Genomic DNA, 55,504 nt, shown 5'->3' with positions numbered 1-55,504 from the left:
CTCGAAGAAGCCGGACCAGCCGAGGCTGGCTGCTTCTGCGGCGCGGAGGGCGTGGGGATCATCGGTCACGGCTTCAGCCCATGACACGGCGCCGGCCGGCTGACCAGTGAGCCGCGCGCGTGCGGAAGCGCCGCGGGATGCCGAAGGCGCAGGATCTGAATTCAATATTCTGCGCGTGGAAGAACGAGTTAATTTCAACGTCGCGACAAATAATGTTCGTTTGCAGGGCAGCCTTGGCTTGCCCTAACCTCCCCCCGAGCGGTCCCGTGCAGCCGAGCCGTCGCGGTCCGTCAAGAATAGAGCCTGAGCCAACAGGTGCCGCAAGGCAGTGGCCGCAAGACCGGAACGGTCGTCGGCAGGGAGAGTCGCGTGAAGAAGAACAAGATCGTCAGCGCCGACGAGGCGATCGCCCTCATCCGCACCGACGACGTCGTCACGACGACGGGCTTCGTGCAGAGCTGCATCCCCGAGGCGCTGCACGCGGCCCTGGAGAAGCGCTTCGTCGAGACCGGCGCGCCCGGCAACCTCACCCTGATCATGACCGCCGGCGCCGGCGACAGCAAAGGCCTCGGCACCGGGCGCCTCCACCACGAGGGCCTGCTCGGGCGGGTGATCGCGGCGAACTTCGGGCGGATGCCCAAGGTGGCGCAGGCCGCGCAGGACAACCGCATCCGCGGCTACAACCTGCCGCAAGGGGTGATCTCGCAGCTCTACCGGGCCTGCGCCGCCGGCCAGCCCGGCCTGTTCTCGAAGGTCGGCCTCCACACCTACGTCGACCCGCGCCACGGCGGCGGCCGCGTGAACACCCTGACGACCGACGAGATCGTCAAGGTCGTGGAGGTCGAGGGCGAGGAGTGGCTGTTCTACCGGGCCACCAAGATCGACGTCGCCTTCATCCGCGCCACCAGCGCCGACCCGTCGGGTAACCTCTGCGTCTCCAAGGAGGCGCTGACGCTGGACAACCTCGCCCAGGCGATGGCCGCCCGCAACAACGGCGGCATCGTCATCGCGCAGGTCGAGCGCATCGTCGAGCAGGGCTCGATCAAGCCCAAGGACGTGCGCGTGCCGGGCATCCTGGTCGATTGCGTCGTGGTGGCGCCGCCCGAGCAGCACCGCATGAACTACGGCGTGCAGCACGACGCGGCGCTCGCCGGCGAGATCCGCGTGCCGGTCACCGGCCTCAAGCGGATGACGCTCGACGCGCGCAAGATCATCGCCCGCCGCGCCGCGTTCGAGCTGCCGCCGAACGGCGTGGTCAACCTCGGCGTCGGCGCGCCCGAAGGCATCTCCTCGATCGCCAACGAGGAGAAGGTCACCCCCTACATCACCCTGACGACGGAAGCCGGCGCCGTGGGCGGCGTGCTCGCCTCGGGCTCGAGCTTCGGCGCGGCCACCAACGCCGACTCGATCATCGACCAGAACCAGATGTTCGACTTCTACGACGGCGGCGGCCTCGACATGACCTGCCTCGGCATGGCCGAGTGCGACGGCGCCGGCAACGTCAACACCAGCCGCTTCGGCGGGCGGCTCAACGGCTGCGGCGGCTTCATCAACATCTCGCAGAATGCGCGCAAGGTGGTGTTCGCCGGCACCTTCACCTCCGGCGGCCTCGTCACCGAGATCGACGAGGGCCGCCTGCGGATCGTGCAGGAGGGCCGCTCGCGCAAGTTCGTCGGATCCGTCGAGCAGAACACCTTCAGCGGGCCGTTCGCGCAGGAGCGGCGGCAGCCGGTGCTCTACGTGACGGAACGCTGCGTCTTCAACCTGACCCAGGCCGGGCTGGAGCTGATCGAGGTGGCGCCGGGCATCGACATCGGCCGCGACATCCTCGCCCACATGGACTTCACGCCGGTGATCGAGAACCCGATCCCGATGGACCCGCGCATCTTCCGCGACGAGCCGATGGAGTTGCTCGCCGACCTCCTGAACCTCAACCTACCCGACCGGGTGAGCTACGACCCGGCGCGCAACCTGCTGTTCGTCAACCTCGAAGGCTGGCAGGTCCGCTCGAAGGGCGACATCGACGCGCTGCGTCAGGTGCTCGAGACCGCCTGCCTGAAGGCCGGGCAGCGGGTGAACTCGGTGGTCAACCACGACGGGTTCCGCATCGGCGAGAACCTCTACGACGACTACGCCGAGATGATCGAGTACCTGTCGAAGTACCACTACCTCACGACGACGCGCTACGCGACGAGCGCCTTCCTGCGCCTGAAGATGCAGGAGGCCCTGAGCCGCCGCGGCCTCGCCCCGCACGTCTTCGAGCGCCGCTCGGAGGCGCACGCCTTCCTCGAAGCCGCCGAGCGCGAGGCCGCGCAGGCCGATGTCGGCGAGCGCCCGCTCCGCGCGGCCGAGTGATCGGAGGTCCGGCCGGACGCCGGGACGCGAGCGTCGGCGCCCGGATCCTGCGCGTCTCGGCCAAGTCGGGTCGAGCCTGAAGGCTCGGCTCATCAAGATGGCGCAAGCATCGATCGGACGCATGCCTGTCATCGAACCCGTGACGGGAACTCCGGGCGACGAGCACGCTTGGCTAAGTCTGATGTCGGGGGCTGCCGCGACGCCGGATCGAATCCGTCGATCGGGCAGGGTCGCCGGGACGCAGCCCTGCCCGACGCCGAAAGCGAGACGACCGTGCCCTTCTTCGAGAGTCGTTGGCTCTACGCCTCGCCCGTGAACGCGACCGAGCGGCATCTCGGCCGCACGTTGCGCGCGATGTACGAGGCCTTGCCGACGCCGCCGCCCTCCGAGCAGCTCTGCACGCTGTTGCGGAAGCTCGACGACGCCGTCGCGGCGGCCGATCCGACGCCTTGACGGGTCGGAGGCCGCCCTCGACCGGCGGGCCGCGCAGCGCGCCGTCGGTCTCCGCTTCGTCCGAGGCGTCACCGGGTTCCACGGGCAAGCCGCCGTCCGCCCGGACGCTGGCGCCCGACCATGAGAGCCGTCTCCTCCACGCCGGCCGGACGTCGTCGCCGACGCGATTTCTCCGGCTCTGCCAAGCGCTTGGCCAAGAGCTTGGCCAAGAGCTTGGCCAAGCTCTTCAAAGTCACGCAGCACCTCAAATCCAGGCGGCGCCTCGCCGCATCCGTCTCGCGGCGCGCGAGGACGGTCCGGGCCGATGATGGTTCCGGGCGTGGGAAATCTTTCTTTTCACTGATCCGAATGCAAGCATTGCCCCGAGAGAGACCGGACTTGGCGGCGATGCAGCCTATCGAAACGGTCACGACCCAGGTAGATGCTGGATCACGACAGGGGGAAGACATGACGCGTATCGATGGCGCCGAGGTCCTGAAGCGGACGCTCGCGGACGACGAGGCCGCCATCCTCGATGCCTGGACCGTGTCCCTTCGGGAGGGGACATCCCTTCAGAGCGGCCGCATCCGCGAGGCCGAGCTCCAGACCCAGGCCAGGGCGGTCTATCGCCAGCTTCGGGACGCTTTCGCCGCGGGCGGGCTCGACGCCGACGCGGAGGGCTTCGCCCAGCTCCGCGACACCCTCGCCGACATCTCGCGCTCGCGGGCGATCCAGGGCTTCACGCCGACCGACACGGCCAACTTCGTGTATTCTCTCAAGCCGCCGGTCTTCGAGGCCCTCGAGAAGGCCCACGCGACGGACGCGGCGACGCTGGCGGCGGGGACCCGGGCCGCGAGCAGGGTGCTCGATCGGCTCGGCCTGCACACCATGGAGGTGTTCCTGGCCAGCCGCGAGGAGGTGATCGGGCGCCAGGGCCAGGAGATCGCCGAGCTCTCGACCCCGGTGGTCCGGCTCTGGGACGGCATCCTCGCGCTGCCGCTCATCGGCACCCTCGACAGCGCCCGGACCGGCGTCGTGATGGAGAACCTGCTCCAGGCGATCGTCGACGAGGAGGCCGAGATCGCCATCATCGACATCACCGGCGTGCCGACCGTCGACACCCTGGTGGCGCAGCACCTGCTGAAGACCGTCGCGGCGGCGCGGCTGATGGGCGCCGACTGCATCGTCTCCGGCATCCGGCCCCAGATCGCCCAGACCATGGTCCATCTCGGCGTCGAGCTGAACGTCGTCTCGAAGGCGACCCTGGCCGACGCCTTCGCCGTCGCCCTGAGGCGGACCGGCCGCAAGGTGGTGCGCCAGCAGGCCTCCATCGAGGGACGCGGCTGACGCCATGGACCGCATCCCGATCCTCAAGCTGGGTGGCGCCCTCATCGTCACCATCCAGGTCGACATGCACGACCGCCTCGCCCTCGCGCTGGAGGAGGACCTCACCGCGATGATCGCGCGCACCGGCGCACGCGGCGTCCTGCTCGAGATCTCGGCGCTGGAGATCGTCGATTCCTTCATCGGGCGCATGCTGGTGAGCATCGCCGCCGTCTCGCGCGTCCTCGACGCGGAGACGGTCGTGGCCGGCATGCGGCCGGCGGTCGCCATCACCCTGGTCGAGCTCGGCCTGGAGCTGACCGGCATCAAGACCGCCCTCAACGTCGAGCGCGGCATGGCGCTGATCCAGGCGCGGCTCGCCGAGGAGGAGGACGGCTGCGGGGGCGACCGTGAAGGCCACGAAGGCTGAGCCCCCCAAGGCCGAGACCCTCGCGATCCGCTCGGGCGACGACGTCGTGCGGGTGCGCCAGCGGGTCCGCGCGCTCGCCATCGAGATCGGCCTCGGGCTCGTCGACCAGACCAAGATCGTCACCGCCGCGAGCGAGCTCGCGCGCAACACCCTCGACTACGGCGGGGGCGGCCACGTCCACGCGGAGATCGTCCAGGCCGGGACGCGCAGGGGCCTGCGCCTGACCTTCGAGGATCAGGGCCCCGGCATCGCCGACATCGATCAGGCGATGACCGACCACTACACTTCCGGCGGCGGGCTCGGCCTCGGTCTGGGCGGCGCCAAGCGGCTCTCGAACGAGTTCCACATCGCGTCGACCCCAGGAGCCGGCACCCGCGTGACGATCGCGCGGTGGAAGTGAGCATGCACCGGATCACCGTGACGGAAGCGAGCCAGGTGGCCGAGGCGCGGCGGCGCGCCGTCGCCGTGGCGCAGGGCATCGGCTTCGACGAGACCGCGGCCGGACGCGTGGCCCTGGTCGTCACCGAGCTCGCCACCAACGTCGTCAAGTACGGCGTGCCGGGCGAGGTCCTGGTGGGCACCTACGAGGACGGGACCGGCTCGGGGGTCGAGATCCTCGCCCTCGACAAGGGCAACGGTTGCCAGGATCTCGGCCTCGCCCTGCGCGACGGCCATTCCACCGGCGGCAGCGCCGGCGAAGGGCTCGGCGCGGTGCGTCGCCTTTCCGACGCCTTCGACATCGTCTCCCGGCCCGGCCTCGGCACCGCGGTGCTGGCGCGCCTGTCGATCGACAGGACGCGCACCCCGGACGGCGTGCCCGGCTTCGGCGCGGTGACGGTGCCGCTGAAGGGCGAGACCGCCAACGGCGACGCCTACGCCGTGCGCGAGCGCGACGACGGCTGGACCGCCATCGTGTCGGACGGCCTCGGCCACGGGCCGGAGGCCGCCAAGGCGTCCGAGGAGGCACTCAAGCTGTTCCGGCGCCATCGCGACGAGCCGCCCGCCGCGATCCTCGCCGCCATCCACGCGGGCCTCTCCCACACCCGGGGCGGCGCGATCTCCGTCGCGCGCTACGCCCGGGATCGTGCCACCCTCGCGCTGGCCGGCATCGGCAACGTCGCCGGGGCGGTGGTCTCCGGCGCGGCGATGAAGCGGACGGTCAGCCTGGCCGGGACGGCCGGCCACGCGGCCCGGCGGATCCAGGAGTTCGAGTACCCGATGCAGGCGCGGGACGTGTTCGTGCTCTGCTCCGACGGCATCGCGACGGGCTGGTCCCTCGACGCCCATCCGGGCCTCGCCGGCGCCCACCCGACCCTCGTGGCCGGGGTCATCCTGCGCGACTTCGCCCGCGCCCGCGACGACGCCACCGTGCTCGTCGTGCGGGGGGACCCGGCATGAGGTGGCCGCTGCTCTCGAGCCTGGTCGAGCACGAGGACGACATCATCGCGGTGCGCCAGCGGGTGCGCGGGCTGGCCGAGCGCCTCGGCTTCGGCGTCCAGGACCAGACCCGGATCGCCACGGCCCTGTCCGAGATCGCGCGCAACGCCTACGGCTACGCCGGCGGCGGGCGGGTCGAGTACGGCCTCGACGCGGTGGAGGGCGGCCAGATCCTGCTGATCCGCGTCCGCGACGCGGGGCCCGGCATCCCGCATCTCGATGCCATCCTGGAGGGGCGCTACCGCTCGACCACCGGGCTCGGCATCGGCATCACCGGGTCGCGCCGGCTGATGAACCGCTTCGAGATCGAATCCGTCGTCGACCACGGCACGATGGTGACGTTCGGGATGCGGCTGCCGTTCGGCTCCGAGACCTTCACGGGGCGCCGGCTGACCACCCTGGCCGACGACGTTGCCCGGGCCCGGACGGACGAGCCGGCGACCGCCATGCGCGAGCAGAACCGCGAGCTCCTGCGCAGCCTCGCCGAACTCGCCGAACGCGAGGAGGAAGCCCAGCGCCTGAACCGGGAGCTGTCCGACACCAACCGGGGCGTGGTGGCGCTCCACGCGGAGCTGGAGGCGCAGGCCGCCCTCCTCCGCGAGGCGGGGGCCCTCCTCGAGAGCCAGGTGGCGGCCCGCACCGCCGAGCTCGCCGCGGCGAACGCCCGGCTCCTCGCCGAGGCGGCCGAGCGCGAGCGGATGGAGCAGGACCTCCGGCAATCGCAGAAGCTCGAGGCGGTCGGCCAGCTGACCGGCGGCGTGGCGCACGACTTCAACAACCTGCTGACCATCATCCGCTCGTCCGTCGACTTCCTGCGCCGGCCGGACCTGCCGGAGGACCGGCGCAAGCGCTACATGGACGCCGTCTCCGACACGGTCGACCGCGCCGCCAAGCTCACCGGGCAGCTCCTGGCCTTCGCGCGCCGGCAATCCCTCAAGCCGGAGGTGTTCGAGGTTGGGGCGTGCCTGAACGGCGTGGCCGAGATGCTCGACACCATCACCGGCGCGCGCATCCGCGTCCGGGTCGAGGCGTCGGACAGGCCGGCCCTGGTGCGCGCCGACCTCAACCAGTTCGAGACGGCCCTGGTGAACATCGCCGTCAACGCCCGCGACGCGATGGACGGCAGCGGGACGCTGACGATGCGGGTGGCGGCCGGGCAGGCCATGCCGACGATCCGGGGCCATGCCGGCTCGCGCGGGCCGTTCGCCGCGGTCTCGCTCGCCGACACCGGCTCGGGCATTCCCCTCGACGTGCTCGGGCGCATCTTCGAGCCGTTCTTCACCACCAAGGACATCGGGCGCGGCACGGGGCTCGGGCTCTCCCAGGTGTTCGGCTTCGCCAAGCAGTCCGGCGGCGACGTCGACGTGACGAGCGAGATCGGCCGGGGCACGACCTTCACCCTCTACCTGCCCGAGGTCTCGTCGGAGGCGGTCGAGGCCGCCGTCGCCGACCCCGACGCCGCCCTGTCGCCGGCGGGGCTGGGCCAGCGCATCCTGCTCGTGGAGGACAACCTCGAGGTCGGCGCCTTCTGCTCGCAGATCCTCGAGGACCTCGGTTACGCGCCCGAATGGGTGGTCAACGCGGAGGAGGCGCTCGCGCGCCTCGGGACGGACGGGGCCGGCTTCCGGGCCGTCTTCTCCGACGTCGTCATGCCCGGCATGGGCGGCATCGAGCTCGCCAAGGCGTTGCGCCTCCGCATCCCGGCCCTGCCGGTGGTGCTGGCCTCGGGCTACAGCCACGTGCTCGCCCGCGAGGACAGCCACGGCTTCGAGCTGCTGCACAAGCCCTACTCGGCCGCGCAGGTCGGCCGGGTCCTGCGCCGGATCATCGGCACCGCATCCCCGGCCCCCGACCCCCCGGAGCACGGCCGATGACGCAGGATCAGACGGCGCTCGCCGCGCTGTCCGAGCGCGACCGCTCGCCGCCCTCGCGGAGTACGGGATCCGCGACAAGCTCGACATGCGCCGGGCTCTCGGCGCGAACGGGCTGTCCTGACATCCGATACGGCGGACACCGAGGTCCGTGGGAGCGTCGTCCGGCCGTCGGCCGGACGCGTCTCGCACCGACGGATCACACGTCGAGGTTGGCCACGCTGAGCGCGTTCTCCTGGATGAACTCGCGCCGGGGCTCGACCACGTCGCCCATCAGCTTGACGAACAGGTCGTCGGCGTCGGTGGTGTCCTTGACCTTGACCTGGAGCAGCGAGCGGATGTCGCGGTCGAGCGTCGTCTCCCACAGCTGCTGCGCGGTCATCTCGCCCAGGCCCTTGTAGCGCTGGAGCTGGAGCCCCTTCCGGCCGAACGCCATCACCGCCTCGAACAGCGCGACCGGCCCGTGCAGGACCGTCGATTCGCCCTTGCGCGAGAAGGTGACCGGCTCGCCGTAGATCTCGCGGAGCGCATCGGCGCGGTCGGCGAGGCGGCGCGCCTCCTGCGAGGCGATGAGGCCGGCATCGAGCGTCGCGACCTGGCGCACGCCGCGCAGCGTGCGCCCGAAGACGTAGCCGCCCTCCGACGCCTCGCCCTGCCAGCCCTGCTCGATGTCGTCGGCGATGGCGTCGAGGCGCCTGGCCGTGACGTCGGCCAGGACCTCGGCCTCGCCCGCGTGCTCGGCCGCCTCCGGCCGGAAGGCGCCGGCCAGCACCGCCTGCTCGACTACCGAGCGGTCGTAGCGGGTGTGCAGGCCGAGCAGGATGCCGCGGAAGGTGCGGGCCTCCTCGACCAGCGTCTTGAGCTGCGGGCCGCCGAAGGCCGCGCCCGAGGCCAACGTCAGGGTCGCGCCCTCGACGCCCTGGTCGATCAGGTAGTCCTCGAGGGCGCGCTCGTCCTTGAGGTAGAGCGCCTTGCGCCCGCGCTCGGCTTTGTAAAGCGGCGGCTGGGCGATGTAGAGGTGGCCGCGCTCGATCAGCTCCGGCATCTGCCGGAAGAAGAAGGTCAGGAGCAGGGTGCGGATGTGCGAGCCGTCCACGTCCGCGTCGGTCATGATGATGATGCGGTGGTAGCGCAGCTTGTCCGGGTTGAAGCCCTCGCGGTCGGTCGAGGACCGTCCGATCCCGGCCCCGAGCGCGGTGATCAGCGTGCCGATCTCGGCCGAGCCGAGCATCCGGTCGGCGCGCACGCGCTCGACGTTGAGGATCTTGCCCCGCAGCGGCAGCACCGCCTGGAAGGTGCGGTCGCGGCCCTGCTTGGCCGAGCCGCCGGCCGAGTCGCCCTCGACCAGCAGGATCTCGCACTTGCTCGGGTCGCGCTCCTGGCAGTCGGCGAGCTTGCCCGGCAGCGAGGCGATGTCGAGCGCGCCCTTGCGGGTCACGGTCTCGCGCGCCTTGCGCGCGGCCTCGCGGGCCGAGGCCGCCAGGATCACCTTGCCCATCACCGACCGGGCCTGGGACGGGTTCTCCTCCAGCCAGTTCGACAGGCCCTCGTTCAGCACGTTCTCCACCGCCGGGCGCACCTCGGAGGAGACGAGCTTGTCCTTGGTCTGCGACGAGAACTTCGGGTCCGGCACCTGCACCGAGATCACCGCGGTCAGGCCCTCGCGGCAATCCTCGCCGGTGAGGGTGATCTTCTCGCGCTTGGCGATGCCCGACGATTCCGCGTAGCCGGTGATCTGGCGGGTCAGCGCGGCGCGGAACCCCGCCATGTGGGTGCCGCCGTCGCGCTGCGGGATGTTGTTGGTGAAGGGCAGCACCGTCTCGTTGAACGAGTCGTTCCACCAGAACGCCACCTCGACGCGGATGCCGTCGCGCTCCGAGCGCACCATGACGGGCTTGGACACGCCCTCGATCGGCTTGCGCGAGCGGTCGAGGTAGCGCACGAACGCCTCGATCCCGCCCTCGTAGTACAGCTCTTCGCGCCGGTGCTCGGGGTGGCGCGCGTCGGTCAGCACGATCCGGACGCCGGAATTGAGGAAGGCGAGCTCGCGCAGGCGCTTCTCCAGCGTCGCGAAGTCGAACTCGATCATCGTGAAGGTGTCGGTGGAGGGCAGGAAGCTGACCTCCGTCCCCTTCCGCCCGTTGCCGGGGCCGAGGACCTTGAGCGGGGCCACGGCGTCGCCGTGGCGGAACTCCATCGTGTGCTCCTTGTCGTTGCGCCAGATGCGCAGGCGCAGCCACTGCGACAGGGCGTTGACGACCGAGACGCCGACGCCGTGCAGGCCGCCCGAGACCTTGTAGGAATTCTGGTCGAACTTCCCGCCGGCGTGGAGCTGGGTCATGATGACCTCGGCCGCCGAGACGCCCTCCTCCTTGTGGATGTCCACCGGGATGCCGCGGCCGTTGTCCGAGACCGTGCAGGAGCCGTCGGCGTTCAGCGTCACGGTCACGAGGTCGGCATGGCCCCCCAGGGCCTCGTCGATGGCGTTGTCCACCACCTCGTAGACCATGTGGTGCAGGCCCGAGCCGTCGTCGGTGTCGCCGATATACATGCCGGGGCGCTTGCGCACGGCATCCAGGCCCTTGAGCACGCGGATCGACTCCGCGCCGTAGGCGTCGACGAATTCGGCGGGGGGCACGGCGCCCTGGGACAGGTCGTTCGGGTTCTGGTCAGACATCAAGGTCCTCGGGCAGGCGGGTCCGAGCGCGAGGGTCCGGCGCCCGCTTGGGAGCAGCCCCGCCTGCGATTCGATCAGTCCGCCTCATATAGGCGTTCCGCCTTGAAATTGCATCGTTTCCAGGCTTGCACGGCCTGGCTCGGTCCCGTGTTCTGACGCGGCCGCCTTAACGTCGGGTTAGGCCTGAATCCCGCCGGCCGTCGCCGCGTCGAGGCGTGCGATCGCATCGGGCGGGAGGCGCAGCGTGGCGGCCCCGATCAGCTCGTCGAGCTGCGCCACCGAGGTCGCGCTGGCGATCGGCGCGGTGATGCCGGGGCGCGCCATGATCCAGGCGAGCGCCACCTGCGCCGGGCTGGCGCCGTGCTCGGCGGCGACCGCATCGAGCACGGCGAGCAGCGCGAAGCCCTTCGGCGTCAGGTACTTCGACACCCGGTTCTCGCGGGCGCGGCCGGCGGCGGACTCCGCCGAGCGGTACTTGCCGGTGAGGAAGCCGGCCGCGAGCGAGAAGTAGCCGATCACGCCGAGCCCGGCCTCGCGGCAGACCGGCTCGAGCTCGGCCTCGTAGCCGCGCTCGGCCAGGCTGTAGTCGGGCTGCAGGCATTCGTAGCGCGGCAGGCCCGCGCGTTCCGCGACGGCCAGCGCCTCGCGCAAGCGCGCGGCGGAAAAATTCGAGGCGCCGATCGCCCGCACCTTGCCCGCCTGGATCAGGCGCTCGTAGGCGCGCAGCGTCTCCTCCTGCGGGGTCGCCGCGTCGTCGGCATGCGACTGGTACAGGTCGATCCGGTCGGTCCGGAGCCGGCGGAGCGAGGCCTCGCAGGCCTCGGCGATGCGCGCGGGCGCGAGGCCGGTCCTGCCCCCGCCCATGTCCATGCCGACCTTGGTCGCCAGCACGACCTTGTCCCGCGTGCCGCGCGCGGCGAACCAGCGGCCGATCACCGCCTCCGACTCGCCGCCCGCATGCCCGGGGGCCCAGCGCGAGTAGACGTCGGCCGTGTCGACGAAGTTCAAGCCCGCGTCGACGAAGCGGTCGAGGATCGCGAAGGACGTGGTCTCGTCGGCCGTCCAGCCGAAGACGTTGGCGCCGAGGCACAACGGGGCGACGGACAGGCCGGAGCGGCCGACGGGGCGCGTTTCCATGGCGCTCAACCCTGCAGGAACGGGTTCGAGACCCGCTCCTCGCCGAGCGTCCCGGTGGGGCCGTGGCCGGGGATGAAGGCGAGGTCGTCGCCGAGCGGCAGCACCTTCTCACGGATCGCGCGGATGAGCTGGTCGTGGTTGCCGCCCGGCAGGTCGGTGCGCCCGACCGAGCCCTTGAACACCACGTCGCCGACCAGGGCGAAGCGCGCGTCGCGGCTGACGAACACCACGCTGCCGGGCGAATGGCCGGGGGCATGCAGGATGTCGAAGGCCAGCGGCCCGACGGTCACGGCGTCGCCCTCGTCGAGCCAGCGGTCGGGCACGACCGCGCGGGCGCCGTCGATGCCGTAGTTGGCGCCGGTCTCGGGCAGCGAGTCGAGGAGGTAGCGGTCGGCCTCGTGCGGGCCCTCGATCGGCACGCCGAGGCGCTCGCGCAGCTCGGCCGCGCCGCCGGCATGGTCGATATGCCCGTGCGTCAGCAGGATCTTCTCCACGCTCACGCCCTGCTCGGCGATCGCCGCCTCGATCCGGTCGAGGTCGCCGCCGGGATCGACCACGGCGCCGACCTTGGTCGCGGCATCCCAGATCAGGGTGCAGTTCTGCTGGAAGGGCGTGACCGGGATGATCCCGACGCGGGGCGTGCCTGGCATGGTGGTCCGTTCACCGAGTGGAGGGTGGAAGCGCTGCCCGTTCTAACCCCGATCGGGTCGAGCCGCACCCCGGGGGCGGCCGCACCGCAGGAGCGCTTGTATCCGAAATGCGACGGCTCGGCCGATTCATCGCGCGTGCGCCGCCGCCGGCTGGTTGGTTGACGGTGCAACCGATACAACTTTGTGCACAATCCGTCGTCCGTCTCGCCTTCCTCCAACTCGTCTTCGTCCGTCTCGCGGATCTGCGCCGTGCCCGTGCCCGTGCCCGTGCCGCCCGCCTTCGTCGACATCGCCGCGCGGTTGCCGGTCGCGCCGCGCGTCGACCGCATCGGGTGACCGCGATGGCGTTCCGGCGCTTGCGGGGGCGCGTCCGCCTCCGCCGGATCGTGCCCGCCCTGATGCTGGCCCAGCTCGTATCCGCGGCGGCTGGGGCGGAGGCCGCGGCAAGGCCGGAGGCGGAGGTCCGATCCGGATCGGACGACGGCGTCACCCTCGACACGCTCTCCGTCGTCGGCGAGGCCCGCCCCGACGAGCCCCGCGGCTTCGGCGTGTCCGCTCCGCCCGGATCGGCCCCGAGCCCGATCGAGAACCCCGTCGGCCAGGTGGTGACGTCGATCGGGCGCGCGGGCGCGATCGACGACCGGCCGCCGACGGGGATCGGCGCCGTGCTCGCCAACAGCCCCGGCGTCACCGTCCGCCAGGGGCTCGGCGGCCGCGACGTGGTGATCTCGATCCGCGGCAACAACGCCCGCTCCACCGGCATCACCCGCAACATGGTGGTGCTGGAGGACGGGTTCCTGGTGACGCAGGCCGACGGCGCCTCGCGCTTCGACCTGTCGGATCCCCGCGCCTATTCGCGGATCGACGTGTTCCGCGGGCCGCAATCGGCCCTGTTCGGCAACTATGCCAGCGGCGGCGCGCTGGCCTTCCGCACCCGCACCGGCCGCGAGATCGACGGCGCCGAGGTCGCGGTCGACGCCGGCAGCTTCGGCGTCCTCAACACGTCCTTCGCCGTCGGCCAGGCGAGCGGCCCGTTCGAGATCAGCCTGTTTTCCAGCGACGCGCGCGGCAACGGCTACCAGGGCCATGCGAGCTTCGACACCCAGACCGTCAACCTGCTGGCGAGCTACACCCCGAGCCCGGACGACCGCTTCACCCTCAAGGTGATCGACAACGTGGTCTCCACCGGGCTGCCGGCGCGCGCGTCGCTGAACCAGTTCACCCTCAACCCGTACCAGCGCGGCTGCGAGACCGCCGCGACGGCGGCGCCCGGCTGCGCGACGGTCGCGATCCTGCGCAATGGCATCTTCGGACGGACCGTGGCGGTGACCGCCGACGAGGGCGGCTTCGGGCGCGACGACCGCCGCACCGTCGTCGCCGGCCGCTGGGAGCACGACGTCGACGCGCAGACGACCTGGCGCGTCCAGGCCGGCTACGACGAGCGCCGCTACGACCAGCCGTTCTACACCCTGGCGGGCCGCGCCAGCCTGCCCTCGGTCAACCTCGCCGCCGACCTGACCCGGCGCGGCGAGCTGTTCGGGCTGGCCGCCACCGGCTACCTCGCGCTGAGCTACGACACCATCGACATCCGCGCGCCCACCTTCAACCGGGCGGCCTACGGGGGACCGCGGATCGGCGCGCTGATCGGCCTGCAGGAGGCGATGCAGGACAACCTTGGCGGCCGAGCACGGGCCGAGATCGCCGTGTCCGACCGCTGGACCGCCGTGCTCGGGATCGGCGCGACGCGGACCGCGATCGCCGGGCGCAACACCACCTTCGCCTACACGGCCGCCGGCGCCGCCTCCGCCGTCACCGGGGTCGACCCGACCTACGTCAACGTCGCGCCCGAGCTGATCCTCGTCTACCGGCCGGATGCGGACTGGGCCCTGCGCGGCCGGGTCGCCGCCGGCTACGCGACGCCGTCGGTCGGCAACCTGTTCGTCACGCCGGCCGGCATCCCCGGCGACAACACCGGGCTCCGGTCGCAGGAGAACCTCGGATTCGACCTCGGCGCGGACTGGTCCCCGACGGCGGGCGTGCGCGTCAGCCTCACCGGCTTCTACGAGCTCTTCCGCAACGAGCTGGTCGGCCAGTCGCCGGGGGCGGGGCTCCTGTCCTACACCTTCAACGTGCCGGCCTCGGAGCACCGCGGCATCGAGCTCGGGGCGGAGGCGGCGCTCGGCTCGGGCTGGCGCGGCACGCTGGCCTACACCTTCGACGCCCAGGTCTACACGCGGTTCGTCGAGCGCCTCGCGGCCGGCCCGCTCACCGCCGCGTTCGACCGGGCCGGCAACCGCATCGTCGGCGTGCCGGAGCACCAGCTCCTCGCCCGGATCGGATACGACGTGCCGGCCGGGCCGCTCGCCGGCCTCGGCGCCTACGCCGAGGCGGTGGCGCAGGACGGATCCTTCCTCGACAACGCCAACCTGCTGCGGGTGCCGGGCTTCGCGGTCCTGAACCTCAACGTCCACTACGCGACGGCGCTTGTCGGCGACGTCCGGCGCCTCGACCTCTACGGCGAGGTCCGCAACGTCCTCGACACCGCCTATGTCGGCGCCGCCAACCCGCTGGCGAACACGCTGAGCCCCGTCACCGGCTTGCAGAACGGCCGCGCCGTGCTCGCGAACACGAGCGGCACGATCTTCGCCGGCCCGCCGCGGATCTTCATGACCGGGATGCGGCTGCGATTCTGAGCCTCGTCGCGCGCGGTCGATGGAGCGCGCGGGAGGACGATGCTCTCGGGGTCTCGCTCAGTCGGCCGCCCCGCCCTTCGGCCGGCGGAAGCCGTCGTGGAGCGCCAGCATCTCCGCCATGCCCAGCGCCCGGCTGCTCCAGCGGGTCTCGGCGGTGTTCACCTGGGTGAAGCGGTCGTGCGAGCGGCCGCCATAGGCGCCGAACAGCACCAGCGCCTCCGCGCCGTCGGGCGCCGGGCGGTCGATCCGGTAGGAGGGCGGGCCGCCCTTCGCGGTCACCCCGATCCGCACCACGGCGTCGCCGAAATGCTTCTGGCACATCCGCATGGTGGCGAGCACCGCGCGGAGATAGGCCTCGCCGTCCTCGAGGTCGGGCAGCACGTCGGCGATGGTCGCGTCGGGCGAAAGTGGGGGGCGTCGGGGCATCGGGTTCTCGCTTCCCGGTCTCCCCTACCCTGCCGCGGCGGCAAGCGCGAGGCGCCGGTCAGGTCGGCTTGCGCTTCAGTAGCGCGTCGAGCCCGCCGACCCGAAACCAGTGATAGCCGTAGCCCTCCAGGTAGAGGCCGTGGCGCCCGGCATCGTCCGCCTCGCTGCGCTCGCCCGTGAGCAGGTCGATCAGCAGCAGGCCGTCCGGCGCGGGGACGCCGGTGTCGAGCGCGACCTCGGTCGGGCCGGGCCCGAGGTTGTGGAGGCACAGCACCGCGTTGCCGCGCCAGTCGTAGCGGAGCGCCAGCACGGCCGGCTGGCCGGTCTCGAGCGCGGTGACATCGCCCCAGCCGATCTCCGGCGCCTCCTTGCGCAGGCGGATGATGCTCTGCATCCAGTTGAGGAGCGAGCCGGTCTCGTGGCGCTGGTCCGCGACGTTGACGTGCGCGTAGCCGTAGGCGCCGTGGTCGATCGGCGGCATGGTCGGCGTCGCCGACCGGGTGAAGCCGCCCTGCGCCTCGGGCGTCCACTGCATCGGCGTGCGGGCGCAGTCGCGCTCCTTCAGGGTCAGGTCGTCGCCCATGCCGATCTCGTCGCCGTAGCGCAGCACCGGGGTGCCGGGCAGCGTGAACATCAGCGAGTAGGCCAGCCGGATGCGGCGCGGGTCGCCGTCGAGCATCGGCGCGAAGCGGCGCCGGATGCCGCGGTCGTAGAGCTGCATGCCCTTGTCGGGGCCGAACCTCTCGAAGACGGTCTGGCGCTGCTTCTCGGTCAGGCGACCGAGGTCGAGCTCGTCGTGGTTCCTCAGGAAGATGCCCCACTGGCAGGAGAGCGGCCGGGGCTTGGTCCGCTCGATCGCCTTGACGAGCGGCCGCGCGTCGTGGGCCGCCAGCGCGTAGAAGGTCGCCTGGTTGACCTGGAAGTTGAACATCATGTGCGCGCGGTCGGCGTCGTCGCCGAAATAGTCGAGGTCCTGGCGGGGCAGGATGTTGGCCTCGGCCAGGATGATCGCGTCGCCCTTGCGCCATTGCAGGAACTCGCGGAAGTCGCGCAGCATGTCGAACTGCTCGCGCGGCGCGCCCGTCACGTCGGCGCCCTTCTCGGCGATGACGAAGGGCACCGCGTCCATGCGGAAGCCCGAGACCCCGAGCTCGATCCAGAAGCCCATGATCTTCAGGATCTCGGCCAGCACGGCGGGGTTGGCCGTGTTCAGGTCGGGCTGGAAGTCGAAGAAGCGGTGGAAGTAGTAGGCGCCCGCCGCCTCGTCCCAGGTCCAGGTCGTCGTCTGGACGCCGGGAAACACCATGCCTTCGTCGGCGTTGGCCGGCTTCTCCTTCGACCAGACGTACCAGTCGCGATAGGGCGAATCCGGGTCGGAGCGGGCGGATTGGAACCAGCGGTGCTGGTCCGAGGTGTGGTTGACCACGAGGTCGATCAGCACCCGCAGGCCGCGCTGCTTGGCGGCGTGGGTGAAGGCCACGAAGTCCCCGAGCGACCCGTAATCCGGGTCGACCCCGTAATGGTCGGCGATGTCGTAGCCGCCGTCGCGCTTCGGCGAGGGCTGGAACGGCATCAGCCACACCGCCGTGACGCCGAGCCCCTGGAGGTAGTCGAGCCGCCGCTCCAGCCCGGCGAAATCGCCGATCCCGTCGCCGTCGGCATCCATGAAGGTGGCGACCGACAGGCAGTAGATGACGGCGTTCTTGTACCAGAGGTCGGTGATCATCGGGCCTCGCGAGGTCGAAGGGGGCCCGACGCGCGCGGCGGGACGGAGGAAGCCGGCCGGTCCGCTACTTCCGCGCATGCTCCATGTAGGCGCGCAGCACGGCGTTGATCCGGGTCTGATATCCGCGTCCCTGGCCCTGGAAGAAGGCCAGGACGTCGGCGTCGAGCCGGATGGTCATCGGCTTCTTGCGCGACTCAGGGTGGAACACCGCCTTGCTCCAGTCGATCTCCAGCCCCGCCTCGTCGGGGTCGGAGGCGACCGCGGCCTCGACCTCGGCATCGGTCATGGCCTTCACGGCCTCCCAGTCTGTCCGGTCCTCGCCGTCCCTCCGCATCGCGGTCAGTTCCTCAGCCGTATAGCTGACGATATGCGGCTCGTTCCTCATGACGTGCCCTCCGGAGTGAGATCGCGCGACGCCGATCGCCGCGCCATGTCCAGACCAGGGCGACGAACACCCCGTCGAGTTCGGCGACGGTGATCATGCGCGGCTCGGGCGCATGCGTCGACGGCAGGTCGAGCCGGGCGCGACCGTCGAACAGGAGGTCCGCCCTGACGAAATCGAGCCGGTGCTTGGCAAGGTTGCCGAGCCGCTTGGCCTCGTCCCACTCGAACATCGCAGCGCACCGTAACGTGTCCATACGAAGCGTCAATACGCAGCCGCGCACAAGCCCGGGGCGAGGCACGCTCCTTAAAACAGCCGCGTTGTGCACGCCCTGTTCAGGGCGACGCCCGCAGGTTCGGGGCGCGCGTGGAAGAGCCCGGTGCCCCGGATTTCATGAACACCATCCTGATCAAGCTGTTCGCGACCGCCCTGACGCTGAGCCAGGTCACGACCAAGCCCGATGCGGTGAGGACCCGGTTCGACCCTGCCGTCGACGGTCCGCAGGTCGTGCAGATCCTGCGCGACGGCTGCGCGCACATGCGAAAAGCCTTCGACATCGAGGACATCAACCTCGACGAGCTGATCTCCACCGCGATGGAGGACCCGAGCGCGGTGGCGGGGCCGGCGGCGCCGAAGATCCTGCACGGGCTCGACATCGGCGAGCTGAACACGAGCTACAAGCAGTTCTGCAAGGGCGAGAACCCCAAGACCTCGCCGTTCGACGCCCGCGAGGTGATCGAATTCTACAACAAGGCGACCACCGATCTGCCGACCGCCGAGGCCCTGCGCGACAAGGCGCTGCCGGGCATGACCCGCATCCTCGACGCCTCGGGAAAGCCCTTCGCCGAGACCTTCGAGCCGAACGGCCGCCGCCTCGTCGTGCCGATCGGCGACGTGCCGCAACTGGTCCGACAAGCTTTCATCGCCGCCGAGGACAAGCGCTTCGAGAGCCACCACGGCATCGACGAGCGCGGGGTGATCCGCGCCTTCATCGGAAACCTCGCCGCCCCGGGCCGCCCGGCCGGCGGCTCGACCATCACGCAGCAGGTGGTGAAGAACCTCTCGGTGGGCGACGACGTCACCTACGAGCGCAAGATCCGCGAGATGATCGTCGCCTCCCGCCTGGAGCGCATCCTCGGCAAGCCGCAGATCCTCGGGCTCTACCTCAACGGGATCTATCTCGGCCGCGGCGCCTACGGCATCGAGATGGCCGCCAGGAGCTATTTCGGGAAGTCGGTGGGCGAGCTCACCCTGCCCGAGGCGGCGCTTCTCGCCGGCATGCCGAAGGGCCCCAACTTCTACAGCCCCGACAAGTACCCCGAGCGCGCCCGCGAGCGCCGCGCCTACGTGCTCGCCCGCCTCAAGGAGGAGGGGGCGATCACCGAGGCCGAGATGGCGGCGGCCGTCGCCTCCGACCTCGGGCTGAAGCCGATCGAGACCGCGCGGCGGGATTCCGGGTTCTACGTGGTCGATCATCTCACCCGCGAGGCCCGCACCTTCGCCGGCCTCGACTCGCTCACCGCTTCGTCCTTCACCGTGCGCTCGACCATCAATGCCGGGCTGCAGCGGGCGGTCGAGGGCGCGCTGCAGGACGGGCTGGCGAATTACGAGCGCGGCACCGGGCGCCAGACCTTCTCCGGGCCGGAGTTCAACCTCGCCGACAGCGTGCGCAAGCTCGGGGCGGCGACGCCCGCCCCCGAGGCGGCGCCGCAATCGCTGCCGGGCGTGACCGGGGCGGAGGCGAAACCCGCGGCGAAACCCGAGGCGGCGAAGGCGGCCGTCGGCAGGCCGGCGCGCGGAAAGCCGGTCGCCGCGGCGGCGCCCGCCGAGAAGCCGGTGTGGCTGCGGGCGCTCGAGAGCGCCCGGCCGGTGCTCTACGACGTGCGCTGGCCGCTCGCCGTGGTGCTGGAGACCGGCCGCAACGGCGTGAAGGTCGGGCTCGGCGACGGCCGCGTCGCGCTGCTCGACCCCGGCATCGCCCGCGGCAGGCTGCAGCCGTACGACGTCGTCCGGGTGAAGCTGCGGGACGGCAAAGGTCTGCGCGCCGAGATCCGCGTGAAGCCGTCGGTGCAGGGCGCGGCCCTGGTGCTGGAGAACCGCACCGGCCGCATCCTGGCGATGGCCGGCGGGTTCTCCTACCCGGCGAGCCAGCTCAACCGCGTGACGCAGGCGGTGCGCCAGCCCGGCTCGACCCTGAAGCCGCTGACCTACCTCGCCGCGCTGAATGCCGGCCTGCAGCCCAACACCCTGGTGATGGACGCGCCCGTGACCCTGCCGCCGATCGGCGGGGTCGGCGACGCATGGTCGCCGAAGAACTACGAGGGCGGCGGCTCCGGCCCGACGACCCTGCGGCGCGGCCTGGAATTCTCCAAGAACCTCGTCACCGCCCGCCTCCTCCAGGGCGGGATCGCGGACAAGGCGCCGGCCAGCCTCAAGCGGGTCTGCGACATCGCCCTGGAGGCGCAGATCTACGCCGCCTGCGAGCCGTACTACCCGTTCGTGCTGGGCGCCCAGCCGGTGCGGATGATCGACCTCGCCGGGTTCTACGCCGCGGTGGCCAACGAGGGCGCCCGCACCGCGCCCTACGCCCTCGAAGGGATCGAGCGCGACGGCAGGACCGTCTACGCCCACGCGGCCCGCGAGCCGGTGCGGATCGGCTCGGCCGACCGGGTCGCGTTCTACCAGCTCAAGACCATGCTCCAGGGCGTGACCAACCACGGGACCGCGGCGGCCCTGGCGCGGGTCTCGCAGTTCGTGGCCGGCAAGACCGGCACCTCGGAGAACGAGAACGACGCGTGGTTCGCCGGCTTCACCAACGAGGTCACGGTGGTGGTCTGGGTCGGCTACGACAACGCCGACGGCACCCGCAAGACGCTGGGCCGCGGCCAGACCGGCGGCCACGTCTCCGTGCCGATCGCGTCCGCGATCTTCCAGGCCGCCTGGGCCAACGGCGTGGCCAAGACCCCGCTGGCCCCGCCCTCTCCGGAGGCGCGGCAGATGCTCGTCGACCTCTCGATCGACCCGCGCAGCGGGCAGCGCGTCTCGGGCGGCGGGTTCACCGAGCACTTCCGCAAGGCCGCCGACGGCCGCATGGCCGACACGCAGTACAAGCTGCTGCCGCGCGAGAACGCCTACGCGATGCGGCCGGACGCGGAGGACGGCGACCTCTCGGGCCTCGAGGACGGCGCCGACGTCGCCGGCGACGCCTACGGCAACCGCGCGCCCGATGCCGACCTGCTCGACCCGTTCGGCGACCGGCGCCCGGCGATGCGCAGCCACCGGGCCCAGGGCGACCTCGACGGCGGCTCCCGGCTCTGGCCCGGCCAGACGGCGCGCTCGCCCTTCGGCGACGACGATGCCCGGCCGCGGCGGCGCGACCCCGATTACCTGTTCGGCGACGACCCGCGCTACTGACGCCGCCGCCCCTCCCCCTTCCCCATCGAGGTTTCTTTCGTGCGGATGCAGCTTCCGGCTCGCCTTGCCCTGCCCTTGCTCGTGCTCCCGGGGCTCGTGCTCTCGGGCGCCCCATGCGCGATGGCCCAGGCGCCGGCACCGTCGCCCGCGCAGCCGGGCATGGCGGCGACGCCGGCCGCCGCCGGGCGGATCCGCGAGGTCGCCTCGATCACCGCCGTCGATCCGACGACGCTCAAGCCCGGCGCGATCCTGGTGAGCGACCACCGCGACAACCCGTCGACGCCGGAGAACGGCTTGACGCCCTACCTCGACTGGGTCCGGACCAAGCCTGCGGAGGCGGCCGCGCTCTCGCCCTTCCCCGGCTACAAGGAGCCGGACTACACCACCACCGTGAACGGCGTGGCCAAGCCCCGGCACGAGACGCTGAAGGTCTACGTCGCCGAGGGGCGCTTCGTGGTGGCGCGGCCCCCCGAGGCGATCGACCTCGCGGCGCTGGCCCGTCTCGGCTTCGTGCAGGCGATGGACCCGGCGATCAAGCACAAGGCCCTCGACCCCGCCGACGTGACGCCGACCAAGGACCCCGCCGCGGCCTTCGCCCGCCGTCCCGACCGCCCGTGGTGCGAGCCGGGCACGGTCTGCATCGAGTCGCGCTACGACCTCGAGGGCAAGCTGCCGCTCGGGGTGAAGCTCGCCAACAAGCTGGAGGAGGGCGGCGCGAAGAAGATCGCCGAGTTCGTGACGTTCCAGAGCGAGCTGCGCACCCTCGCCCCCGATCGGGCGGCCGGCCTCGGGGCGCTGACGAAGGTCGACACCACCGTCACGGGCGGGCTGGAGCAGACGATCTTCTGGGTCAACCAGATCCTGCGCTTCGGCAAGTTCCTGGCGGTGTTCCAGCCGATGCCGGGCGACCCGACCAAGACCGTCGTGACCACCTACATAGCGCTGGCGATCAAGGGCGACGTCCTCGACCGCAAGGCGGAATACGCCCGCGTCCCCGTGCTCAGGAACCTGCTGCCGGCGCAGGTGCTGATGGGCAATTCGAGCTTCAACACCGGCACCTCGATCAGCGCCGGCCTGCCGACCTACGCCCGCAACCGCATCGCGGCCTTCGCCGACGCCCTGGCCAAGCGCTAGGGCGCCCCGGGCCGCGGATGCGGAGCGAACCGGGGATCAGTAGCCGCGGTTGGCGATCGAGGGGATCGAGGGCTGGGTGTACAGGCGGTTCACGTCGGGCCGGGTCTGCGTGCCGTTGGTGTCGTTCGAGCGCCGGTAGTTGTCGGTGTTGAAGGTCTCCGCCAGGCCGCTGCGGCTGTCGGGGCCGTCGACGCTGTTGCAGGCGCCGAGGCCGCCGACCAGGGCGGCCGCGAGGGCGAAGGGAGCGAGTGTCTGAACGGTCGGGACGAGGCGCATCGCGGGTCCTGGGGCGTGATCGGGAGGGAAGGCGCGGGAATGACGGGCCGAGGTGTCGGGCCAGTGTGTCCGCGTCAAGGCGGTGCCGATCGCGTGAATCGGTTGCCGGGGATGTGATGTCGCCCGGCCACGGAAAAGTCACCACGGCGTGGCTTTGCGGCCGCGAAACCGGGCATTCGTGTGGAGGAGCGCTGGTGCGACCCTGGCCAAGCGGGTGCGTTCCGGCGACAACGACCGTGATGAGCCGAAAGCCTTCATGAGCAACGTCCTGCCCTTCCGCCCGCGCACCCCCGTGCAGCAGCTCGCCCGTTGCGAGGTCGTCGCCGTCGCCGGAGACCTTCTCACGCTGCTCGAGCAGCTCGAGGACGTCAGCGCCCGCGCCGCCGCCATGGGCCGCCCGGCGCTCGAGGTCGAGCGCACGGTCCAGCACCTGCTCGACGCGGTCAGCGCCGTCGAGCGCGCGCTCGACTGCATCGGCGAGGGCGAGCAGGCCACGCCGGCCTGACGCCCGACGCAGCAACCACCGACATCCGTCCGGACGTTTCGCGCGACCCGATGCGATCGGGCCCGCGCCTTCCGCCATGCGTTCGACCGGTGCGCCCGCCCGCGAATTCGCGTGCAAACTTCGCGGAACTGTCGCGTTTAAGTTGCCGTTAACGGGGTGTCGCATCGCACGCGCCGTGCGGTTCACCTCATGTCTCTGCCCGCGCATCCTTGGAGGGATCGATGACGTCGTCCTTGAACCGTCGCGTCCTCGCCACCGTGCTCGCTGGTGGCCTCGTCGCCGGCGGCGTCGCCCAGGCGCAGGCGGCCGAGCTCGGCTTCTTCGAGGCGCTGTTCGGTGGGGCCCGCCCGGCGGCGCAGGCGCAGGCGCAGGCGCCCGAGCCGAGCCAGCCGGCCTATTCCGGCGGCGCGTACCGTCCGCGTATCCGCCGGGCGGTGTCGCCGCGGCTGCGGCCGCGGACCCGCTACGCCGCCCTGCCCGCCGCGGAGCCGCTGAAGGTGCGGATCACCGATCGCCAGAAGCCGATCGACATGACGGGCGGCGCCGCCGCCGCCCTGATGAAGGACGAGACGCTGCGGCCCGGCGACATCGTGGTGCTGAGCAGCGGAGCCCGCGTGTTCACCGGCGATCCCGATGCGGCCCACACGATGCGCGACTTCGCCCCGGTCGAGCGTTCGGCCTACGTCGATCGCGGCACCCGCAAGCAGCTGGCGGCGCTGATGGCGCCCGCTTCGGCGCTGCCGGCCGACCAGGCGCGCAAGTTCGTCGAGCGGCTGAAATCCACGCCGCGCACGCCCGCGACCCTGATGCCGCAGCAGGCCTCGATGCGCGTCATCAGTCCGTGGACGGTGGCGCCCTGAGGCGCCGACCGATCCTGTCATTCGCGGAGGATCAGCTGATCGCGGCGCCGGTCAGGCTCGCCCAGACCGTGCCGTAATGGCAGGCGGCGGCCGCGAGCACGAAGGCGTGCCAGATCGCGTTCTGGAACGGAAGCTTGCGCCAGACGTGGAAGATGACCCCGACCGAGTAGAGCAGGCCGCCGATCGCGAGCATCCACAAAGCGGTCGGCTGCAGCGCCGCGATCACCGATTCGTAGGCGAACAGGCCGCACCAGCCGAGGAGCAGGTAGAGGCCGATCGACAGCCGGTCGAAGCGGCCGGGCAGCAGCAGCTTCACCGCGATGCCGATCCCGGCCACGATCCACACGAAGGCGAGGAGCGCCCACGCCGTCGGCCCGGTCCCGACCAGGGCGACGAGCGGCGTGTAGGTGCCGGCGATCATCAGGTAGATCAGCGCGTGGTCGGCGCGGCGCAGCAGCCATTTGCGCGGGCCGACCGGGTAGAGGTTGTAGGTGGCCGAGACCGCCAGCATCGAGACCAGGGCGGTGGCGTAGACCGCCACCGCGACCCGCTCGGACGTGCCGAGATGCTCCGTCAGCGCCATCGACACCAGGGCGACCGCCCCGGCGAGGCCGAGGAGCACGCCGAGGCCGTGGACCACCCCGTCGGCGACGATCTCGCGCGGCGTATAGTGCCAGGTGAGACCAACCGGTCGTCCGTCTTCGGCCAGGAACATCACAGCCTCCTGCAACGCATCGAGGCTAAGCCGTTTCGATGACACTCGTTCCACCGGCAGACCACGCAGCGCCGAGCCGTCCCGCCTTTTCCACCGATCAGGCTCAACATTCATCCTGAATCGAGGAAGCGGGCCTCCGAGCCGCCATCAGGCGCCGCGTCCGGCCAGCGCCTCGAAGCCGAACGGGGCGATCGCCGGGCCGGTCGTGCGCGTCGCGCGCACGAGGCCGCGGCTCAGGCGCGCATGGACGGTCGCCATCACCAGGACGGCCATCGCCAGCACCTGGTGCGCCAGGGCCGCCCAGAGCGGCACGGCCATCAGCAACGTCGCGATGCCGAGCGCGGCCTGGGCCAAGGCGAGCCCGGCGACGCCGGTGGCGCGCCGCGCGACCGCGCTGCCCGGGGCGGCGACCCGCGCGTCGGCCGCGTGCGCGAGGGCGACGGCGAGCAGCAGGTAGGCGGTCAGCCGGTGGTTGAGCTGGACCAGGGTGACGTTGTCGACGAAGTTCTCGATCCAGGGCCTGACCGAGAACAGCGTCTCGGCCGGCGGGATCAGGGCGCCGTCCATGGTCGGCCAAGTGTTGTGGACGAGACCGGCATGGGAGCCGGCGACCAGGCCGCCGAGGAAGATCTGCGCCAGCACCAGCACCGGCAGGGCGAGCGCGACCGCGCGCAGGCGGAGTCGGGCCGGGGCGACGCTTTCGCTGCGCTCGCCGGCGGCGAGCCAGACGAGGCCCGCCAGGATCAGGCTGGCCATGGTGAGGTGCAGGGCGAGCTTGATCGGCGCCACGGCGGTCATGCCAGGCTGGAGACCCGAGGCCACCATGATCCAGCCGATCGCGCCCTGCGCCCCCCCGAGGATGCCGAGCGTCAGCAGGCCGAGGCCGAGGCGCCGGCTCAGCATGCCGCGCCACCAGAACGCGATCAGCGGCAGGAAGAACACCAGGCCGACGATCCGACCGAGCAGGCGGTGCCCCCATTCCCAGAAATACAGCACCTTGAAGTCGGACAGGCCCAGGCCCTGGTTGAGGATGCGGTATTGCGGCGTGTCGCGGTACTTCTCGAACTCGGTCGCCCAGTCGGCGGCCGAGAGCGGCGGCACCACGCCGGTCACGGGGCGCCACTCGGTGATCGACAGGCCGGACCCGGTCAGGCGCGTCGCGCCGCCGACCGCCACCATCGCGACGACGAGGGCGGCGAGCAGGTAGAGCCACGTGCGGACGGCGCCTTCGCGGCGCGGGGATTCGGCAGGCCTCATCGGGGCGTCGTCGCTCGGATCGGTGACAGGGCGCCACCGGGTTAGGCAAAGCCGGCGCCCGCGGCAACGTCCGGCGTTGCCGCACGCGCGCGGACCGCGGCGGGACGGCGTCGACAGGGCGATCGCGTGAAGCCGCCCGGGGCGGCTTCACGGCGCGAAGAGCGCCGCGCGGAGCGGGGTCTTCAGGACGAATGTCCTGGAGACCGTCGAGCGAAGCGAAAGCCCAAGCCCGCGGAGGCGGGCGCCGGCGATTGAGGCCAGCTGAAAACAAGGGCGATCGCTTTCAGCAATCGCCCTGACGGCGCCGATCCGACGCGTTGCCATCGCCGGCCGCCGGCGCTACCCCCCGGGGCGAGCATCAAGGGAATCGCATGCGCCGCCGCACCCGCACCCTGATCGGGACGATCGGGATCCTGGCCTTCGTCATCGTCTACGCGCCGCTGGCGATGGCGCTGGCCGACAGCCGCATCGCCGAGGCGCCGGCCCTGCTTCAGACCGTGCTCTACAGCATCCTCGGCATCGCCTGGATCTTCCCGCTGATGCCGCTGATCAAGTGGATGGAACGACCGGACCGCTGACGGCGCCCGCGTTTTCGCCGCACTCGGGGGCGAGAAGCGGCCGAACCGCGCCGCTTCGCTCGCAGATGTCCTTCATGCCCCTCCCGAAACCGTCCCCTGCCCTCGCCGGGTTGCTCCTCCTGTGGCTCGGCGGCACCGCCCTGGCCCAGGGGACGCCGCGTTCGGTCGGCGAGTGCGAGCGCCTGAAGAACGACCTCGCCTACAACCAGTGCCTGGCGATGTTCGGGCCGGCGGCCAAGAACGTCGCCGGCGGCTACGCGGCGGGCGAGACCCCGCCCGCGCCCGCCCTGCCCGCGACGGCGGCGGTCGCGACCCAGGCCGACGAGCCGGCCGAGGAGGCCCGCGGCAGCCGGCGCGGGCGCTACCGCGTCCGCCGCGGCCGCCAGAGCGCGGTGTTCACCGCGGGCAGCAGCGAGGGCCGGTCCTACCGGCACCGCCGCCGGCGGCGGTGACTGCGTCCGCCGGGCTCACGCCACGTTGAGGCGTCGGCCGCGGTTCCAGGCGAGGAAGGGCACGCCCGAGAGCAGGCCGGCCAGCGCCGCCCGCGACTGGTGGCAGCCGTTGACCGAGACCCGCGGCAGGGCGTGCAGGTGGCCGGCATGGTCGGGGAAGAGGTGGCCCGGCCGCGTCGTCACCGCGGTCTCGAAGCCGAGGTCGCGGGCGAGCGCGAATTCCCGCGCGCCGGCCGACGTCGGATCACCGACCGGATAGGACAGGTGCCGCACCGGCCGCGCCAGCTCCGCCGCCAGCCGGTCGCGACCCTCGCCGATCTCGCGGAGCGCCACCTCGGCCGCGTGCTTGGCCAGCATCGGATGGCTGCGCGTGTGCGCGCCGAAGGTCACCGCCGGGTCCCGGCCCAGCGCCCTGAGGTCGTCCCACGACAGGCAGAGCTCGGCGGCGACCGCGCCGGGGGCGATGCCCGCCTCCCGGCACAAAGCCGCGATCCCGTCGAGCAGCCGCGCTTCCGAGCCGCTGCGCAGGTCGCGGTAGACCGCCTCGAAGGCGAGCGCCTTCTCCTGCGGGCTGCGCGCCGGCAGGTCGACCGTCCGCGTGCCGATCGCGACGCGGACCTGCTCCAGCCGGCCGATCGCCCGCTCCAGCTCGATCCACCACAGCCGCCCGGTCTGGTCGGCGAAGTCGCTGGTGACGAACAGCGTCCACGGCACGCCGTGGCGGCGCAGCACCGGCAGGGCGTGCTCGACGTTGTCGCGGTAGCCGTCGTCGAAGGTCAGCACCGCGAAGGGCGGCCGGTAGCGCGCGGCGGCGAGGCGCTCGGGCACCTCGTCGAGGCCGACGACCTCGAAGCCGCGGGCGTCGAGCTCGCGCAGCGTCGCGTCGAGGAAGTCCGGCGTGATCGAGAGCAGGCGGTTCGGCGCGTAGGGACCCGTCGCCTCCGGGCTGACATGGTGGAAGGTGAGGATCACCCCGAGGCCGCAGGCGGCCGGCGCGAGCCAGCGGTCGGCCCCCGTCGCCGAGACGGCCCGGAACCCGGCCTCGAACAGCCGGTGGCGGTTTCGGGACGACAGCATGGCACCGCCTCGATGGGGCAAGATCGATGAAGCAGAAGCGGGACGTCGCAGGCGATGCCGCACGCCGCGTCGCCCGTTCCTTGTCCCGCCTCGATGTAAACAAAGGCTGAGTTTTCACCGGCGATCCCGGGACCCGAGGCGCGTCGCAACCATGCGTTAGCCACGTCGTCGCTTCGGCGGCGCCGATGCTTCGATCGCACCGCGCCGTACACCCCGGCTTAGGAGCGTGCGCACGAGAACTGGCGCCCGAGACCGATGGTTTGCCGCCTCCGCGAGAGGCCGGCGCGGGGGATGGGCGATGACGGTTCTGGCACGCGGTCCGATGAACCGGGATCTCGCAGGAGCGATCATGGCCCGCGCGGGCGCCCGATCCGGCCTCACCGCCGAGGTCTTCACCGATCTCGATGCCGTCGAGGCGCTGTGGCGCGGGCTCGAGGCCGACCCCGCCTGCCTCGCCACGCCCTACCAGCGCTTCGCCTGGGTCCGCGCCTATGCCGGCGCAGCCGTCGCCCCCGGCGCGCTGCGGATCGTCGTCCTGCGCGATGCCGCCGGCCGGCCGCGCATCCTGCTGCCGCTGGCGGTCGAGCGCCGCCGCGGGATCGCGATCGCCCGGACGCTCGGCGGCGACCACGCCAACTACCACCTGCCGCTCTTCGCCGCCCGCGACGCCGCCGCGGTGCCGGCCGAGGACGTGATCGCGGCGCTCGGCCTGGTCGGGCGCGCCGCCGGCATCGACGTCTACGCGCTCGGGCACCAGCCCCGCACCTGGGACGGGGCGGTCAACCCGCTGGCGATCCGCGGCGAGGCGGCACCGAGCGACGGCTACGGAATGATGCTCGGGCCCGATCCCGAATCGACGCTCAAGCGCGCCTTCAGCGCCGACGCGCGCAAGAAGCTGCGCTCGAAGGAGAAGCGCCTCGTCGAGGCGCACGGCGCCCTCGCCTACCGCAAGGCCGCCGACGGCGCCGAGGCCGCGCGGTTCCTGTCGGCCTTCTACGCCCAGAAGGCGGCACGCTTCGCCGCGATGGGCATCGCCGACCCTTATGCCGACCCCGCGATCCGCGCCTTCCTCACGGCCGCCACCGCGGGCGAGAACCCGGCGGTCGAGATCCACGCGCTGGTGCTGGAGGCGACCGGCCGCGTGCTCGCGACCTTCGGCGGGGCGGTCGACGGGGCGCGCTACAGCGGCATGATGACGGCGTTCGACGCCGACCCCGAGATCGCCCGCTTCAGCCCCGGCGACCTGCTGCTCCACCACCTCGTGCGCGACCAGGCCGCGCAGGGGCGCCGCGCCTTCGACCTCGGCGTCGGCGAGGCCCGCTACAAGGCGAGCGTCTGCGACGAGACCATCCCGCTGGTGGAGGCGACGCTGCCGGTGACGCTGCGCGGCCACGCCTACGGGTTCGTGGCGACGCGGCTCACCCGGCTCAAGCGCCGGATCAAGCGCGACCCGCGCCTGTTCGCCCTCGTCCGGCGCCTGCGGCGGATGAAGGGCGGTTGAAGCGGCTCGAGGCCCCGCCGTCTCCGCACGGAGACGGCGGGGCTCCGGTCACGCCGCCGACAGGCGCAGCGCCATCGGCTCGGTGCGGACGGCGCGGGCCTGAGCCGGCCGGTCCTGGGCGACGAGGACCTGGCCCGCGCCGGAATCCTCGGCGCTGGCGAACAGGTCGCCGAGATCGGGATCGTCGAGGGCCGCGTTCGAGGCGATGATCACGCTGTCCATCAGGCCGCCGAGGGCGGGAAGCAGGGCGTGCGCGCCCGGCTCCGCCCGTAGGCGGCAGACCACCCAGTCGTAGGCCTCGGCCATCGCCTCGACGGTGATCGCCACCGCGTCCGGCTCCTCGAGCAGCACCTCGGTCTCCAGCGAGCCGGCGGCGATCCGGTGCAGACCGGAGCCGCGTTCGGCCTGGATCACGTCGAGGAAGGCGGCCTCCCCGGCGACGAGATCCGTCAGGCCCGGCGCGTCGGCGTCGGAGGCCGGTCCGTTCAGGTCGACCGAGAGCGCGGAGGCCCGGCCCGAGAGCGCCGCCTCGATCGCCCCGACGAGGCTCGGGCCTGCTGCAGGCCGGCCGGGGCCCGCGGTCTCGACGACGAGGAGGGTGCGCCCGCTGCCGGCACGCGGACCGGCTTCGAGGCGGGCGATCAGCGGGGCGAGATCGAACGCCGCGGCGCGGGGCGGCGCCGGCTCGGGCGTCGCGGCGACGGGCAGGACGGGTTCGGGCGCGGCTTCGGCCTCCTCGGCCGGCGCTTCGGCCGCCGCGGAATGGGCCGACGCGCGCCCGGCCGATGCCGGCTCGGGAAAGGCAGGGTCGGCAAAGCGCGGCGCCGCGTCGCGCGGCGCGATCTCGGCCGCGGCCCAGTGGGCGGGGGGGACGGCCTCGGGGAAGGCGAAGCGCTCGGGCCGCTCGGCCGTGGCGTGCGCATCGGCCGCCTCCGCCTCGCGCTCGCGCCGCCCGCCGCCGGTCGGATCGGACAGGAGGTGGCGGGCGATGACCGCGCCGGCGGCGAGCATCAGCGTCAGCAGGGTGGCGAAGGCGACGATCGGCAGCTTCTTGGGGAAGGACGGGATCTCCGGCGTCACCGCCCGCGAGATGATGCGCGCGTCGGCCGGCGTCGCGCTCTCGCCGTCGCGGGCGGCGGCCTCGCGGTAGCGCGACAGGTAGGATTCGAGCTGCTCGCGCTGGACCTTGGCCTCGCGCTCGAGGGCGCGCAGCTGGATCTCGCTGGTGTTGCCCTTGACCACCACGTCGCGCTGGCCGTCGACCGCCGCCTGCAGGCTCTCGACGCGGGAGGCCGCGATCTTGGCGTCGTTCTCCAGGGTGCGCCCGACGCGCTCGGCCGAGGCCTTGATCTGGGCGTCGAGATCCTGGAGCTGCGCGGTCAGCTCCTTGATGCGCGGATGTGCCGGCAGCAGCGTGCGCGATTCCAGGGCGAGCTGCCCGCGGATCGTGATGCGGTTCTCGACGGTGCGCCGGATCACCTCGTTGTTGGCGACGTCCGGGATCTCGAAGGCGCGCCCGTCCTTGATCATCTCCTTGACGGCCTTCGCCCGGCCGGCGAGGTCCGCCTTCAGGATGCGGGCCTGCGACAGCTGGGTCGAGAGCTCGCCGAGCTGCTGGGCGTTGAGCGGCTGGCCGGTGGCGCCGGTGGAGCCGACGAGGCCGTTGCCGGCGCGGTAGGCCTCGACCCGCGCCTCGGCCTCGGCGACGCGCTTGCGCAGGCTGTCGATGTTGCCGCCGAGCCAGGTCGAGGCGTAGCGCGCGGTGTCGACCTTGGCCGCCTCCAGGGCCGCGATGTAGAGCTCGGAGACGGTGTTGGCGCCCTTGGCCGCCAGCTCCGCGTCCTTCGCGCGGAACTCGACCGAGAGGATGCGCGACTTGCCCGCCGGGAAGACCAGCAGCCGCTCGAAATAGGCTTCCAGCACCCGGTCCTCGGCCGGACGGTCGAGGGGGTTCTTGGCGAGCCCGAGCATCATCAGGGTGCGCTGGACCGGGCCGATGGTGCCGGCGCTCGGATCGAATTCCGGGTTGCCGACGAGGTTCAGCCGGCGGATCGCCTCGCGGGCGAGGTCGCGCGACATCATCACCTGGACCTGGCTCGCCACCGCCTGCTCGTCGATCGGCGGGACCTGCTCGGCGCGCTCGGAGGCGGTGCGGGCGAAGGCGGCCTCGCGGCTCTCCAGCAGCAGCTTGGCCTCGCCGGTGTAGCGCGGCGAGACCACCTGGACGAACACCGTCGACAGCCCCGCGACGACCAGCGTCGGCACCGCGATCCAGTGCCAGGACCGGCGCAGCAGCGCGGGAACCTGGGCCAGGCTGATGCCGTCGGCCGGGGCCGGCCTTTCGGCGAAGGCCGGCCTCTCGCTGAAGGCGGCCGCGCGCGGGGCGATTCGGGACATGGCACGATCTCTTGGCGATGCCGGGCCGCGACTGTGCCCGCGCATCAACACGTGAGATCAATAGAACCTGTTAAGGTTGCCTGAGAGTTAAGGCCGGCCCGATGCGGACTGCTCCGACGCGGGGCGACAGCATTTCTTAACCTTAACGGATTACGCCACGACCGATCAGGCAATCACGACGGCTGTGGTGATGAACCGACGCGTACTCCTCCTCGTCCTCGCCGCCAGCCTCGGGCTCGGCGGCTGCCTGCGGCCGGACTACCGGACCGCCCAGCTCGACGCCACCGGCACCGGCTCGATCGGCGCGCGCTACCCGCTCGCGGCCGGCGACAAGCTCCGCGTCATCGTGTTCGGGCAGGACAACCTGTCCAACATCTACGCGGTCGACGGCGGCGGGCGCATCGCGATGCCGCTGATCGGCGTCGTCCAGATCGGCGGGCAGACCACGGGGCAGGCCGCGCGCACCATCGAGGCCAAGCTCGCCGCCGGCTTCGTGCGCGAGCCGCACGTCACCGTCGAGGTCGACGCCTACCGCCCGTTCTACATCCTGGGCGAGGTCACCACCTCGGGGCAGTATCCCTTCGTCAACGGCATGACCGTCGAGACCGCGGTGGCGATCGCCGCCGGGTTCGGCCCGCGGGCGGCGCGCGACTACGCCGTGCTCACCCGCGAGGGCAAGGGCGGCGCCGCCTCCGGCCCCGGCCTCGAGCCGACCAACGAGGCCGGCCGCGAGGGACTGGTCTCGGGCATCGTGCCGATGACCTATCCCGTGCGCCCCGGCGACACGATCGTCATCAAGGAGCGGTTCTTCTGAGGCGCCCGCTCGTGCGAAGGGGATGGAAGCCGGCGCGTTAGGCGACCGTTGACCTTCGCATCGGGAAAAGGCGGCGCCGCGGCCCGGCCGATTCGGGCCGGCACCCGCGCTTAACCGGCTGGACAGGGCCGGCATGGCACGCAGGCGAGGCCGGCCGAACGCGCCGGCCTGGAGACGTCCGCCGTGACCCCGTCCGTCAGCCCTTCGGATGCCGAGCCCCGCCGCATCCTGCACGTGTTCCGCGCGCCCGTCGGCGGCCTGTTCCGCCACGTGGTCGACCTCGCGCGGCTCCAGACCGCGGCCGGCCACCGCGTCGGGATCGTGTGCGACGCGACCACCGGCGGCGAGCGCGCCGTCCGGGCGCTGGCCGATCTCGCGCCCTGCCTCGACCTCGGCGTCACCCGGATCCCGATGCGGCGCAACCCGCACCCGTCCGACCTCGCCTGCCTGCGCGCGGTGGCGGCCCGCGCCGACGCCGCAGCCGCCGACGTGCTGCACGGGCACGGCGCCAAGGGCGGCGTCTACGCCCGCCTCGCCCACGTTCCCCGCGGTCGGCCCGTGATCCGCGCCTACACCCCGCATGGCGGCAGCTACAATTACCGGCCCGGCAGCCTGCTGCACCGGGTCTACATGGGCGCCGAGGGTCTCCTCGCCCGCCGGACCGACGTGTTCCTGTTCGAGAGCGAGTACGTCGCCGGGCGCCACCGCGCCTATGTCGGCACCCACGGCCGCGTCAGCCGCATCGTCCACAACGGCCTGAGCGAGGCCGAGTTCGCGCCCGTGACGCCGGCGGCCGACCCGTTCGACCTGCTCTACGTGGGCGAGCTGCGCGACGCCAAGGGGCTGCCGATCCTGCTTCAGGCCCTGGCGCTGCTGCGCGCCGAGGGCCGCCGGGTCCGGCTGTTGATGGTCGGCTCGGGCCCGGATGCCGGGCAGCTCCAGGCCAAGGCCGAAGCCCTCGGCCTCGCCGGCGCCATCGCCTTCGAGCCGGCCCAGGCGATCCGCTCCGTCCTCGCCCGCGGACGGATCATGGTGGTGCCGTCCTTCGCCGAGTCCCTCCCCTACGTGGTGCTCGAGGCCGCCGCGGCCGCCCAGCCGCTGGTCGCCACCGATGTCGGCGGCATCCCCGAGATCTTCGGCTCGGCCGCGGGCGATCTCGTCCCGGCCCGCGATCCGATCGCGCTGCAGCGGGCGATCGCCCGCGTCCTCGACGAGGCGCCCGAGAGCCGCGTCGCCCGGTTCCGCACCTTGAGCGACTCGGTGCGCCAGCGCTTCTCGATGGAGCGGATGGGCGCCGACGTGCTCTCGGGCTACGCCGCCGCCTTCCGGGCCCGCCGCCCCGCGGCATCCGCCGAGCCGGCCCGCGTCGGGGCCGCCTGAGCCCCGGACCCTCGCACGAACGTGATTCCCGCCCGTCGCGGGCGCGCAGAAGGACGGCGGCGGCGCCTGCAGCTTTAAGTAATCCGATAGGTCGGTTTGAGACACTTCCCGGCAGGAACTAGCCCGCTGGACTGCTGGGAAGCGACCGATGAGTGCCTTCGACGTCCGTGATCTTCTGAAGGTCGCCGGACACGGCGAGACCGCGGCGGCCCGCTTCGCCGAGCCCGCGCCGCAGGCGGCGCCGCTGGCCGAGACGGTCTCCGTCCTCCCGGCCCAGGCGATCTCGCCGGTGGTGATCGCAGGGCTGGTGCGGGCGGCGGAGTTCGTCCTGATCGGCTGCCTCGGCGCGGGCCTGCACCTGACGCTGCTGCGCGGCGTGGTTCCGTTCGGGCTGACCTATGCCGGGGCGGTCGTCGCGGTGGCCGCCCTGGCGATCGCCGCCTTCCAGGCCGCCGGCACCTACCGGATCGGCGCGTTCCGCACCTTCTTCAAGACCGCGATCAAGATCTCGGCCGGCTGGATGCTCGCCTTCCTCCTGGTGGCGACCGGCCTCGTGCTGGCCAAGGTCGCCGACCATTACTCCCGCCTGTGGCTGGCCGCCTACTTCGCCGGCGGCCTCGGCCTGCTGCTGACCGGCCGGTTCGTCCTGTCGCGCGTGATCGTGGCGCAGACCCGGAAGGGCCGTTTCGACCGGCGCACCGCGATCGTCGGCGGCGGCAAGGCCGCCGAGGAACTCATCGCCGCCCTCGAGACGCAGAGCGAGGGCGGCATCCGCATCGTCGGCGTGTTCGACGACCGCAACGACGACCGCTCCACCGACGTGGTCGCCGGATACCCGAAGCTCGGCACCGTCAGCGACCTCGTCGCCTACGCCCGTGCCACGCGCCTCGACCTGATCGTGTTCACGATCCCGATCTCGGCCGAGGGGCGCATCCTGCAGATGCTCTCGAAGCTCTGGGTCCTGCCGATCGACATCCGCCTCTCGGCGCACGCGACGAAGCTGCGCCTGCGCCCGCGCAGCTACTCCTATCTCGGCTCGGTGCCGGTGCTCGACGTGTTCGATCGCCCGATCGCCGACTGGGACGTGGTGATGAAGACGGTGTTCGACCGCGCGGTCGGCCTGCTGATGCTGGCCGCGCTCGCCCCGGTGATGATCGGCGTCGCGCTCGCGGTGAAGCTGACCTCGCGCGGCCCGGTGTTCTTCCGGCAGAAGCGCCACGGCTTCAACAACGAGCTGATCGACGTGTTCAAGTTCCGCTCGATGTACGTCGACGCCTGCGACGCCACGGCGGCGAGGATGGTGACCAAGGGCGATGCGCGCGTGACCCCGGTCGGCCGGTTCATCCGCAAGACCTCGCTCGACGAGCTGCCGCAGCTCTTCAACGTGATCAAGGGCGACCTCTCCCTCGTCGGCCCTCGTCCGCACGCGCTGCAGGCGAAGGCCGCCAACACGCTCTACGACCAGGTCGTCGACGGCTACTTTGCCCGCCACAAGGTCAAGCCCGGCATCACCGGCTGGGCCCAGGTCAACGGCTGGCGCGGCGAGACCGACACCAGCGAGAAGCTCCAGCGCCGGGTCGAGCACGACCTGTACTACATCGAGAACTGGTCGGTGCTGTTCGATCTCCAGATCCTGCTGACCACGCCGTTCGCCCTCTTCAGGACCGAGAACGCGTACTGACCGGGCCGGGGCAGGCGGGACCCGGAAAACGAAGACAGGGCGGCTCGCGAGAGCCGCCCTGTCCGTTCGTTGCGGACGCGGCGAAGCGGCTACGGCAGCGCGCCGGCCTTCTCCTTGGCCTTCATGATGGTGTCGCGGCAGGCATCGGCCTTGCCGGCCTTGTCCTCGCCGCGCGCCTTCTCGACGAGGTCGCGAGCCTCCTTCACGCCGCCGGCGGTGGAGGTCGTCGACGGGTCGCTGGGCTTGCCCCCGGGCGGCGCGGACAGCGCCTTGTCGGAATTCGACGAGGTCGTGCCGCCCACCGGCTCCTTGCCGGTCACCTTTTCCGCGCCGGCGCTGTCGAGGCGCCGCTCCAGCGTCGCGATCTCCTCGGAGCAGGAGCTCGCGAAGGCGGGCGCCGCGGAGACGAGGAGGAGGGCGGCCGAGACCGCGTGGACCAATCGCATGAGAACTCCCTGAAGCTTTTCGCGCGGGCGAGTGGCCCGCGTCGTTTCGGTTGCAGGGGGCAAGCGACGAAGCGCGACCGTGTTCCGGTGGCGTGAGGCCGCAGGCCCGCACGCGCCCCGCCGAACGCGAAGGGGGCGCGGACCTCCCGGTCCACGCCCCCTCCTCCCGGGCCCGTGGGGCAATCGATCCGCGCGGTCAGTACTTGCGGATGATCGGCTCCGCCATCGGGACCGGATCGGGGCCGAAGGCGTAGCGGATGCCGCCGTAGATCGAGAGCGGCTGCGCCAGCGTCGTCGTGCGCGGATCGTTGATGGTGAGGTTGCCGGCGACGGGCCCACGCTCGGCGAAGGTGCCGAAGTTGGCGTAGCGGTTGTTGGTCAGGTTGGTGATCAGGCCGAAAACCTGAAGGTTCGGCGTGACTTGGTAGGTGGTGTTGAGGCCGAGCACGAGGTAGGCCGGCAGCTTCGGGTTCAGGTTCGACTCGTCGCCGCGATAATAGGCGGAGGAGAAGGCCTGGAGGTTCATGCCGAAGCGCCAGCCCGGCAGGACGAGGTAGTCGAAGCCGACCTTGAACTGGTGGTTGGGGATCAGCGGCACCTGGTTGCCGCGGGTCACGGCGATGGCGCCGTCGTCGGCCAGGGGGTTGTTGGGCGAGGACAGGGTTCCGTTGAACTGGAAGGTGGCGTCGATCAGGGCGTAGTTGGCGTAGACCGAGAGGTCGCCGCGGGTGTAGTCGGCCGCGACCTCGATGCCCTGCCGCTGGGTCGCCGGCACGTTGACGAAGTAGCCGCGCGCCGCGTTGCCGGGGGTCGCGAGCTGGATGATGTCGTTGGCGAGATCGGTGCGGAAGGCGCCGACCTTGTAGGTCACGAGGCCGCCCTCGTAGACGTTCGGGATCTGGCCGCGGATGCCGACCTCGTAGGTCTGTGCGGTGACCTGCTTGAGCGGCGGGTCGGCGACGAGCGAGTTCGGCAGCAGGCAGGGCCGGTCCGGGTTGGAGCAGGCGGTCTCGAGCGGCGTCGGCGCGCGGTTCGATTCCGAGTAGCCGCCGTAGAGCGACAGGCCCGGGGTGAAGCGGTAGGTCAGGCCCGCCACCGGGTTGATCTTGTTGTAGTAGTAGGTCCCGTTCACGTCCGGCGAGAAGCCGGTCTGGTCGGTCGTCGTGAGGCGGGCGAAGTTCAGGCGCGCCCCGGCCGTGAGCGACAGCGCGTCGGTCACGTCGAACGTGTCCGTCGCGTAGAGGCCCATGTAGAGGTTCGAGCCGATGACGTTCGAGGGCGCGATGCCGAGCGCGGCCGCGGTCCGCAGCTGCGTCGTGCCGAGGCCGGGGATGGTGCCGTAGTACGGGTTGTTCGGATCGGTGGTCACCCGCAGATCCGGGTTGATGACGCCCAGCGTGCTCGACGACTTGAAGCTGAAGTCGGCGACGTCGATGCTGCCGCCGACGACGAAGCTGTTGCCGAAGCCGAAGATCTTGTCGCGGTTGGCCGCCTGGAGCGAGCCGCCGTAGCTCGTCGCCTCGGTCTTGGTCACGTCCAGCGTGCCGTAGGGCACGTTCGGGGTGAAGGGGATGCGCCGGTTGTTGGCGCCGAGGATGGTGAACTGGTTGCGGAAGGCGAGATTGGACTGTCCCGGCGCCTGGGCGAAGCCGTCATCCTCGAAGCAGAGGAAGCCGCGGTTGCTCGACTGGCGGCTGCAGTTCTCGAAGTTGCCGTCGTTGCCGTCGACGTAGGTGTTGCTGAAGCGGCGGAAATAGGCGTTTCCGGCGAGATCCCAGGTCGGCGAGATGTCGACGCGGCCGGTCACCTGCATGGTGCCCATCTCGGTCGTGGTGGTCTGCGGGAAGGTGAAGATCGCCCGCGGGTCGACATGGGTGAAGTCCACCGGGGTCGCGGCGGCCGCGCCGAAGAAGGTCCGCGCGAAGTTGCCGATCAGGTGGAACTCGGAATCGAGGGTGCGGTAGCCGAGGTCGGTGTAGAGGCGCCCGATCGTCGACGGGCTCTCGTAGCGCCATCCGCGGTCGTTGAGGCCGTCGCCGTTGAAGTAGAAGCTCCACGGCCCGATCACCTTGCCGTACTCGAGCGAGCCGGCGATGCGGCCGTCCGAGCCGCCGAGCGCGGTGACCTCCGTGCCCTGCCAGGTGAAGCCGTTCTTCATCTGGATGTTGACCGCGCCGCCGATGGCGTTGAGGCCGAACACCGGGTTGCCGGTGACGATGTCGATGCGCTGGATCGCCGTCGGCGGGATCAGGTCGAACTGGACGGTGTCGCCGAAGGCCTCGTTGATGCGCACGCCGTTCTGGTAGACGGCCAGGCCCTGCGGCACGCCCTGCACCGGCGAGGCGGTGAAGCCGCGGTAGTTCACGTCGGTGCGGTTGGAGTTGCCCTGCGAATCCGACAGGTTGAGGCCGGGCGTGCGCCGCGCCAGCGTGGCCACCGCGTTGAAGGTGCCGCGATCGATGTCGAGGTCGGCCGCCGTGACGGTCTCGACCGTGCTCGGGATCTTGCAGAGCGGCTGCTCGCCGCCGCGCAGGCGCGGCAGGCCGGCGGAGGAGAGCGGCGCCGCGCTCGGCGACACGACCGGGGTCGCGCCGAGCGGCGGGGCGGCCAGCGTGCTGCCCGAGCCCGACCCGCCGACCGGGGTCGTCGCCACGACGCTGATCTCCGACAGCGTCACCGAACTCTGTGCGTAGGCTGCACCCGGCAGCAATGCCACCGAGGCGATCAGGCTTCCGCGAAGCGCCCGCATTGTCATTCCCCAACCCCGAACCGTCGAACAGCGTGCCCCCTCTGCGGCGGGCTTGCCCAGCACTCATGCAAGGCGCGTCGAGATCGGACAATCGCGGGACGACCGTGATCCGGCGGAAAACGCCGCTCACGGGGCCGTTACGCACGGAAACGGATGACCCGTGGTCCGCGTGCAACAGATTTTCTATGTCTCATCAAAGGCTTAGGGAGTGTTCGGCAATGCTGCCCGGGACGATTCGGCAACCCGGTTCCGGGTCGCCGGGCGGCGTCAGAGCCTGGCCTGGATCTTCTTGGCGATCTCGCCGAGGCGCTGCTCCAGGAGCTGCGGCACCTCGCAGACGTAAGTCAGCGACTGGCTGCGCTCCTGGAAGATGCGGCGATCCCAGGCGAACTTGGTCTCGATGTCGGATTGCTCCTTCGAGACCTCGCGGGCGTCGGCCGCGCTCGGGCCGTCCTTGGTCTGGCTGATGGTGTCGGCCTCGTCGCGGATGCGCTCGGCCATGCGGCGCTGTCCCTGCGCGTAGCGCGCGATCCCGCCCATCACCTTGTCGCGCTCGCCGTTGATGACCTCGAACACGCCCGCATAGACGTGGGCGAGGCCCTTGGCCTTGTCGGCCGCCGGCACCTTGGCGACGTAGGCGTCGATCAGCGGATCGACCTCGGTGAGCTCGGTCCGGCGGGAGGCGAGCTTCTGCGCCAGTACCGCGGCGTCGTTGTCGTCGCCCCAGGCGCCGGCGGCGGCGATGTCCGGCCCGGTCCAGAACTGGCCGGGGCTCAGGGTCGCGACCTTGCGCTGGACGCAGGGCCAGTCCGGGTCGGTCCTGGGCTGCGCCAGCGCGGGCGCGGCGAGGCCGGCCAGGGCGAGGCCGAGGGCGGCGAGGGAGCAGAAGCGGGAAGCGATCATGACGGGTCTCCGGCCGGGCCGCCGCGCCGGGCCATGATGCCGCGGCCGGGATCGTAGGCGACGACGGCGAGGGTGAAGAAGGCGAGGGTCACGCCGAGCACGACCGCGCACGAGACCGGCTCGAACTGCCCGTAGAGGGCGAAGCGCACGAGCTGGACGGCGTGGGTGAAGGGATTGCACTGGCAGATCCAGTACAGCGTCTCCGAGGATTCGCGGATGCGCCAGAGCGGGTAGAGCGCCGACGAGGCGAAGAACATCGGGAAGATCACGAAGTTCATCACGCTGGCGAAGTTCTCGAGCTGCTTGACCATCGACGACAGCAGCAGGCCGATCGAGCCGAGCATCAGCCCGGCGGCGATGAATGCCGGCAGGGCCGCGAGGTAGCCGACGGCCGGGATGTCGAGGTCCCAGAACCAGGCGATGGCCAGGAAGGCATAGGCCTGCACCACCGAGACGGTGACGCCGGCGATCAGCTTGGCGAGCAGCAGCAGCCAGCGCGGATACGGGCTCGTCAGCAGCACCTTCATCGAGCCGACCTCGCGGTCGTAGACCATCGAGAGCGAGGATTGCATGCCGTTGAACAGCTGGATCATCACCGCCAGCCCCGGCACCACGTAGACCTCGTAGAGCACGTAGGTCTGGTACGGCGGCTCGATCGACACGCCGAGGGTGTTGCGGAAGCCCGCCGCGAAAATGAACAGCCATACCAGCGGCCGCACCAGCGCCGAGAAGAACCGCTCCTTCTGGTTGAAGAAGCGCAACAGCTCGCGCCGGACGATGCCGCCGAGGCAGATCAGGTAGCCGACCCCGTCGAGCCGGCCGAGATGGGCGGGCGGGCGCGTCGCGTCCGCCGCCACGGTGCGGGCGTCGACCGCCGTCGGCGTGCCGATGGGCGTGCTCATGCAGCCTCCCTCGCCGGTTTGGCCGGCTCGGCCACGAGCCGGCGGAACGCCTCCTCGAGGGTTTCGTCGGCCCCGCCGATGGTGCCGGCCCGTCCGCGCGCGACGATGCGGCCCCGGTGCAGCACCACCGCGTCGTCCTCCGCCGCGATCTCCTCGAAGATGTGGGTCGCCCACAGCACCGAGAGCCCCTCCTCGCGCACGAGCGCGCGGACGATCGCGACGATGTCGGCCCGCGATTCGAGGTCGAGGCCGACGGTGGGCTCGTCGAGCAGCAGCAGGCTCGGATGGTGGACCAGCGAGCGCGCGATCTCGATGCGGCGCGACTGGCCGCCGGAGAGCGTCCGCACCTTGTCGGCGCGCCGGTCCGCCAGCCCGACCCGGTCGAGCAGCACCGCGATCCGCGCCTTGGCGGCTTTACGCGCGATGCCGTGAAGCGCCGCGTGATAGAGCAGGTTCTGCTCGACGGTGAGGTCGGTGTCCAAGGTCCGTGCCTGGAACACCACGCCGAGGCGGGCGAGCGCGCGCGACGGCTCGCGGTCGAGGGCGTGGCCGAAGATCGCGACCCGGCCGTGGCGGTTGTTGTAGAGCCGGGTGATCAGGGAGAACAGCGTGGTCTTGCCGGCACCGTTGGGCCCGAGCAGCGCCATGAAGCGCCCGCGCTCGACGGTGATCGACACGTCCGACAGCGCCCGGCGCGCGCCGAAGCTGTGGCTGACGTCGGCCACCTCCAGCGCCGGGGCCTCGCCCGCCGGACGCCCGCCCGCACCCATCGCCCGAGCGCCCTCGCTCATCGCCCGAGGACCCTTCTGGCATCGCCGACCGCGTCGAGGCACTCGTCGAACTCACCCTCGCCCTGCTCGCGCTCGGCCACGCGCAGGGCCTTTTTCAGCTTCGGCAGCGCCGCCTCGTGCGGGTTCTGCGCGAGCGCATCCCTGATCATGGCGATGCCGTCCGCGCAGGCGGCCTTGTCGTCGGCCAGCGCCGGCGTGCTCAAGAGGAGGCTGGCGAGAAGAAGCGTCCGCATCATTCCACCGTGGATCATTTCACTGTGATCGTGCCGGCGACGCCCTTCGACTCCAGGCCGCGGGCTTCCCAGGTGTACTTGCCCGGCTTGATCGCCACGAACTCGATCGCGATCTCGCCCGGATCGTCGAACTCGAGGTGATCCGGCGGGCCGCCGCCGTGGATCTCCTTGTGCTCTATGACGATCTGGTTCCACCAGATGTAGCGGAAGAACTCGGTCGCGTAGACCTTGTACTCCTGATGGCCCTTGGCGATGATCCGCAGCCGGTAGGCCTTGCCGGATTCGAGCTCGATGTCCTTGTTCTCGACGACGAAGTCGTTGCCCTCCTCGTTGCCGAGGACGAGGTCGGGCAGGGTCTCGCGCTTCTTGGTGAGATCGAGCGCGACGGCCGGGCCGGCCGCCAGGATCGCCGCCAGCCCCAGCGCCGCCCATCGAAGACCTCGTGTCATCCTGTTCCCCCCCGCGCTGCCGTTCGCGGCAGTCGTGCTTGCGAAAACTCAGTTCGGCGAGATCGCCACGCCCCAGGGCAGCAGGCCGACCGGGATGCTCTTGACCACCTTCTCGGCCGCCACGTCGACCACCGAGACGTCGTTGGAGGTGCCGTTGGTGGAGAACAGCAGCGACTGGTCCGGCGTGAAGGCGAGCTGCCACACCCGCTGGCCCACCGGCAGGTACTTCTGCACGTCGTAGGTCTTGGCATCGATCACCGCGATGCGGTTGGCGGGCCCGAGGGCGACGAAGGCCTTGGTCCCGTCCTGGGTAATGCGGATGCCCACCGGCTGGATCGCCTCGTCGTTCACGCTCGGGATCTTGAAGGTGATCTTCTTCACCACGCGCCGCGCCGCCACGTCGATCACGCTGACCGTGCCGCCGACCTCGGCCGAGACCCAGAGGAACTTGCCGTCCGCCGTGAACTCGGCGAAGCGCGGGCGCGCGTCGACCAGCACGTTGTCGATCACCTGGAAGGTCTTGGTGTCGATGAAGTGGGCCATGTTGGTGGTTTCGGAGGTGTTCACCAGGATCTTGCCGTCCGGCGACAGGCCCATGCCCTCCGGCTCGACGCCGACGGGGACCTCCGCGAGCACCTTGTTCTTCTCGATGTCGATGATCGTGACCTGGCTGTCGTCCTCGTTGGCGACGTAGAGCGGGTTGCCGCTGCGATCGAGGATGAACTGCTCGGGGTCGGGGCCGGAGCGCAGCGAGCGCACCACCTTGCCGGTGGCGGTGTCGAGCACGTCGATGCGGTCGTCGTCGCTGGCGCAGACGAAGAGCTCCTTGCCGTCCTTGCTCACGGTGATGCCGCGGGGGCGGCGCCCGACCTTCCAGGTCGCCGTCACCGCCATCGTCGCGGTGTCGATCACGCTGACCGAGTTGCCCTTCTCATTGGAGACGTAGACCGTGTAGGCCTGCGCCGGCACCGACGCCAGGAGCGCCGCGCCGAGCGCGGCGAGCCCCAACCCTGCTCTCACGCAGCGGTCCATTCGCGATCCTCCCCCTGGCCTGGCGGCAAGCTTGGCACTCTGGCGGTGCCGAAATCCCGACGGACGACAGTGTAGTGCGTTTCGTGCCCGCGGCGAGGGCGACGGAACCGCGCTGCGGACTTCACGCGGCGGAACGCCGTCCTCGTGCGTCCCGGCGCGCTCACTGGAACTTGCAGGTCGTCTCGGGCAGGTCGGTCCCGAGGGTGTCGAGCGGCGTGCGCTGGTGCAGGAAGCCCTGCTCGGGCGCCACCGAGACCAGGGCCTTCGGCTGCACCACGATCAGCGGCTGGCGCAGCTGGTGGTCCCAGGGGCGGAAGCTCAGCGACACGCCCTTGTAGGCCGGCAGGCCGAAGGCCGGATCGCTCAGGTAGGCGGCCAGTGCCGCCGGGTCGGCGGTCTTGCGGGCGGCCCCGGCATCGCCGACGACGCGGATCGCGGCCCAGACCTGGTAGTCCAGCGGCCGCATCAGCCGGCCCGACAGGCGCCGGAAGCGGTTCTGCGCCTGAGCCGCGCCCCAGGTCTCCAGCACCGGCGACCAGGTGGTGGCGACGAGCCCCTGCGTGCCGCCGACGGGCCGCGGGTCGACGGTGCGATAGGGGACGTAGTCGCCCCAGTCGGCCTCCTCGTCGGCCACGATCGCCATGTCGTAGTCGAGCCCGCGGGTGAAGACCATCGCCTCGGCGCGGGTCGGCGTGTCGCCGCGCGCCTTGGCCAGCGGCCCGAAGGTCCAGGGCTTCTCCGCCGTGATCTTGAGAGCGAACTTCCTGGCCGAGTTGCGCATCGCGTCGGCATAGAGCTTGTCCGCGTCGGTCGGGCCGACGATCAGGAACAGCTTCCGCCAGCGCATCACGGTGAGGTACTGCGCCAGCGCGTCGGTCTGCATCGCCCGGCTCGGGGCGACGTGGAACACGTTCCTGCGGCAATCGGCACCGCGCAGGCGGTCGTCGGGGGCCGCCGCGTTCAGCACCACGGCGCCCTTGCCGTCGGCGCGTGCCGCCTCCGAGACGGCGAGCACCTCGTCGGCCGGCAGCGCCAGGACGAGGAAGCGGATGCCCTTGCCGAGCAGCGCCTTCGCCGCGTCGACCGCGCTCGGGCCCCCCTCGGTGAGCGCGATCTCGTCGAGGGCGTAGCTCTGCTTGATGAAGCGGCCGGTGGTGTTGTTGTCGGCGATGGCCATCTTCGCGCCGGCCAGGCCCTCGTCCTCGGGCGCGGCCTCCGCGTCGTAGGAGGACGGCGCGGGCTGCGGCCGGTAGATCAGGCCGACATGGGTGGCGGCCGGTTCCACGGGCGCGGCCGGCGCGGCGGCGGGCTCCTGGGCTGCCGCCGGGCCGGCCAGCGCCAGGGCGAGCAGCACCGCAGCACCGAGGGAACGTGCAGGATCGTGCAGGATGGCGTGCAGGGAGGCGTGCATGGGGGCGGGACGTAACAGCATTCCGGGCGCGGACTCAAACGTTAAGCGCGCGCCGATCATTGCCAAAATTCCCCGCCGCGCGACCTTATGCCGGGATGCGGCCGGCGTTGCGGCCGGCGCCGATGCCTCCGACCGGAGTTCCGTCATGATCCTTCGCGGCACGATCTTTCGCGACGGCGCCCTTCGCGCCTGCCGCCTCGCGGTTCCCCTCGTGCTCGCCGCCTGCCCTCCGGGCGCGGCGGCGGCCGAGCCGTCGAAGGCCGCGGTCTTCCCGGTCGAGCTGCTCGATCCGGGCGTCGTCGGCGGCCGCAAGGCCCGGCCCGACGAGGCGCGCAAGCTCGCGCTAGTCACCGACGAGCTGCGCGGCGCGCTCAAGGACAAGGGCGGCCTGGAGCCCGTCGACACCGCGCCGCAGGCGGCCGAGGTGAGCAAGCAGGGGCCGCTCTACAAGTGCGACGGCTGCGCCGCTCCGATCGCCAAGGCCCTGGGTGCGGATCTCGCCGTGACCGGCTATGTGGAGAAGGGGTCGGGCCAGATCTTCAACCTCAACGTCGTCATCGCCGACGCCGCCACCGGCAAGGTGGTGCGCGGCGGGCAGGTGGTGATCCGGGCCGACACCGACGACACCTGGACGCATGCCATGCGCTGGATTGTCAAGAACCGCCTGCTCGCCGAGCCCCTGCCCGGCAAGTCGTGATGTCGTCCGGCGCCCGCGCCGCCCCCGAGCCGTCCCCGTTCAGGTCGCCCGTGTCCGAGTCCGCACCTCCGTTTCCGACAAATCCCCTCCCCCGCCTCCTCGTCAGCGTCCGCGACGCCGCCGAGGCCGAGGCCGCGATCCGCGCCGGGGCCGACCTGATCGACGCCAAGGACCCGGAGAACGGGGCGCTCGGCGCCCTCCCCCCGGAGACCGTTCGCGCCATCGTCGCGCGCACCGCCGGCCGCGCCGCCACGAGCGCGGTCGCCGGCGAGCCGGCGGCGGCGGAGCGGCAGGCCGCGATCCGCGCCATGGCGGAGACCGGGGTCGGCTGGGTCAAGGTCGCGGTCCGCCCCGACTGGCTCGCCGATCCCGCCTCCCTTCGCGCGGCCGGCGCGGCCGCGCCTGGCCGCCTCGTCGCCGTGCTGTTCGCCGAGGACGACCCCGCGCCGGACTGCGCGCCGCGGCTCGCGGCGGCGGGCTTCATCGGCGCGATGATCGACACGGTGGTCAAGGACGGGCGCCGCCTGCCCGGCCTGATCGACGGGGCGCGCCTGGCCGCCTTCACCGCGGCGGCCCGTGCCGCCGGGCTGCTGTCGGGGCTCGCCGGGTCGCTGCGCGTCGACGACATCCTCGGCCTCGCCGCCCACCGCCCGGACTATCTCGGCTTCCGCGGCGGCCTCTGCCGCGACGGCGACCGCCGCAACGCCCTCGACGCGCAGCGGATCGCCGAGGCCGTGCGGGCGCTCCGCCGGCCGGCCGCGCGAGACGCGGCGTGAGCGTGCACACCGTCGTCAAGGTCGGCGGCAGCCTCCGCGCCGACCCGGCGCGCCTGCAAGCGCTGCTCGCCGCGCTCGCCGACGGCGCCTTCGGCCCGTGCCTCGTCGTGCCGGGCGGCGGCGCCTTCGCCGACGCGGTGCGGCTCGACCAGGCGCGTCTCGGCTTCGACGACGCGGAGGCGCATCGCCGCGCGCTCGATGCGATGAGCCGGATGGCGGGGTGTTTCCACGCCATCGAGCCGCGCCTCCTTCCCTTCCCCCTCCCCCGCAAGGGGGGAAGGGAGAGCGCCGTATCGGCTATCTGGGACCCCATCGCCCTCCGCGCCGGCCATCCGGACATCCCGGAATCCTGGGACGTGACCTCCGACAGCCTCGCGCTCTGGGCGGCGACGCGGATCGAGGCCGCCCGCTGCATCCTGGTGAAGTCCGCCGACGCCCCGGCGGGCGCCGACGCGTGCGACCTCGCCCGGATCGGCCTCGTCGATGCCGCGTTCCCGGCCTTCGCCGGCCGCTACTGCGGCGCGGTCTCGATCCTCGGCCCCGCCGGCGCGCGGCCGGTCCACGCGCGGGCCGCCGCATGAGCGCCGCGCCCGAGCACCTGGTCTTCGTCACCGGCAAGCTCGCCCGCGCGCGGCTGGAGAAGGTCGCGAGCGCCCTGCCCCCAGAGCGGTTCGCCTGGAGCATCGCCGATTCCGGGGTGAAGGTCGCCGCGCTGATGACCGAGGAGATCATCAAGCGCCGCGTCACCCTCCCCGAGGGCGCCACCCGCATCATCCTGCCCGGGCGCTGCCGGGCGAACCCGGAGGCCTTGGCCGCGCATTTCGGCCTGCCGGTCGAGCGCGGCCCCGACGAGATCGTCGACCTGCCGGCCCATCTCGGGCTCGCCGGCCGCAAGGTCGACCTGTCGCGCCACGACCTTCGCATCTTCTCCGAGATCGTCGACGCCTCGAAGATGACGGCCGCCGAGGTGGTGGCCAAGGGCCTGGACCTGGCGCGCCGGGGCGCCGACGTGATCGACCTCGGCGGCCTGCCGGACACCGATTTCCCGCATCTCGAGGATTGCGTGCGCGGGCTGAAGGCGCAGGGCCTCAAGGTCAGCGTCGATTCCTTCTCGATCGACGAGCTGCGCCGGGGTGCGGCCGCCGGGGCCGACTTCCTGCTCAGCCTCAACGAGGAGACGCTGGACCTCGCCTTCGAGACGGATGCGGTGCCGATCCTGGTGCCGATGCGGCCCGACGACCTGCCCTCCCTCGACCGCGCGATCGCGCGGATGGTGGAGGCAGGGCGCCCGTTCATCGCCGACCCGATCCTCGAGCCGATCCATTTCGGCTTCGTCGACTCGATCGCGCGCTACCGCGCCACCCGCGCGCGCTGGCCCGACATCGCGATGATGATGGGCACCGGCAACCTCACGGAGCTGACGGAGGCCGACAGCCTCGGGATCACCGCGCTCCTCGTCGGGATGTGCTCGGAGCTGTCGATCGGCAACGTCCTGATCGTGCAGGTCTCGAACCACACCCGCCGCACGGTCGAGGAACACGATGCCGCGAGGCGGGTGATGTTCGCGGCCAAGGCCGACGCCGCGCTGCCGAAGGGCTACGGCCGGGCACTTCTGGCACTTCACGACAAGCGTCCCTTCGTGCAAACGCCCGACGAGATCGCGGCCCTGGCGGCGCAGGTCCGCGACCCGAACTACCGGATCGCGGTCGCCGAGGACGGGATCCACCTCTACAACCGCGACGTCCACAAGGTCGGCACCGACGCGATGGCCTTCTTCACCGACCTCGACGTCGCCAGCGACGGCGCCCACGCGTTCTACCTCGGGGGCGAGCTGACCAAGGCCGAGACCGCGTGGCGCTTAGGCAAGCGCTACGTGCAGGACGAGCCGCTCGACTGGGCCTGCGCCGCCGACGCCGAGGTCGAGGACACCACCGCCTTCAAGAAGGCCGGCCATACCAAGCATTCCGGCCCGGACGCGCCGCAGGGCGCGCGCGACGCGCAGGTTCCGGCCGAGGCCGGCGCCTCGGCGCCCCGCACCATCGCGCCGGACGCGGCCGCGGCCGAGGCGTCGGTGTCGGAAACGCCCCGGGCGCCCGCGCAAAAGCTCGTCTGCGGCAAGCTCGTGCCGGCCGGGGAGGCCTGAGCCGGTGCCGCTGATCCTCGAGACGATCGTCACGACGCTCTCGCGAGAGGGCGCCCTGCACCTCGTGCCCTTCGGCCTGATCGCGGAGGGCGACGACTACGTGCTGGCGCCATTCCGGCCCTCGCCGACGATCCTCAACCTCGAGGCCAACCCCTGCTTCTGCGCCTCGAGCCCGCGCGACGTGCGGGTGATCGCCGGCGCGGTCACCGGGCGCCGGGACTGGCCGACGGTGGCGTGCGACCGCATCCCGGGCCGGCGCCTCGCCGACAGCTTCGGCCACGCCGAGTTCGAGGTCGCGGCGGTCGAGGCCGACCCGACCCGGCCGCGCTACCGCGGGCGCCAGGTCCACGCGGCGGCGCACGCCCCGTTCATCGGCTACAACCGGGCGCAGGCCGCGGTGCTGGAGGCGGCGATCCTCTCGACGCGGCTCCACATGCTGACGCCCGACAAGGTCATGGCCGAGATGCGCTATCTCGCCATCGCGATATCCAAGACGGCCGGCCCGCGCGAGCGGGAGGCCTGGGACTGGATCGAGGACAAGGTCGCCGCCCATCTCGGGACGGACGGCCGCATCCTCGCCGACACCGCCGCCGCACGAGACGGCGGATCAGGAGTGACACCCCCATGAGGATCGAGCTGCCCATGATGAGAAGACTGGCCCTCACGAGCGCCGTGGTGATTGCCGCGGTGGCGGCGACCACGGCCCAGGCCCACGGCCCGACCCGCAAGAAGGTCGAGGAGACCGTCGAGATCAACGCCAGCCCGGACAAGGTCTGGAAGGTGATCGGCAACTTCCAGGACATGAGCTGGCTGCCGCTGGTCGAGAAGACCGAGGGCAAGGAGGGCAACACCCCCGACAAGGCCACCCGCGTCCTCACGCTCAAGGGCGGCGCCACCGTCGAGGAGAGCCTGTACAAGTACTCCGCCGAGAAGATGAGCTACTCGTACCGGATCACCAAGGTCGACGTGAAGACCCTGCCGGTGAACGATTACTCGTCCACGCTCAAGGTCGAGGCGGACGGCGACGGCAAGTCGAAGGTGTCGTGGGACGGCGCGTTCTACCGCGGCTACATGAACAACGATCCGCCGCCCGAGCTGAACGACGAGGCCTCGCAGAAGGCCGTGCGCGGCCTCTACCGCACCGGTCTCGACGCGCTGAAGGCGCAGGTCGAGAAGGGCTCTTGAGCCGTTCGATCACATCGCGACGCGGAGGCCGGCTGCGCGCCGGCCTCTCGCTCGCCCTCGCCCTGTGGCTCGTGCCGCTCGCCGCGCGCGCCGCCGAGGCGGTGGTCACGGTGCAAGGCGACAACGCCGTCGACGTGATCGATCTCGAGGCCGGCACGATCCTGCAGCGCATCCCGGTCGCCGGCTCGCCCGCCGGCATCGCGCTCTCCCCCGATCGCAGGACCGCCTACGTGACCTGCCCCGACGCGCCGGGCATCGCCGTCGTCGACCTGACCGCGCGCAAGGTCGCGCAGGTGCTGGCCCTTCCGGGCGGCCCGCTCGGCATCGCGGCGAACCCGAGGAGCGGCGCCGTCTACGTCGCCGACTGGTACGCCAAGCGGGTGTTCGTGCTGGTGCCGGGTGAGGCGGGCCTCAGGCTCGACGGCGAGATCGCGGTCGGGGCCTCGCCGTCGGGCATCGCGGTGACGCCGGACGGCGCGACGCTGCTGGTGGCCAACCGCGAGGCGGACACGGTCTCGGTGGTCGACGCCGCGACCCGCCGCGAGACCGGGACGATCGCCGTAGGCCATCATCCCTTCGGCATCACCCTCGATGCGCAAGCCAAGCGCGCCTACACCGCCAACGTCACCGGCGACGACGTGTCGGTGATCGACCTCGCCGCGGCGCGCGAGGTCGGCCGGGTGAAGACCAGCCAGCGCCCCTACGTGATCGCCCTGACGGGGGAGCGCGGCTTCGTCACCGACCAGTATTCCGGTACCGTCACGGTGTTCGATCCTGCCACCCTCGCCCCCGTGGCCCGGATCGAAGTCGGCGACCACCCCGAGGGCATCGCCGCCACCGCCGACGGGCGCTCGGTGATCGTCGCCAACTGGGGCTCGAACACGCTCTCGGTCATCGACGCGCGGACGCTGACGGTGACCCGCGAGATCAAGACCGACGACAGCCCGCGGGCATTCGGGGATTTTCTGCGCTGACGTCGCGCCGGGCGGAAGCCTGACGTGGCGCGGGTCCCTTCCCCCAGGGGGAGGACAGGATGAGGGGCGTGCGTTTTCCGGAGCGGTCACGCCCCTCACCCCAACCCTCTCCCCATGGAAGAGGGCTTGGCCCCGCGGTCGATCACGCCGCCTCGGGCGGCTCGCCGTCCTCCGGGCCCTCCGGCGCGTGCAGCATGTCCTCCAGCTCGTCGATCAGCCGGTCGATCTGGTCGGGCGTCGCCAGCACCTTGACGGTCTCGCCGTCCTCGGTGGCGAGCGCGAGCTCGATATGCGGGCCGACCCGGGCGGTGAGGACGCGGGCGAGGATCTTCAGGGCGCTCATCGGTCTTCCTTCAAAACCAGCGTGTCGGCGGAGAGCAGCGCGACGGCGAGCGCCGGGCCGCAGGTGGAGGCCCAGTCTGGCCGGCCGGCGATGCGATCCGCCAGCACCTCGGTGAAGGGCAGGCAGCGCCGGCCGAGGCGCCGGGCGAGGGCGTCGGCCAGGAAGGCGCCCGCGCCGCAGGCGATCACGGGGGCCGCGGCCGGGATGTCGGGGCGCGAGAGCAGGGTGGCGGCCGCGTCGTGGAGCAGGCGCAGCTGCGCCTCGGCGAAGTGGCCGGCAAGCGCCCGCCAGTCCTCGTCCGTCCCCTCCCCGCGGTCGCGGCCGATCATCCGGGCGAGGCGCGTCTCGCTTTCGGGCACCGACTTGCCCTTGCCGTCGCCGCTCGCCTGCTGGTCGGCGCCCTCGCGAAGGTCGCCGGTGATGCGGTGGACGTCGGCCGCGTGCGCGAAGGTCTCGGACATCAGCCGGGTGCGGCGGCCCCGGAACGGCGCATGGTCGGAAAGCGCCAGCAGCGGCGTGCGCACGACGCCGGTATAGACGAGCTCCCCCGTCTCCAGCCGCTCGGCGTCGCTGTAGCCGGCGGCGGCGGCGCGGCCTCCGACGATCGGGATCAGGTCGGCGGTGGTCGAGCCGACGTCGACGAGCAGCGCGTCGGGCACGTGCCGCCCGAGCAGGGCCGCGGTGGCGTGCCAGTTCGCCGAGGCGATCTCCGCGGCGTTCGGCTCCGCATCCCGCGGCGCGACGAAGCCGGCGCGCCCGGCATAGATCGCGACCTCGCCGGCCAGGTGCGTCGCCGCCCAGCCTGCGAGCTGCGCGACGCCGTCCGTCCGGTCGGCGAAGCAGTCGGTGAGCTCGCCGGTCATCGTCACGGCGTGCGCCGCCTCCCCCCGCGCCCAGTCGGGCAGCCCGGCGAAGGTGGCGTCGAGGGCGGGCAGCCCGCGCCAGAGCGGGCACGGCGCCTGCACCACCGCGCGGACGATGCCGCCCTCGACCAGCGCCGCCTTGACGTGCACCCCGCCGAGATCCCATCCGATCGTCCTGGCAGGGCGGGGAAGCGGATGCGCGGCGGGCAAGGGCGATCTCACTGATGGGCGACGCAGAGGGCGAGGGCGCGACGACGCCGTTCGCGGTGATTCCGGTGATCGACCTGCGCCACGGGCGGGTGGTGCGGGCACGCGCCGGCGAGCGACAGAGCTATGCCCCGATCGAGACCCCGTTGGCAAAGGGCTCGGCGCCGGCCGACATCGCCCGCGGCCTCCTCGCCGCGGTCCCGGCGCGGACGCTCTACGTCGCCGACCTCGACGCGATCGTCGATCGTGCCCCGCCCGACCTCGGGGCGCTGGCGGCGATCGCGCGGGCCTGCCCCGGCATCGGCCTCTGGGTCGATGCGGGCTTCGCAGAGGCGGCGACGGTCGAGGCCTTCCTCGCCGCCGGGCTCGGCCGCCCCGTGATCGGCAGCGAGAGCCAGGCCGACGAGGGCCTCGTCGTCCGCCTCGGCGACCGGGCCGTGCTCTCGCTCGACAGCCGCGGCGCGAGCCGGCTCGGGCCGCCCGGCCTGCATGCGGATGCCCGCCACTGGCCGCCGGAGGTGATCGTGATGACGCTCGCCCGCATCGGCGTCGGATCGGGGCCGGACCTCGCCGGGCTGGAAGCCGCCGCGCGCCTGGCCCCCGGCCGCCGGATCTACGCCGCCGGCGGCGTGCGTGGCCCGGACGACCTCGCCGCGCTCCGTCGCGCCGGGGTCGCGGGCGCCCTGGTCGCGTCGGCGATCCATGACGGCGCCCTCCGCGCCGGGGACCTGCCCTGAACCTTCCGGCCGTGGCACGCCGCTGCTAGGGTGCCGGCAGGCACCGAGCGAAACGCGACAGACGGCAAGACCAATGGAAAAATTCACCACCCTGGAGGGCGTCGCGGCGCCCATGCGGATCATCAACGTCGACACCGACCGGATCATCCCGAAGCAGTATCTCAAGACGATCAAGCGCACCGGCCTCGGCAAGGGGCTGTTCGCCGAGATGCGCTACCGGGACGACGGCTCGGAGAACCCGGACTTCGTGCTCAACCAGCCGGCCTACCGCAACGCCAGGATCCTGGTGGCGGGCGACAATTTCGGCTGCGGCTCGTCGCGCGAGCACGCGCCCTGGGCGCTGACCGATTTCGGCATCCGCTGCGTGATCTCGACGAGCTTCGCCGACATCTTCTTCAACAACTGCGCCAAGAACGGCATCCTGGCGATCGTGGTCTCTCCGGAAGACCTCGAGAAGCTGTTCGAGGATGCCGAGCGCGGCGCCAACGCCACCCTCTCGGTCGACCTCGAAGCGCAGACCATCCGGGGCCCGGACGGCGGCACGCTACACTTCGACATCGATCCCGGCCGCAAGGAGAGCCTGCTCAACGGCCTCGACGAGATCGGCCTGACCCTCAAGCGCGCCCCGAAGATCGACGCCTACGAGGACAAGCTGGCCGCGCGCGGCTGGGCGTGAGCGCGGCCGGACCGCGGGGGAGCGTCCGCACCGCGATCCGGCCTTAAGCCTGCGTTAACCGTTCCCTCATCAGGCTCCGGCGCCCCGGACACCATGCGAGCGACGACGATGCGGCGAGACTCCTGGCAGCGATCCTCCCGCAGGCCGATCCTGCCGTGGCTCGCCCTCGCCTGCCTCACGGCGACCGGCGCGCGGGCCGATTTCCAATCCTGCCTCGCCGGCCTGCAGCAGCAGGCGGCGGCGCAGGGCGTGTCGGTGCAGGCGTTCCGCAGCGCCACCGACGGGATCAGCTTCGACGACAAGGTGATCGAGCTCTCCCAGGCGCAGCCCGAGTTCAAGACGCCGAACTGGGACTACATGGCGGCCCTGGTCGACGACGAGCGCGTCGACGACGGCAAGGCGGCGATGCGCCAGTACGGGCAGGCCCTGGCGCAGGCCGAGTCCCGCTACGGCGTCGACCGCTTCACCATCGCCGCGGTCTGGGGCGTGGAATCGAACTTCGGCAAGAACCTCGGCAAGATGCCGCTGGTGCAGTCGCTGGCGACGCTGGCCTGCTCCGGCAACCGCCGCCGCGACTTCTTCCGCGGCGAGCTGATGGCGACGCTGAAGATCATCGACCGCGGCGACATCGAGCCCGGCCGCCTCACCGGCTCCTGGGCCGGCGCCTTCGGCCAGACCCAGTTCATGCCGACGACCTACCAGCGCCTCGCCGTCGACCTCGACGGCGACGGCCGCCGCGACGTGGTCGACTCGGTGCCCGACGCCGTCGGCTCGACCGCGAACTTCCTGCACGTCGCCAAGTGGTCGAACGGCCAGGGCTGGGGCTACGAGGTCAAGCTGCCGGCCGGCTTCAACGCCGGGGCCGCGGGGCGGAAGAACAAGAAGCCGGTCGGCCACTGGGCCGCGCTCGGCGTCAAGCGCATCGACGGGCGCCCGCTCTCCGCCGAGGGTCCCGTCGGCATCATGATCCCGGCCGGGATCGAGGGGCCCGCCTTCCTCGTCACCAGGAACTTCGACGCGATCTACTCCTACAACGCCGCCGAATCCTACGGGCTCGCCATCGCCGTGCTCTCCGACCGCCTGCGCGGCCGGCCCGGCATCCAGGCGGAGTGGCCGACCGACGACCCGCCGCTGTCGCGGGCCGAGCGCCGCGACCTTCAGGCCCGGCTGACGGCGCGCGGCTACGACGTCGGCGAGCCGGACGGCAAGGTCGGCGCCAAGACCCGCGACGCGATCAAGGAGATCGAGCGCAGCCTCGGCATGCCGCAGACCGGCCGTCCGGGCGCGAAGGTGCTGGAAGCGTTGCGCCGGTGAGCCGGCGCCTGATCGGCTCGGGCTCGCCGTTCGAAGCCGCCTACGGCTATTCGCGCGCGGTCGTGACGGGCGGCTTCGTGTTCGTCGCCGGCACCACCGGCTACGATGACGCGACGATGACGATGCCGGAGGAGGCCGCGGCGCAGGCCGAGGCGTGCTGGCGGACCATCGCATCGGTGCTCGCCGAGGCCGGATCCGGCCTGGAGCGCATCGTGCGGGCGACCTACTACGTCACCGATCGGGCGGATGCCGAGGCGGTGCTCGCGGTCTGCGGCCGCGTGCTGGCCCAGGTCCGGCCGGCCGCGACGTTCCTCGTCGTCGCCGGCCTGCTGCGCCCCGAGATGAAGCTCGAGATCGAGGTCACGGCGACCTTAGGGTGAGACGGTTGCGCCGCCCGATCAGTAGGGCGTCCCGTAATACGGCCGGCGGACCGGGCGGTAGCGGTCCTGAACGGGACGGCCATAGCCGTCGCCGTACGCCCCGAGATAGGGATCGAGCCGCGGATCGCGGTAGTTGCCGTTGTTGACGCCGGCCGAGCGGTCGTTGCCGTTCAGTGCCGCGTAGGGCGAGAGGCCGCTGCCGCTGTCGCTGCCACCGCCTCCACCGCCGCCGCGCGCGAGCACGGCGCCGGTCGAGCCGAGAATGAGGCCTGCCGCCAGCACGGCCCGAACCGTCTTCCGCGTCGTCGTCTTGACTGCCATCGTCGCCTCCCGATCTCGCTGCATGCCGGATCCAGGCGAAAAACCGGTCGCGGCGACGCGAGGTTCCCGAGGGCCGGGGGCGACGAAAGCGCCGACCTTCTCTCCGCCACCGGTCGTCGACGCGGCAGGGCCCGCCGCCCGGGATTCGAGCAGACCCCGATGACCCCCGGCGGCGACGGCGGGACGAGATGGCGTCGGGGCGAGCCGATGGCTCAGCCCGGCCACCGGGGCCTGCGCCGGACGACGCCTAGTGCCGGTAGCGTTCGGCGAGGGCCATGAGGGCTCCTGCGAGCTCGGTGAGGTTGGCCGAGGCCGCCTCGACCTCGCGGGTGCCGGCGGCGGTCTGCTGGCTCGCCTGGCGGATGTTCTGCAGGGCGCCCATCACCTGCTCG

54 protein-coding genes (1 of these 54 cut by a window edge) are annotated in these 55,504 nt (G+C 71.9%); 29 read left to right on the top strand and 25 right to left on the bottom strand.

Annotated elements, in window-relative coordinates; all coding sequences use genetic code 11:
- On the bottom strand, window positions 1-87 hold the 5' portion of the coding sequence (rsgA, locus tag MKK68_RS05785) for a ribosome small subunit-dependent GTPase A (RefSeq protein WP_405042872.1). The gene continues 945 nt to the left of window position 1, outside the view; only the first 87 of its 1,032 coding nucleotides appear in the window; its start codon is at window positions 85-87; its stop codon lies off the left edge, out of view.
- A gap of 282 nt (window positions 88-369) precedes the next feature.
- On the opposite strand from rsgA, the gene MKK68_RS05780 reads away from it, so the two are divergent.
- From MKK68_RS05780 to MKK68_RS05750, 7 genes are all read left to right on the top strand, one after another.
- Window positions 370-2,355, top strand: coding sequence for an acyl CoA:acetate/3-ketoacid CoA transferase (locus MKK68_RS05780; RefSeq protein WP_243938968.1), 1,986 nt, complete (start codon window positions 370-372; stop codon window positions 2,353-2,355).
- Window positions 2,356-2,628: 273 nt separating this feature from the next.
- Window positions 2,629-2,808, top strand: coding sequence for a hypothetical protein (locus MKK68_RS05775; protein WP_147725696.1), 180 nt, complete (start codon window positions 2,629-2,631; stop codon window positions 2,806-2,808).
- 447 nt (window positions 2,809-3,255) lie between these two features.
- Window positions 3,256-4,134 carry an STAS domain-containing protein gene (locus tag MKK68_RS05770; protein WP_243938966.1) on the top strand — a complete coding sequence of 293 codons (879 nt, stop codon included), beginning with the start codon at window positions 3,256-3,258 and terminating at the stop codon, window positions 4,132-4,134.
- 4 nt (window positions 4,135-4,138) lie between these two features.
- Window positions 4,139-4,540 carry an STAS domain-containing protein gene (locus MKK68_RS05765; protein WP_147725694.1) on the top strand — a complete coding sequence of 134 codons (402 nt, stop codon included), beginning with the start codon at window positions 4,139-4,141 and terminating at the stop codon, window positions 4,538-4,540.
- Window positions 4,521-4,940: an anti-sigma regulatory factor gene (locus tag MKK68_RS05760; RefSeq protein WP_147842251.1), complete on the top strand. Its 420-nt coding sequence runs from the start codon at window positions 4,521-4,523 to the stop codon at window positions 4,938-4,940. Before MKK68_RS05765 ends, MKK68_RS05760 begins: the two co-directional genes overlap by 20 nt.
- 2 nt (window positions 4,941-4,942) lie before the next feature.
- A complete protein-coding gene (locus MKK68_RS05755; RefSeq protein WP_243938998.1) occupies window positions 4,943-5,938 on the top strand; it encodes an ATP-binding protein in 996 nt (331 codons plus the stop codon).
- Entirely contained in the window at window positions 5,935-7,851 is a 1,917-nt protein-coding gene (locus tag MKK68_RS05750; protein ID WP_243938996.1) for an ATP-binding protein, read from the top strand. The genes MKK68_RS05755 and MKK68_RS05750 overlap by 4 nt, the downstream gene beginning before the upstream one ends.
- Window positions 7,852-8,047: 196 nt before the next feature.
- Here MKK68_RS05750 and gyrB read toward each other — a convergent pair whose 3' ends face one another.
- The 3 genes from gyrB to MKK68_RS05735 all read right to left on the bottom strand — a co-directional run bounded on the left by gyrB (window position 8,048) and on the right by MKK68_RS05735 (window position 12,312).
- Window positions 8,048-10,525 (bottom strand): DNA topoisomerase (ATP-hydrolyzing) subunit B, encoded by a 2,478-nt coding sequence (gene gyrB, locus MKK68_RS05745; RefSeq protein ID WP_187274726.1) that lies wholly within the window; start codon window positions 10,523-10,525, stop codon window positions 8,048-8,050.
- Window positions 10,526-10,702: 177 nt separating this feature from the next.
- Window positions 10,703-11,662 carry an aldo/keto reductase gene (locus tag MKK68_RS05740; protein ID WP_244029248.1) on the bottom strand — a complete coding sequence of 320 codons (960 nt, stop codon included), beginning with the start codon at window positions 11,660-11,662 and terminating at the stop codon, window positions 10,703-10,705.
- Window positions 11,663-11,667: 5 nt separating this feature from the next.
- Window positions 11,668-12,312, bottom strand: a complete 645-nt coding sequence (locus MKK68_RS05735; protein WP_147725689.1) for an MBL fold metallo-hydrolase — start codon at window positions 12,310-12,312, stop codon at window positions 11,668-11,670.
- Window positions 12,313-12,653: 341 nt separating this feature from the next.
- Between MKK68_RS05735 and MKK68_RS05730 the strand changes: the two genes are divergently transcribed.
- Entirely contained in the window at window positions 12,654-15,005 is a 2,352-nt protein-coding gene (locus tag MKK68_RS05730; protein WP_244029246.1) for a TonB-dependent receptor family protein, read from the top strand.
- Window positions 15,006-15,062: 57 nt separating this feature from the next.
- Here MKK68_RS05730 and MKK68_RS05725 read toward each other — a convergent pair whose 3' ends face one another.
- From MKK68_RS05725 to MKK68_RS05710, 4 genes are all read right to left on the bottom strand, one after another.
- On the bottom strand, window positions 15,063-15,431 hold the full coding sequence (locus MKK68_RS05725) for a hypothetical protein (protein ID WP_147725688.1): 369 nt from the start codon (window positions 15,429-15,431) through the stop codon (window positions 15,063-15,065).
- Between the two features lie 58 nt (window positions 15,432-15,489).
- Window positions 15,490-17,157 carry an alpha-amylase family protein gene (locus MKK68_RS05720; RefSeq protein WP_147725687.1) on the bottom strand — a complete coding sequence of 556 codons (1,668 nt, stop codon included), beginning with the start codon at window positions 17,155-17,157 and terminating at the stop codon, window positions 15,490-15,492.
- A gap of 64 nt (window positions 17,158-17,221) precedes the next feature.
- A complete protein-coding gene (locus MKK68_RS05715; RefSeq protein ID WP_147725686.1) occupies window positions 17,222-17,542 on the bottom strand; it encodes a BrnA antitoxin family protein in 321 nt (106 codons plus the stop codon).
- Complete coding sequence (locus MKK68_RS05710; protein ID WP_147725698.1) at window positions 17,505-17,771, bottom strand: BrnT family toxin; 267 nt, start codon at window positions 17,769-17,771, stop codon at window positions 17,505-17,507. Before MKK68_RS05710 ends, MKK68_RS05715 begins: the two co-directional genes overlap by 38 nt.
- A 161-nt stretch (window positions 17,772-17,932) precedes the next feature.
- Here MKK68_RS05710 and MKK68_RS05705 point away from each other — a divergent pair, with 161 nt between their 5' ends.
- Together MKK68_RS05705 and MKK68_RS05700 are read left to right on the top strand one after the other, a co-directional pair.
- Window positions 17,933-20,953 (top strand): penicillin-binding protein 1A, encoded by a 3,021-nt coding sequence (locus MKK68_RS05705; protein ID WP_147725685.1) that lies wholly within the window; start codon window positions 17,933-17,935, stop codon window positions 20,951-20,953.
- A 39-nt stretch (window positions 20,954-20,992) separates the two neighbouring features.
- Window positions 20,993-22,087: a hypothetical protein gene (locus MKK68_RS05700; RefSeq protein ID WP_409567174.1), complete on the top strand. Its 1,095-nt coding sequence runs from the start codon at window positions 20,993-20,995 to the stop codon at window positions 22,085-22,087.
- A gap of 36 nt (window positions 22,088-22,123) precedes the next feature.
- Here MKK68_RS05700 and MKK68_RS05695 read toward each other — a convergent pair whose 3' ends face one another.
- Complete coding sequence (locus tag MKK68_RS05695) at window positions 22,124-22,363, bottom strand: hypothetical protein (protein ID WP_147729075.1); 240 nt, start codon at window positions 22,361-22,363, stop codon at window positions 22,124-22,126.
- 256 nt (window positions 22,364-22,619) lie between these two features.
- Between MKK68_RS05695 and MKK68_RS05690 the strand changes: the two genes are divergently transcribed.
- Together MKK68_RS05690 and MKK68_RS05685 are read left to right on the top strand one after the other, a co-directional pair.
- Window positions 22,620-22,868: a hypothetical protein gene (locus tag MKK68_RS05690; RefSeq protein ID WP_147729076.1), complete on the top strand. Its 249-nt coding sequence runs from the start codon at window positions 22,620-22,622 to the stop codon at window positions 22,866-22,868.
- Window positions 22,869-23,089: 221 nt separating this feature from the next.
- Window positions 23,090-23,728 carry a hypothetical protein gene (locus tag MKK68_RS05685; protein ID WP_147729077.1) on the top strand — a complete coding sequence of 213 codons (639 nt, stop codon included), beginning with the start codon at window positions 23,090-23,092 and terminating at the stop codon, window positions 23,726-23,728.
- A gap of 31 nt (window positions 23,729-23,759) precedes the next feature.
- Here the strand turns inward: MKK68_RS05685 and trhA are convergent, their stop codons facing one another.
- Both trhA and MKK68_RS05675 read right to left on the bottom strand, forming a co-directional pair.
- Window positions 23,760-24,443 carry a PAQR family membrane homeostasis protein TrhA gene (gene trhA, locus MKK68_RS05680; RefSeq protein WP_147729078.1) on the bottom strand — a complete coding sequence of 228 codons (684 nt, stop codon included), beginning with the start codon at window positions 24,441-24,443 and terminating at the stop codon, window positions 23,760-23,762.
- A gap of 147 nt (window positions 24,444-24,590) precedes the next feature.
- Entirely contained in the window at window positions 24,591-25,700 is a 1,110-nt protein-coding gene (locus MKK68_RS05675) for a COX15/CtaA family protein (protein ID WP_244029245.1), read from the bottom strand.
- 371 nt (window positions 25,701-26,071) lie between these two features.
- Between MKK68_RS05675 and MKK68_RS05670 the strand changes: the two genes are divergently transcribed.
- A complete protein-coding gene (locus MKK68_RS05670; RefSeq protein WP_147729767.1) occupies window positions 26,072-26,278 on the top strand; it encodes a DUF2842 domain-containing protein in 207 nt (68 codons plus the stop codon).
- 74 nt (window positions 26,279-26,352) lie between these two features.
- Complete coding sequence (locus MKK68_RS05665) at window positions 26,353-26,730, top strand: hypothetical protein (RefSeq protein WP_147858710.1); 378 nt, start codon at window positions 26,353-26,355, stop codon at window positions 26,728-26,730.
- Between the two features lie 15 nt (window positions 26,731-26,745).
- Here the strand turns inward: MKK68_RS05665 and MKK68_RS05660 are convergent, their stop codons facing one another.
- Entirely contained in the window at window positions 26,746-27,807 is a 1,062-nt protein-coding gene (locus MKK68_RS05660; protein WP_244029243.1) for a polysaccharide deacetylase family protein, read from the bottom strand.
- Between the two features lie 349 nt (window positions 27,808-28,156).
- Here MKK68_RS05660 and MKK68_RS05655 point away from each other — a divergent pair, with 349 nt between their 5' ends.
- The gene (locus MKK68_RS05655) at window positions 28,157-29,308 is read left to right on the top strand and encodes a GNAT family N-acetyltransferase (RefSeq protein ID WP_244029241.1); all 1,152 of its coding nucleotides are present in this window, start codon (window positions 28,157-28,159) and stop codon (window positions 29,306-29,308) included.
- Window positions 29,309-29,356: 48 nt separating this feature from the next.
- On the opposite strand, the gene MKK68_RS05650 is transcribed toward MKK68_RS05655, so the two are convergent.
- Window positions 29,357-31,705 carry a GumC family protein gene (locus MKK68_RS05650; protein WP_244029239.1) on the bottom strand — a complete coding sequence of 783 codons (2,349 nt, stop codon included), beginning with the start codon at window positions 31,703-31,705 and terminating at the stop codon, window positions 29,357-29,359.
- Window positions 31,706-31,895: 190 nt separating this feature from the next.
- Here MKK68_RS05650 and MKK68_RS05645 point away from each other — a divergent pair, with 190 nt between their 5' ends.
- The 3 genes from MKK68_RS05645 (at window position 31,896) to MKK68_RS05635 (ending at window position 35,580) form a co-directional block, all read left to right on the top strand.
- A complete protein-coding gene (locus tag MKK68_RS05645) occupies window positions 31,896-32,519 on the top strand; it encodes a polysaccharide biosynthesis/export family protein (protein ID WP_147729466.1) in 624 nt (207 codons plus the stop codon).
- 183 nt (window positions 32,520-32,702) lie between these two features.
- Window positions 32,703-33,899 (top strand): glycosyltransferase family 4 protein, encoded by a 1,197-nt coding sequence (locus MKK68_RS05640; protein WP_244029237.1) that lies wholly within the window; start codon window positions 32,703-32,705, stop codon window positions 33,897-33,899.
- Window positions 33,900-34,047: 148 nt separating this feature from the next.
- Window positions 34,048-35,580, top strand: a complete 1,533-nt coding sequence (locus MKK68_RS05635) for an undecaprenyl-phosphate glucose phosphotransferase (protein ID WP_243938942.1) — start codon at window positions 34,048-34,050, stop codon at window positions 35,578-35,580.
- An 89-nt stretch (window positions 35,581-35,669) separates the two neighbouring features.
- On the opposite strand, the gene MKK68_RS05630 is transcribed toward MKK68_RS05635, so the two are convergent.
- The 9 genes from MKK68_RS05630 to MKK68_RS05590 all read right to left on the bottom strand — a co-directional run bounded on the left by MKK68_RS05630 (window position 35,670) and on the right by MKK68_RS05590 (window position 44,496).
- Window positions 35,670-36,026, bottom strand: coding sequence for a hypothetical protein (locus tag MKK68_RS05630; RefSeq protein WP_147728714.1), 357 nt, complete (start codon window positions 36,024-36,026; stop codon window positions 35,670-35,672).
- A gap of 196 nt (window positions 36,027-36,222) precedes the next feature.
- Window positions 36,223-38,775: a TonB-dependent receptor domain-containing protein gene (locus tag MKK68_RS05625; protein WP_409567173.1), complete on the bottom strand. Its 2,553-nt coding sequence runs from the start codon at window positions 38,773-38,775 to the stop codon at window positions 36,223-36,225.
- Between the two features lie 267 nt (window positions 38,776-39,042).
- A complete protein-coding gene (locus MKK68_RS05620) occupies window positions 39,043-39,678 on the bottom strand; it encodes a hypothetical protein (protein ID WP_244029233.1) in 636 nt (211 codons plus the stop codon).
- Window positions 39,675-40,580, bottom strand: a complete 906-nt coding sequence (locus MKK68_RS05615; RefSeq protein WP_187274887.1) for an ABC transporter permease — start codon at window positions 40,578-40,580, stop codon at window positions 39,675-39,677. Before MKK68_RS05615 ends, MKK68_RS05620 begins: the two co-directional genes overlap by 4 nt.
- Window positions 40,577-41,350: an ABC transporter ATP-binding protein gene (locus MKK68_RS05610; RefSeq protein WP_405044378.1), complete on the bottom strand. Its 774-nt coding sequence runs from the start codon at window positions 41,348-41,350 to the stop codon at window positions 40,577-40,579. Before MKK68_RS05610 ends, MKK68_RS05615 begins: the two co-directional genes overlap by 4 nt.
- A 17-nt stretch (window positions 41,351-41,367) precedes the next feature.
- Window positions 41,368-41,604 (bottom strand): hypothetical protein, encoded by a 237-nt coding sequence (locus tag MKK68_RS05605; RefSeq protein ID WP_244029314.1) that lies wholly within the window; start codon window positions 41,602-41,604, stop codon window positions 41,368-41,370.
- Between the two features lie 14 nt (window positions 41,605-41,618).
- Window positions 41,619-42,053: a hypothetical protein gene (locus MKK68_RS05600; RefSeq protein ID WP_147728360.1), complete on the bottom strand. Its 435-nt coding sequence runs from the start codon at window positions 42,051-42,053 to the stop codon at window positions 41,619-41,621.
- A gap of 48 nt (window positions 42,054-42,101) precedes the next feature.
- Window positions 42,102-43,085: a YVTN family beta-propeller repeat protein gene (locus tag MKK68_RS05595; RefSeq protein ID WP_244029231.1), complete on the bottom strand. Its 984-nt coding sequence runs from the start codon at window positions 43,083-43,085 to the stop codon at window positions 42,102-42,104.
- Window positions 43,086-43,245: 160 nt separating this feature from the next.
- Complete coding sequence (locus tag MKK68_RS05590; protein ID WP_244029230.1) at window positions 43,246-44,496, bottom strand: ABC transporter substrate-binding protein; 1,251 nt, start codon at window positions 44,494-44,496, stop codon at window positions 43,246-43,248.
- A gap of 145 nt (window positions 44,497-44,641) precedes the next feature.
- Here MKK68_RS05590 and MKK68_RS05585 point away from each other — a divergent pair, with 145 nt between their 5' ends.
- Genes MKK68_RS05585 through MKK68_RS05555 form a run of 7 tightly spaced genes read left to right on the top strand, consistent with a single transcriptional unit; the run spans window position 44,642 to window position 50,271 of the window.
- A complete protein-coding gene (locus MKK68_RS05585; RefSeq protein ID WP_244029228.1) occupies window positions 44,642-45,193 on the top strand; it encodes a DUF3280 domain-containing protein in 552 nt (183 codons plus the stop codon).
- Window positions 45,194-45,243: 50 nt separating this feature from the next.
- Window positions 45,244-45,969, top strand: coding sequence for a (5-formylfuran-3-yl)methyl phosphate synthase (locus MKK68_RS05580; protein ID WP_244029226.1), 726 nt, complete (start codon window positions 45,244-45,246; stop codon window positions 45,967-45,969).
- 2 nt (window positions 45,970-45,971) lie between these two features.
- Window positions 45,972-46,550, top strand: coding sequence for a uridylate kinase (locus tag MKK68_RS05575; RefSeq protein WP_244029312.1), 579 nt, complete (start codon window positions 45,972-45,974; stop codon window positions 46,548-46,550).
- A complete protein-coding gene (locus MKK68_RS05570) occupies window positions 46,547-48,112 on the top strand; it encodes a DUF6513 domain-containing protein (protein WP_147859777.1) in 1,566 nt (521 codons plus the stop codon). Before MKK68_RS05575 ends, MKK68_RS05570 begins: the two co-directional genes overlap by 4 nt.
- A gap of 4 nt (window positions 48,113-48,116) precedes the next feature.
- Complete coding sequence (locus MKK68_RS05565) at window positions 48,117-48,740, top strand: DUF447 domain-containing protein (RefSeq protein ID WP_147729340.1); 624 nt, start codon at window positions 48,117-48,119, stop codon at window positions 48,738-48,740.
- A gap of 17 nt (window positions 48,741-48,757) precedes the next feature.
- A complete protein-coding gene (locus tag MKK68_RS05560) occupies window positions 48,758-49,297 on the top strand; it encodes an SRPBCC family protein (protein WP_243938988.1) in 540 nt (179 codons plus the stop codon).
- Window positions 49,298-49,329: 32 nt separating this feature from the next.
- Window positions 49,330-50,271 (top strand): YncE family protein, encoded by a 942-nt coding sequence (locus MKK68_RS05555; protein WP_244029311.1) that lies wholly within the window; start codon window positions 49,330-49,332, stop codon window positions 50,269-50,271.
- A 142-nt stretch (window positions 50,272-50,413) separates the two neighbouring features.
- On the opposite strand, the gene MKK68_RS05550 is transcribed toward MKK68_RS05555, so the two are convergent.
- Together MKK68_RS05550 and MKK68_RS05545 are read right to left on the bottom strand one after the other, a co-directional pair.
- Complete coding sequence (locus MKK68_RS05550; RefSeq protein WP_147729338.1) at window positions 50,414-50,614, bottom strand: hypothetical protein; 201 nt, start codon at window positions 50,612-50,614, stop codon at window positions 50,414-50,416.
- Window positions 50,611-51,687, bottom strand: a complete 1,077-nt coding sequence (locus tag MKK68_RS05545) for a hydantoinase/oxoprolinase family protein (protein WP_244029225.1) — start codon at window positions 51,685-51,687, stop codon at window positions 50,611-50,613. The genes MKK68_RS05550 and MKK68_RS05545 overlap by 4 nt, the downstream gene beginning before the upstream one ends.
- A 14-nt stretch (window positions 51,688-51,701) precedes the next feature.
- Between MKK68_RS05545 and MKK68_RS05540 the strand changes: the two genes are divergently transcribed.
- From MKK68_RS05540 to MKK68_RS05525, 4 genes are all read left to right on the top strand, one after another.
- Entirely contained in the window at window positions 51,702-52,421 is a 720-nt protein-coding gene (locus MKK68_RS05540; protein WP_243938919.1) for a HisA/HisF-related TIM barrel protein, read from the top strand.
- 73 nt (window positions 52,422-52,494) lie between these two features.
- Window positions 52,495-53,097 carry a 3-isopropylmalate dehydratase small subunit gene (gene leuD, locus MKK68_RS05535; RefSeq protein WP_147729235.1) on the top strand — a complete coding sequence of 201 codons (603 nt, stop codon included), beginning with the start codon at window positions 52,495-52,497 and terminating at the stop codon, window positions 53,095-53,097.
- A 108-nt stretch (window positions 53,098-53,205) separates the two neighbouring features.
- Entirely contained in the window at window positions 53,206-54,411 is a 1,206-nt protein-coding gene (locus MKK68_RS05530; RefSeq protein WP_244029223.1) for a lytic murein transglycosylase, read from the top strand.
- Window positions 54,408-54,791, top strand: coding sequence for a RidA family protein (locus MKK68_RS05525; protein ID WP_244029221.1), 384 nt, complete (start codon window positions 54,408-54,410; stop codon window positions 54,789-54,791). The genes MKK68_RS05530 and MKK68_RS05525 overlap by 4 nt, the downstream gene beginning before the upstream one ends.
- A gap of 18 nt (window positions 54,792-54,809) precedes the next feature.
- On the opposite strand, the gene MKK68_RS05520 is transcribed toward MKK68_RS05525, so the two are convergent.
- Window positions 54,810-55,112, bottom strand: coding sequence for a hypothetical protein (locus MKK68_RS05520; protein WP_243948519.1), 303 nt, complete (start codon window positions 55,110-55,112; stop codon window positions 54,810-54,812).
- Window positions 55,113-55,504 lie beyond the last annotated feature (392 nt).

The sequence above is a fragment of the Methylobacterium sp. E-016 genome, from assembly GCF_022829745.1.
In the GTDB taxonomy this organism is placed as follows: domain Bacteria; phylum Pseudomonadota; class Alphaproteobacteria; order Rhizobiales; family Beijerinckiaceae; genus Methylobacterium.
Note: the sequence above shows the minus strand (reverse complement) of the source record. Positions and strands in the feature narration are given on the sequence as shown.

Excerpts from the sequence above, each read along its gene's own strand:
- gyrB (WP_187274726.1), bottom strand. The coding sequence starts at position 10,525 with ATGTCTGACCAGAACCCGAACGACCTGTCCCAGGGCGCCGTGCCCCCC.
- MKK68_RS05715 (WP_147725686.1), bottom strand. The coding sequence starts at position 17,542 with ATGAGGAACGAGCCGCATATCGTCAGCTATACGGCTGAGGAACTGACC.
- MKK68_RS05595 (WP_244029231.1), bottom strand. The coding sequence starts at position 43,085 with ATGGACCGCTGCGTGAGAGCAGGGTTGGGGCTCGCCGCGCTCGGCGCG.
- MKK68_RS05530 (WP_244029223.1), top strand. The coding sequence starts at position 53,206 with ATGCGGCGAGACTCCTGGCAGCGATCCTCCCGCAGGCCGATCCTGCCG.
- MKK68_RS05725 (WP_147725688.1), bottom strand. The coding sequence starts at position 15,431 with ATGCCCCGACGCCCCCCACTTTCGCCCGACGCGACCATCGCCGACGTG.
- MKK68_RS05635 (WP_243938942.1), top strand. The coding sequence starts at position 34,048 with ATGAGTGCCTTCGACGTCCGTGATCTTCTGAAGGTCGCCGGACACGGC.
- leuD (WP_147729235.1), top strand. The coding sequence starts at position 52,495 with ATGGAAAAATTCACCACCCTGGAGGGCGTCGCGGCGCCCATGCGGATC.
- MKK68_RS05650 (WP_244029239.1), bottom strand. The coding sequence starts at position 31,705 with ATGTCCCGAATCGCCCCGCGCGCGGCCGCCTTCAGCGAGAGGCCGGCC.
- MKK68_RS05600 (WP_147728360.1), bottom strand. The coding sequence starts at position 42,053 with ATGACACGAGGTCTTCGATGGGCGGCGCTGGGGCTGGCGGCGATCCTG.
- MKK68_RS05685 (WP_147729077.1), top strand. The coding sequence starts at position 23,090 with ATGACGTCGTCCTTGAACCGTCGCGTCCTCGCCACCGTGCTCGCTGGT.
- MKK68_RS05615 (WP_187274887.1), bottom strand. The coding sequence starts at position 40,580 with ATGAGCACGCCCATCGGCACGCCGACGGCGGTCGACGCCCGCACCGTG.
- MKK68_RS05765 (WP_147725694.1), top strand. The coding sequence starts at position 4,139 with ATGGACCGCATCCCGATCCTCAAGCTGGGTGGCGCCCTCATCGTCACC.
- MKK68_RS05690 (WP_147729076.1), top strand. The coding sequence starts at position 22,620 with ATGAGCAACGTCCTGCCCTTCCGCCCGCGCACCCCCGTGCAGCAGCTC.
- MKK68_RS05540 (WP_243938919.1), top strand. The coding sequence starts at position 51,702 with ATGGGCGACGCAGAGGGCGAGGGCGCGACGACGCCGTTCGCGGTGATT.
- MKK68_RS05630 (WP_147728714.1), bottom strand. The coding sequence starts at position 36,026 with ATGCGATTGGTCCACGCGGTCTCGGCCGCCCTCCTCCTCGTCTCCGCG.
- MKK68_RS05755 (WP_243938998.1), top strand. The coding sequence starts at position 4,943 with ATGCACCGGATCACCGTGACGGAAGCGAGCCAGGTGGCCGAGGCGCGG.
- MKK68_RS05550 (WP_147729338.1), bottom strand. The coding sequence starts at position 50,614 with ATGAGCGCCCTGAAGATCCTCGCCCGCGTCCTCACCGCCCGGGTCGGC.
- MKK68_RS05590 (WP_244029230.1), bottom strand. The coding sequence starts at position 44,496 with ATGCACGCCTCCCTGCACGCCATCCTGCACGATCCTGCACGTTCCCTC.
- MKK68_RS05670 (WP_147729767.1), top strand. The coding sequence starts at position 26,072 with ATGCGCCGCCGCACCCGCACCCTGATCGGGACGATCGGGATCCTGGCC.
- MKK68_RS05705 (WP_147725685.1), top strand. The coding sequence starts at position 17,933 with ATGAACACCATCCTGATCAAGCTGTTCGCGACCGCCCTGACGCTGAGC.
- MKK68_RS05655 (WP_244029241.1), top strand. The coding sequence starts at position 28,157 with ATGGCCCGCGCGGGCGCCCGATCCGGCCTCACCGCCGAGGTCTTCACC.
- MKK68_RS05740 (WP_244029248.1), bottom strand. The coding sequence starts at position 11,662 with ATGGAAACGCGCCCCGTCGGCCGCTCCGGCCTGTCCGTCGCCCCGTTG.
- MKK68_RS05695 (WP_147729075.1), bottom strand. The coding sequence starts at position 22,363 with ATGCGCCTCGTCCCGACCGTTCAGACACTCGCTCCCTTCGCCCTCGCG.
- MKK68_RS05585 (WP_244029228.1), top strand. The coding sequence starts at position 44,642 with ATGATCCTTCGCGGCACGATCTTTCGCGACGGCGCCCTTCGCGCCTGC.
- MKK68_RS05570 (WP_147859777.1), top strand. The coding sequence starts at position 46,547 with ATGAGCGCCGCGCCCGAGCACCTGGTCTTCGTCACCGGCAAGCTCGCC.
- MKK68_RS05710 (WP_147725698.1), bottom strand. The coding sequence starts at position 17,771 with ATGTTCGAGTGGGACGAGGCCAAGCGGCTCGGCAACCTTGCCAAGCAC.
- MKK68_RS05660 (WP_244029243.1), bottom strand. The coding sequence starts at position 27,807 with ATGCTGTCGTCCCGAAACCGCCACCGGCTGTTCGAGGCCGGGTTCCGG.
- MKK68_RS05665 (WP_147858710.1), top strand. The coding sequence starts at position 26,353 with ATGCCCCTCCCGAAACCGTCCCCTGCCCTCGCCGGGTTGCTCCTCCTG.
- MKK68_RS05720 (WP_147725687.1), bottom strand. The coding sequence starts at position 17,157 with ATGATCACCGACCTCTGGTACAAGAACGCCGTCATCTACTGCCTGTCG.
- MKK68_RS05770 (WP_243938966.1), top strand. The coding sequence starts at position 3,256 with ATGACGCGTATCGATGGCGCCGAGGTCCTGAAGCGGACGCTCGCGGAC.
- MKK68_RS05610 (WP_405044378.1), bottom strand. The coding sequence starts at position 41,350 with ATGGGTGCGGGCGGGCGTCCGGCGGGCGAGGCCCCGGCGCTGGAGGTG.
- MKK68_RS05520 (WP_243948519.1), bottom strand. The coding sequence starts at position 55,112 with ATGGCAGTCAAGACGACGACGCGGAAGACGGTTCGGGCCGTGCTGGCG.
- MKK68_RS05645 (WP_147729466.1), top strand. The coding sequence starts at position 31,896 with ATGAACCGACGCGTACTCCTCCTCGTCCTCGCCGCCAGCCTCGGGCTC.
- MKK68_RS05625 (WP_409567173.1), bottom strand. The coding sequence starts at position 38,775 with ATGCGGGCGCTTCGCGGAAGCCTGATCGCCTCGGTGGCATTGCTGCCG.
- MKK68_RS05675 (WP_244029245.1), bottom strand. The coding sequence starts at position 25,700 with ATGAGGCCTGCCGAATCCCCGCGCCGCGAAGGCGCCGTCCGCACGTGG.
- trhA (WP_147729078.1), bottom strand. The coding sequence starts at position 24,443 with ATGTTCCTGGCCGAAGACGGACGACCGGTTGGTCTCACCTGGCACTAT.
- MKK68_RS05730 (WP_244029246.1), top strand. The coding sequence starts at position 12,654 with ATGGCGTTCCGGCGCTTGCGGGGGCGCGTCCGCCTCCGCCGGATCGTG.
- MKK68_RS05750 (WP_243938996.1), top strand. The coding sequence starts at position 5,935 with ATGAGGTGGCCGCTGCTCTCGAGCCTGGTCGAGCACGAGGACGACATC.
- MKK68_RS05560 (WP_243938988.1), top strand. The coding sequence starts at position 48,758 with ATGAGAAGACTGGCCCTCACGAGCGCCGTGGTGATTGCCGCGGTGGCG.
- MKK68_RS05735 (WP_147725689.1), bottom strand. The coding sequence starts at position 12,312 with ATGCCAGGCACGCCCCGCGTCGGGATCATCCCGGTCACGCCCTTCCAG.
- MKK68_RS05620 (WP_244029233.1), bottom strand. The coding sequence starts at position 39,678 with ATGATCGCTTCCCGCTTCTGCTCCCTCGCCGCCCTCGGCCTCGCCCTG.
- MKK68_RS05605 (WP_244029314.1), bottom strand. The coding sequence starts at position 41,604 with ATGCGGACGCTTCTTCTCGCCAGCCTCCTCTTGAGCACGCCGGCGCTG.